This is a genomic window from Variovorax sp. dw_308 (assembly GCF_019207085.1).
GTDB lineage: Bacteria > Pseudomonadota > Gammaproteobacteria > Burkholderiales > Burkholderiaceae_C > Variovorax.
Genome location: NZ_JAATOM010000008.1, coordinates 228,424 through 270,632 on the forward strand (window position 1 = coordinate 228,424; position 42,209 = coordinate 270,632).

General features: G+C 66.0%; 43 protein-coding genes (1 of these 43 running past the window's edge). 21 read left to right on the forward strand and 22 right to left on the reverse strand.

The genetic code is table 11. The annotated features are described in order from the left end of the window. From HCU76_RS18180 to HCU76_RS18205, 6 genes are all read right to left on the reverse strand, one after another. Positions 1–2,452 carry the 5' end (the start) of a polyketide synthase gene (locus HCU76_RS18180; protein WP_218510228.1) on the reverse strand. Its footprint begins 4,805 nt before the window's first position, so only the first 2,452 of its 7,257 coding nucleotides appear in the window; its start codon is at positions 2,450–2,452; its stop codon lies beyond the left edge, outside the window. 368 nt (positions 2,453–2,820) lie between these two features. Further along, positions 2,821–3,459 (reverse strand): histidine phosphatase family protein, encoded by a 639-nt coding sequence (locus tag HCU76_RS18185; protein ID WP_213952996.1) that lies wholly within the window; start codon positions 3,457–3,459, stop codon positions 2,821–2,823. A gap of 25 nt (positions 3,460–3,484) precedes the next feature. Next, positions 3,485–4,117: a DUF4136 domain-containing protein gene (locus HCU76_RS18190; RefSeq protein ID WP_218510229.1), complete on the reverse strand. Its 633-nt coding sequence runs from the start codon at positions 4,115–4,117 to the stop codon at positions 3,485–3,487. Between the two features lie 8 nt (positions 4,118–4,125). Beyond that, positions 4,126–5,031, reverse strand: a complete 906-nt coding sequence (ttcA, locus tag HCU76_RS18195) for a tRNA 2-thiocytidine(32) synthetase TtcA (RefSeq protein ID WP_218510230.1) — start codon at positions 5,029–5,031, stop codon at positions 4,126–4,128. Between the two features lies 1 nt (position 5,032). Next, on the reverse strand, positions 5,033–5,422 hold the full coding sequence (locus HCU76_RS18200; protein WP_218510231.1) for a dihydroneopterin aldolase: 390 nt from the start codon (positions 5,420–5,422) through the stop codon (positions 5,033–5,035). Further along, positions 5,419–6,201, reverse strand: coding sequence for an SDR family oxidoreductase (locus HCU76_RS18205; RefSeq protein WP_218510232.1), 783 nt, complete (start codon positions 6,199–6,201; stop codon positions 5,419–5,421). The genes HCU76_RS18200 and HCU76_RS18205 overlap by 4 nt, the downstream gene beginning before the upstream one ends. 118 nt (positions 6,202–6,319) lie before the next feature. Here HCU76_RS18205 and HCU76_RS18210 point away from each other — a divergent pair, with 118 nt between their 5' ends. The 3 genes from HCU76_RS18210 (at position 6,320) to HCU76_RS18220 (ending at position 10,738) form a co-directional block, all read left to right on the forward strand. Further along, complete coding sequence (locus tag HCU76_RS18210) at positions 6,320–7,327, forward strand: class I SAM-dependent methyltransferase (protein ID WP_371319852.1); 1,008 nt, start codon at positions 6,320–6,322, stop codon at positions 7,325–7,327. Between the two features lie 460 nt (positions 7,328–7,787). Beyond that, entirely contained in the window at positions 7,788–9,731 is a 1,944-nt protein-coding gene (locus tag HCU76_RS18215) for a tetratricopeptide repeat protein (RefSeq protein ID WP_218510234.1), read from the forward strand. Between the two features lie 113 nt (positions 9,732–9,844). Continuing rightward, positions 9,845–10,738, forward strand: coding sequence for a dienelactone hydrolase family protein (locus HCU76_RS18220; RefSeq protein ID WP_218510235.1), 894 nt, complete (start codon positions 9,845–9,847; stop codon positions 10,736–10,738). Between the two features lie 78 nt (positions 10,739–10,816). Here the strand turns inward: HCU76_RS18220 and HCU76_RS18225 are convergent, their stop codons facing one another. Continuing rightward, positions 10,817–12,088: a porin gene (locus HCU76_RS18225; protein WP_218510236.1), complete on the reverse strand. Its 1,272-nt coding sequence runs from the start codon at positions 12,086–12,088 to the stop codon at positions 10,817–10,819. Between the two features lie 616 nt (positions 12,089–12,704). On the opposite strand from HCU76_RS18225, the gene HCU76_RS18230 reads away from it, so the two are divergent. Both HCU76_RS18230 and HCU76_RS18235 read left to right on the forward strand, forming a co-directional pair. Continuing rightward, entirely contained in the window at positions 12,705–13,052 is a 348-nt protein-coding gene (locus HCU76_RS18230) for a hypothetical protein (RefSeq protein WP_218510237.1), read from the forward strand. Next, entirely contained in the window at positions 13,049–13,255 is a 207-nt protein-coding gene (locus tag HCU76_RS18235) for an ABC transporter substrate binding protein (RefSeq protein ID WP_256354274.1), read from the forward strand. The genes HCU76_RS18230 and HCU76_RS18235 overlap by 4 nt, the downstream gene beginning before the upstream one ends. A gap of 38 nt (positions 13,256–13,293) precedes the next feature. Here HCU76_RS18235 and HCU76_RS18240 read toward each other — a convergent pair whose 3' ends face one another. After that, positions 13,294–13,668 carry a DUF5329 family protein gene (locus HCU76_RS18240; RefSeq protein ID WP_256354261.1) on the reverse strand — a complete coding sequence of 125 codons (375 nt, stop codon included), beginning with the start codon at positions 13,666–13,668 and terminating at the stop codon, positions 13,294–13,296. A 284-nt stretch (positions 13,669–13,952) separates the two neighbouring features. On the opposite strand from HCU76_RS18240, the gene HCU76_RS18245 reads away from it, so the two are divergent. From HCU76_RS18245 to HCU76_RS18255, 3 genes are read left to right on the forward strand one after another with little or no spacing between them, the layout of a single operon-like run. After that, entirely contained in the window at positions 13,953–14,732 is a 780-nt protein-coding gene (locus HCU76_RS18245; RefSeq protein WP_218510238.1) for an inositol monophosphatase family protein, read from the forward strand. Positions 14,733–14,754: 22 nt separating this feature from the next. Next, entirely contained in the window at positions 14,755–14,949 is a 195-nt protein-coding gene (locus HCU76_RS18250) for a DUF2905 domain-containing protein (RefSeq protein ID WP_213953008.1), read from the forward strand. A gap of 19 nt (positions 14,950–14,968) precedes the next feature. Then, positions 14,969–15,913: an ROK family protein gene (locus HCU76_RS18255; protein WP_213953009.1), complete on the forward strand. Its 945-nt coding sequence runs from the start codon at positions 14,969–14,971 to the stop codon at positions 15,911–15,913. A 42-nt stretch (positions 15,914–15,955) separates the two neighbouring features. Here the strand turns inward: HCU76_RS18255 and HCU76_RS18260 are convergent, their stop codons facing one another. Further along, positions 15,956–16,714: an SDR family NAD(P)-dependent oxidoreductase gene (locus tag HCU76_RS18260; RefSeq protein WP_218510239.1), complete on the reverse strand. Its 759-nt coding sequence runs from the start codon at positions 16,712–16,714 to the stop codon at positions 15,956–15,958. Between the two features lie 108 nt (positions 16,715–16,822). Between HCU76_RS18260 and HCU76_RS18265 the strand changes: the two genes are divergently transcribed. Next, the gene (locus tag HCU76_RS18265; protein WP_213953011.1) at positions 16,823–17,746 is read left to right on the forward strand and encodes a LysR family transcriptional regulator; all 924 of its coding nucleotides are present in this window, start codon (positions 16,823–16,825) and stop codon (positions 17,744–17,746) included. Here HCU76_RS18265 and otsA read toward each other — a convergent pair. From otsA to HCU76_RS18280, 3 genes are all read right to left on the reverse strand, one after another. Then, on the reverse strand, positions 17,736–19,124 hold the full coding sequence (otsA, locus tag HCU76_RS18270; protein ID WP_213953012.1) for an alpha,alpha-trehalose-phosphate synthase (UDP-forming): 1,389 nt from the start codon (positions 19,122–19,124) through the stop codon (positions 17,736–17,738). The genes HCU76_RS18265 and otsA overlap by 11 nt on opposite strands. Continuing rightward, positions 19,121–19,891, reverse strand: coding sequence for a trehalose-phosphatase (gene otsB / locus HCU76_RS18275; RefSeq protein ID WP_218510240.1), 771 nt, complete (start codon positions 19,889–19,891; stop codon positions 19,121–19,123). Before otsB ends, otsA begins: the two co-directional genes overlap by 4 nt. A gap of 232 nt (positions 19,892–20,123) precedes the next feature. Next, positions 20,124–21,251: a multifunctional CCA tRNA nucleotidyl transferase/2'3'-cyclic phosphodiesterase/2'nucleotidase/phosphatase gene (locus tag HCU76_RS18280; protein ID WP_218510241.1), complete on the reverse strand. Its 1,128-nt coding sequence runs from the start codon at positions 21,249–21,251 to the stop codon at positions 20,124–20,126. 207 nt (positions 21,252–21,458) lie between these two features. On the opposite strand from HCU76_RS18280, the gene HCU76_RS18285 reads away from it, so the two are divergent. Next, positions 21,459–22,187, forward strand: a complete 729-nt coding sequence (locus HCU76_RS18285; RefSeq protein WP_218510242.1) for an OmpW family protein — start codon at positions 21,459–21,461, stop codon at positions 22,185–22,187. Positions 22,188–22,203: 16 nt separating this feature from the next. Here the strand turns inward: HCU76_RS18285 and HCU76_RS18290 are convergent, their stop codons facing one another. From HCU76_RS18290 to HCU76_RS18300, 3 genes are all read right to left on the reverse strand, one after another. Beyond that, a complete protein-coding gene (locus HCU76_RS18290) occupies positions 22,204–22,899 on the reverse strand; it encodes a glutathione S-transferase family protein (protein ID WP_218510243.1) in 696 nt (231 codons plus the stop codon). Between the two features lie 98 nt (positions 22,900–22,997). Then, positions 22,998–23,552, reverse strand: coding sequence for an MgtC/SapB family protein (locus HCU76_RS18295; RefSeq protein WP_213953017.1), 555 nt, complete (start codon positions 23,550–23,552; stop codon positions 22,998–23,000). 272 nt (positions 23,553–23,824) lie between these two features. Beyond that, positions 23,825–25,825, reverse strand: coding sequence for a lytic transglycosylase domain-containing protein (locus tag HCU76_RS18300; protein ID WP_218510244.1), 2,001 nt, complete (start codon positions 25,823–25,825; stop codon positions 23,825–23,827). Positions 25,826–25,834: 9 nt separating this feature from the next. Here HCU76_RS18300 and HCU76_RS18305 point away from each other — a divergent pair, with 9 nt between their 5' ends. Beyond that, on the forward strand, positions 25,835–26,452 hold the full coding sequence (locus HCU76_RS18305; RefSeq protein ID WP_213953019.1) for a 5-formyltetrahydrofolate cyclo-ligase: 618 nt from the start codon (positions 25,835–25,837) through the stop codon (positions 26,450–26,452). Positions 26,453–26,527: 75 nt separating this feature from the next. Here HCU76_RS18305 and HCU76_RS18310 read toward each other — a convergent pair whose 3' ends face one another. Together HCU76_RS18310 and HCU76_RS18315 are read right to left on the reverse strand one after the other, a co-directional pair. Further along, complete coding sequence (locus HCU76_RS18310; protein ID WP_218510245.1) at positions 26,528–27,535, reverse strand: tripartite tricarboxylate transporter substrate binding protein; 1,008 nt, start codon at positions 27,533–27,535, stop codon at positions 26,528–26,530. A 111-nt stretch (positions 27,536–27,646) separates the two neighbouring features. Beyond that, on the reverse strand, positions 27,647–28,630 hold the full coding sequence (locus HCU76_RS18315; protein ID WP_218510246.1) for a LysR substrate-binding domain-containing protein: 984 nt from the start codon (positions 28,628–28,630) through the stop codon (positions 27,647–27,649). 126 nt (positions 28,631–28,756) lie between these two features. On the opposite strand from HCU76_RS18315, the gene HCU76_RS18320 reads away from it, so the two are divergent. Further along, entirely contained in the window at positions 28,757–29,068 is a 312-nt protein-coding gene (locus HCU76_RS18320) for a DUF2917 domain-containing protein (protein ID WP_218510247.1), read from the forward strand. Positions 29,069–29,117: 49 nt separating this feature from the next. On the opposite strand, the gene HCU76_RS18325 is transcribed toward HCU76_RS18320, so the two are convergent. Further along, positions 29,118–29,516, reverse strand: a complete 399-nt coding sequence (locus HCU76_RS18325; RefSeq protein WP_213953023.1) for a BLUF domain-containing protein — start codon at positions 29,514–29,516, stop codon at positions 29,118–29,120. 163 nt (positions 29,517–29,679) lie between these two features. Between HCU76_RS18325 and HCU76_RS18330 the strand changes: the two genes are divergently transcribed. Together HCU76_RS18330 and HCU76_RS18335 are read left to right on the forward strand one after the other, a co-directional pair. Next, complete coding sequence (locus HCU76_RS18330; protein WP_256354276.1) at positions 29,680–30,381, forward strand: Crp/Fnr family transcriptional regulator; 702 nt, start codon at positions 29,680–29,682, stop codon at positions 30,379–30,381. Positions 30,382–30,398: 17 nt separating this feature from the next. Continuing rightward, positions 30,399–31,685 carry a hypothetical protein gene (locus HCU76_RS18335; RefSeq protein WP_213953025.1) on the forward strand — a complete coding sequence of 429 codons (1,287 nt, stop codon included), beginning with the start codon at positions 30,399–30,401 and terminating at the stop codon, positions 31,683–31,685. On the opposite strand, the gene HCU76_RS18340 is transcribed toward HCU76_RS18335, so the two are convergent. Further along, a complete protein-coding gene (locus HCU76_RS18340; RefSeq protein WP_218510249.1) occupies positions 31,667–32,551 on the reverse strand; it encodes a DUF6279 family lipoprotein in 885 nt (294 codons plus the stop codon). The genes HCU76_RS18335 and HCU76_RS18340 overlap by 19 nt on opposite strands. On the opposite strand from HCU76_RS18340, the gene glmU reads away from it, so the two are divergent. After that, complete coding sequence (glmU, locus tag HCU76_RS18345; RefSeq protein WP_218510250.1) at positions 32,550–33,962, forward strand: bifunctional UDP-N-acetylglucosamine diphosphorylase/glucosamine-1-phosphate N-acetyltransferase GlmU; 1,413 nt, start codon at positions 32,550–32,552, stop codon at positions 33,960–33,962. The genes HCU76_RS18340 and glmU overlap by 2 nt on opposite strands. A gap of 13 nt (positions 33,963–33,975) precedes the next feature. Here glmU and HCU76_RS18350 read toward each other — a convergent pair whose 3' ends face one another. Next, positions 33,976–34,467 carry an Lrp/AsnC family transcriptional regulator gene (locus tag HCU76_RS18350; RefSeq protein ID WP_213953028.1) on the reverse strand — a complete coding sequence of 164 codons (492 nt, stop codon included), beginning with the start codon at positions 34,465–34,467 and terminating at the stop codon, positions 33,976–33,978. 368 nt (positions 34,468–34,835) lie between these two features. Between HCU76_RS18350 and HCU76_RS18355 the strand changes: the two genes are divergently transcribed. The 4 genes from HCU76_RS18355 (at position 34,836) to HCU76_RS18365 (ending at position 38,560) form a co-directional block, all read left to right on the forward strand. Beyond that, positions 34,836–35,438: a DUF481 domain-containing protein gene (locus HCU76_RS18355; RefSeq protein ID WP_256354262.1), complete on the forward strand. Its 603-nt coding sequence runs from the start codon at positions 34,836–34,838 to the stop codon at positions 35,436–35,438. Then, on the forward strand, positions 35,408–35,650 hold the full coding sequence (locus HCU76_RS37230) for a DUF481 domain-containing protein (RefSeq protein ID WP_371319853.1): 243 nt from the start codon (positions 35,408–35,410) through the stop codon (positions 35,648–35,650). The genes HCU76_RS18355 and HCU76_RS37230 overlap by 31 nt, the downstream gene beginning before the upstream one ends. A 303-nt stretch (positions 35,651–35,953) precedes the next feature. Then, on the forward strand, positions 35,954–37,834 hold the full coding sequence (gene glmS / locus HCU76_RS18360) for a glutamine--fructose-6-phosphate transaminase (isomerizing) (RefSeq protein WP_218510252.1): 1,881 nt from the start codon (positions 35,954–35,956) through the stop codon (positions 37,832–37,834). Positions 37,835–38,089: 255 nt separating this feature from the next. Continuing rightward, on the forward strand, positions 38,090–38,560 hold the full coding sequence (locus HCU76_RS18365) for an H-NS family nucleoid-associated regulatory protein (protein ID WP_218510253.1): 471 nt from the start codon (positions 38,090–38,092) through the stop codon (positions 38,558–38,560). A 277-nt stretch (positions 38,561–38,837) separates the two neighbouring features. On the opposite strand, the gene HCU76_RS18370 is transcribed toward HCU76_RS18365, so the two are convergent. Continuing rightward, entirely contained in the window at positions 38,838–39,137 is a 300-nt protein-coding gene (locus HCU76_RS18370) for a hypothetical protein (protein ID WP_218510254.1), read from the reverse strand. A 1,273-nt stretch (positions 39,138–40,410) separates the two neighbouring features. Between HCU76_RS18370 and HCU76_RS18375 the strand changes: the two genes are divergently transcribed. Further along, positions 40,411–40,863, forward strand: coding sequence for a hypothetical protein (locus HCU76_RS18375; RefSeq protein WP_218510255.1), 453 nt, complete (start codon positions 40,411–40,413; stop codon positions 40,861–40,863). Next, positions 40,842–41,162, forward strand: a complete 321-nt coding sequence (locus HCU76_RS18380) for a DUF4145 domain-containing protein (protein ID WP_218510256.1) — start codon at positions 40,842–40,844, stop codon at positions 41,160–41,162. Before HCU76_RS18375 ends, HCU76_RS18380 begins: the two co-directional genes overlap by 22 nt. 464 nt (positions 41,163–41,626) lie before the next feature. Here the strand turns inward: HCU76_RS18380 and HCU76_RS18385 are convergent. Continuing rightward, positions 41,627–42,209, reverse strand: a 583-nt coding sequence (locus tag HCU76_RS18385) for a hypothetical protein (RefSeq protein ID WP_218510257.1), incomplete at its 5' end; no start/stop codon positions are given.

Genomic DNA, 42,209 nt, shown 5'->3' on the forward strand with positions numbered 1-42,209 from the left:
AGAACTGCTCGACGTCGGCTGCGCCGGGGACGCGGCAGGCCATGCCGATCACGGCGATGGGTTCCTCGGCATCCTTGCGTGCTGCGGGTGCAGCGGCTTGTGCTGCGGCCACCGGCGTGTCTTCCAGTTCCGCGGCGATCGCCAGCGGCGTCGGGTCGGTGAAGAAGAGGTTGGCGGACAGCGTGCGGCTGCTGTTGCGTTGCAGTTGCGCCAGCACCTTCAGCACCAGCAGCGAGTTGCCGCCCAGGTCGAAGAAGTTGTCGCGGCGGCCGATCCGGTCCAGGCCCAGCGCACTGGCGAAGGCCTCGCAGACTTTGCGTTCGGCCTCGCTGCGCGGCGCTTCGAAGGGCTGGGCAAGTTCGGGGCGTTCGCGGGTCGGCTCCGGCAGGGCGCGGCGGTCGAGCTTGCCGTTGATCGTGACGGGCAGGCGCTCCAGCCAGACCTGTGCGGCCGGCACCATGACTTCGGGCAGGCGGGCCGCGATGTGCGCGCGCAGTTCGTCCCACGGCACCGGCGCGTCGCTGGCCACCAGGTAGGCCACGAGCCGGGTCTCGCCGCTGGCGTCCGGCCGCGGCACCACCGCACTGGCGCGCACGCCGGGATGGGTGTTGAGGGCGGTCTCGATCTCGCCGGTCTCGATGCGATGGCCGCGAATCTTGACCTGGCCGTCGGCGCGGCCGAGGAATTCAATGGTGCCGTCGGCCAGCCAACGGGCTTGGTCGCCGGTCCGGTAGAGCCGGTCGCCAGGTGCGCCGAAGGGGTCGGGCACGAAGCGTTCGGCCGTCAGGTCGGGGCGCTGCAGGTAGCCGCGCGCGAGGCCGCGGCCGCCGATGCAGAGTTCGCCGACGAAGCCGGCTGGCAGCAGGCCGAGCGTGGGCGAGAGGACGTGCAGCGTGGTGTCGGTGATCGGTTTGCCGATCGGCACCGAGCGCGCATCGGCCGGCAGGTCATGCGGGATGCGATGCGTCGCGGCGAAGGTGGTGCACTCGGTGGGACCGTAGCCGTTGATCAGCGTCAGGCCCGGCAGCGCAGCCAGCGCGCGGCGCACATGGGCCACCGACAGCGCCTCGCCGCCGGCCAGAAGCTGGCGCAGGCCGGAAAGATGCGCGGGGTTGTCATCGATCACGGCGTTGAACAGCGCGGCCGTGAGCCACGCGGTCTTGACGCCGTGGCTGCCGATGGTGCGTGCGAGGCCGGTGCCGGTGGGCATGTCCTCGTCGTGCACGACGCAGCAGCCGCCGTTGAGCAAGGGGCCCCAGATCTCGAGGGTGGAGGCGTCGAATCCCAGCGGCGCCGCATGCAGCATCGGCTCGTCGGCACGCAGGTCCACATAGGCGGCGTCGACGACCAGACGCAGGATCGAGCGATGGCAGATCTCGATGCCCTTGGGTACGCCGGTCGAGCCGGAGGTGTACATGACGTAGGCGCGGGCATCGCCATCGACGTCGATGGCCTGTAGCGGCGCGAGGGTTGCCGCGTCGTCGGCTTGTGCATGGTCGAGCCACAGCGTGACCAGCCCGGAAGGAACGGCCGCGGCGTGTGCATGCTCGCTGACCAGCACCTTGACGCCGGCGTCGGCCAGCATGAACCCGAGTCGCTCGTGCGGGAAATCAGGTTGCACCGGCACGTAGGCCGCGCCGGCCTGGAGGATGCCGAGCAAGGCGGCGATGGCGTCGGGCGAGCGTCCCAGCAGCACGCCGACGGCATCGCCCGCGCGCACGCCTTGCGATTGCAACCGGCGGGCGATGCGTTCGGCGCGCTGGCTCAGTTCGACATAACTCATCGACTGGCCGGCGCCGATCAGCGCCGTGCGCCCGGCCGCCGCGGCCACCTGCTTCGCAAACAGGCCGTGCACTGTGAGCGCGGGATCGTAGGCGGAAACCGGGCGGTTCCATTCGCTCAGCATGCGCTGGCTGTCGGCCGGCGTCACGGCGGGCACCTCGGCCAGCGGCGCATCCAGGTCGGCCAGAAGCGCTCGCAGCGTCGTCGCCAGTGTTTCAAGCAGGTGCGAGGCGGTGGCCGGGTCGGCCTGGCCCGCGGCCGCATCCAGGTGCAGCGCCTGGTGATCGCCGGCCAGGCGCAGTTGTCCCTCGGCGGCGGCGCCGGGGAGGGTGGCGCCCATCCAGCCGATCGCGGTGTCAGCCATGCCGCCCTCGCGCCGCGCGGCATCCACGCTGGCGATCCATTCGCGGCAAGTGCCCGCCCGTTCGGTGGGCACGGCGTCAAGCCACAGTTGGCGCAGCAATGACAAGGCCGCGACGTGCGGCGTGTCGGGCAGCCAGCCGGCCTCGGCGGTGGCGCGGCGAAGTCTCTCGCCGAAGGCCTCGTCGAAGCTGTGATGGAGGATGCAAGGGGCCGCTTGGGCGGCGCTGGATCCGGCGACCGGCGGGAACAGGCCGGGCAGCGACCCACCGATCTGCGCGGAGGTCACGGGTTCCTGTTGCGTAGCCATGGAGTCTGGGTCAGTCGGTTAGCAGTTGATTAACATTGGAGCAGTGAACACGCCGCCACTTGCTGCAAGAGAGGAAACATGATGTTTCTGGAGGTAGAAAGTAATGCAAAAGAGTTCATGCCGTGTCCGGTCCCGATATTGCCCTCTTGCAGCCCAAGGCACATTCACCAAATGGGCTGACCGAACGGCCTATTGCGCTGCACAATCTGTGTCAGTCCATATGCAATCGGTTTCGATTGAGTGGTTGACACCGGAAAAACTTCACACTCAAAAGATTCTGCGCCCGGTCACGTAGTTTGAATACGAAAAGCCTCGCACACGGGGCGCTCTCCCACGTAAAAGTTACGGGAAGCTGCCAAATTCCGGATTTAAGGGGCGTTCTCGTCCAGCGCATCACCTGTCAGATGGGTGGTGTCGCTCCAACCCACGAGGGTGAAGCCCTCCGGCGTCCAGAGCAGGCGGTTGACGGCGGCGTTGCCCAGTTGCCAGGTGCGCGGCGCCTGCAGCTCCTGGCGGGTGGCGGCGCGGTAGAGCACGTCCATGACGCCGCCATGAGCCACCAGCACGATCAGCTCGCCCGGATGGCGCGCCGCAATGGCCGTGGCGGTCATGACCACACGGTCGCGGAAGACGACCAGCGACTCGCCGCCCTCGGGCGCGAAGGCAGTGTCCCGGGTGCGCCAGAGGCGAGCCTGCTCCGGCATCTCGGCCTCGATCCAGGCGAAGGTCTTGCCCTCGAAATGACCGAAGCCGCGTTCCCGCAGCCCTGCATCGCTGACGATGTCGATCCCGTGAGGCGCGGCAATCGCCTGCGCCGTCTGCCAGGCGCGGCTCAGGTCGCTGGCATAGACCGCCGCAATCGGCTCGCTGGCCAGGGCCTCGCCAAGGCGCGCAGCCTGCCAGGCGCCGGTGGCGTTCAAGGGGATGTCGAGCTGACCCTGCAGCCGCGCGTCGACATTCCAGGTGGTTTCCCCGTGGCGAACGGCGATCAGTCGGGTCACATCCATCGGGGCGAGCTTAGAACTTTCTGGTTCAGGGCCGGGGCTGGAGGGGAATATTGACCACTCGCTCGCCCGGCGGCGGATTCGGAAAGCCTTGCAGGGCCGCATCGAACATGACTGCGAGCACGACGCCGCTCGATGCGTAGGGGCCGTCGTTCCGGGCCCTCGTTTCGTAGACCACCTGCCCGGACTTCAGGTCGCGCAGCACGAGGCCCACTTCACGCTCGTACCAAGGGTTGGCAGCAGGCGGGATGAACGCAGACCCGTACCACCCGCCGCCGTACCAGCCGCGTCCGTAGCGAGGGCCGTAGCCGTAGCCGTAGCCATATCCGTAGCCTGGCCACCAGCCCGGTGGGTAGAGCCATGGATCGGCCCACGGAGAGAGCGTCGCGGCCACGCGCGCCGTGATCTGCGCGCTGTAGACCGCCCGGACGTCGTCGCGCTGCAACCCGACGCGGGCCAACGCGGCGCCGGCCATGCTCTCCAGTTGCTCTTGCTGCGGCTCGGCAGCCTGCTGCGACGGCAGGCGTTCGAACCGGTAGGCGGTTCCGGCAGGCACTGCGTCCAGCTTGGAAAAGCTCTTGACGTTGCTGTCGACCACCCAGGTGGATGCGCAGCCGCTGAGGCTTGCAATCAGGAAGAGGGCCGCCAGCGCACGTCGCATGAGAACTCCTAGGCCATTCGCAGGACCCCGATGCCGGGGGACGGAAGTTCGGGCGGGTCGAAGGCCCTGTCGCCATCCTCGTCGGCCACGCCGGTCGCTTTCAGACCCTTGAAGTCGTGCAGCGTTCCGTCGAGCAGGTGCGAAGGCACCACGTTCTGCAGCGAGGTGAACATGTTCTCCACGCGGCCGGGGTACTTCCTGTCCCATTCGCGCAGCATCTCGCCCACCTGCTTGCGCTGCAGGTTCTCCTGGCTGCCGCACAGGGTGCACGGGATGATCGGGAACTCGCGATGCTGCGCCCAGCGGACCAGGTCCTTCTCGGCCACGTAGGCCAGCGGCCGGATCACGATGTGCTTGCCGTCATCGCTGACCAGCTTGGGCGGCATGCTCTTGAGCTTGCCGGCGAAGAACATGTTGAGGAAGAAGGTCTGCAGCATGTCGTCGCGGTGATGGCCGAGCGCGACCTTGGTGGCGCCAAGCTCGTCCGCCACGCGGTACAGGATGCCGCGCCGCAGCCGGCTGCACAGGCCGCAGGTGGTCTTTCCCTCGGGAATGACGCGCTTGACGATGCTGTAGGTGTCCTGGTTCTCGATGTGGAAGGCCACGCCGAGCTCGCTGAGGTACTTCGGCAGCACCTCCTCGGGAAAGCCGGGCTGCTTCTGGTCGAGGTTGACCGCGACCAGGTCGAAGTGGATGGGCGCGCGGGCCTTCAGCTTCAGCAGGATGTCGAGCATCGCGTAGCTGTCCTTGCCGCCCGAGACGCACACCATGACCTTGTCGCCTTCCTCGATCATGTTGTAGTCGACGATGGCCTGGCCGACCTGGCGGCACAGGCGCTTCTCCAGCTTGTGGGTTTCTCGTTCGATCCTGAAGGCGGCGGCCGGGGGGGCCTCGTCGATCCAGATGGCGCTCATGTCATTTGCTCCGGAATACTTCGACCCCGACAGCATCGCAGTCGGGGTACACATCGGGTTTGGCGGTGGACACGCGTGCGGCGTGCACCTTGGGATGGACCAGCATGGCGGCGAGCAGGTCGTCGCAAAGCGTCTCCTGCAGCTGCACGTGGCCTTTGCTCACGCGCGTGGCAATGGTGCGGCGGATGAAGTCGTAGTCGACCACTTCGTCCAGTTCGTCCGCCTTGGGGGTTGAAAGTTCCAGCGGTACATACAGGTCGACGTTGATGATCACGCGCTGCTCGGCCTTCTTCTCGAAGTCGTGCACGCCGATGTTGATCCACACCTCGTAGTCGCGCAGGAACACGCGACGGCACGACAGCAGCAGGGGATCGAGGGCGGCAAAGGTCAAGGGGTGGCTTTCAGGAGGTCGTCGACCACGAACATGATGTCGCGCTCGGTCGGCACCAGGTGCTGGCCGTTGTCGACGCAGAGGGTGGTGCCGGTCACGCTGGGCGTGGCGGCGAGGAAGACGCAGGTATTGGCGACGTCGGCGGGGTCGATCGGGCGGCGCAGCAGGTTGGCGCGCGCGGCCTTCTCGAAGTTGGCGGTGTTCTGCGGCCCGCTCGTGAACAGGATACCCGGCGCCACGCCGCACACGCGCACGGCGGGCGCGAGGGCCTGCGCCTGCAGAGCCACGGCGCGTTCGAGCGCGAGTTTGGACACGGTGTACGAGAAGTAGTCGGGGTTCAGGTTGAACACCTTCTGGTCAAGGATGTGGATGGCGCAGCGGTCCGAGCCATCAGCGGGCTGGCGAGCCAGCAGCCGCGCGAAGGAGAGCGGGGCAATCAGGTTCACGCCCAGCTGCTTCATCGCCGCGTCGGGGTCGAAGTCGAGCGCCGTGTCGGGGTCGAAGGCGGATGCGTTGTTGACGATGCAGTGGAGCGGGGCGCGGGCCGTGACGTGCGCGACCAGCGCCTCGCGTGCCGATTCGCTCGTGATGTCGGCCTCGACCGCTTCGGCCGCGTGGCCCTCGTCGCGCAGCCGCGCGCACAGCGCGTCCGCAGCCTCGCGCGAGGCGCGGTACTGGCACCACACGCGCCAGCCGGCATGCGCGAAAGCCGTGCAGACGGCGGCGCCCAGCCGCTGTCCGCCGCCTGTCACGAGCACGCCTGGAGCCGTTTTTGCCATGCTGATAGATTCCCGATCCATGAAATTGGAGCCAGGCGCAGAACGCGCCCATCCGCTGACCCGGATTATCGACGCCACGCTCGCCCGCTCGGGCGGCTGGCTGCCCTTCGACCGGTTCATGGCGCTGGCCCTCTATGCGCCCGGCCTCGGCTACTACGCCAACGACAGCCGCAAGTTCGGCCAGATGCCGGACTCCGGCAGCGACTTTGTGACGGCGCCGGAGATGACCCCGCTGTTCGGCCAGGCGCTGGCCGTGCAGGTGGCGGAGGCGCTGGAGAAGACCGGCACCGACACGCTGTGGGAATTCGGTGCCGGCTCCGGCGCGCTCGCGGCCCAGCTGCTCGACGCCCTCGATGCGATGGGCCGGCGCGTGAAGCGCTACCGCATCGTCGACCTGTCCGGCAGCCTGCGCGCGCGCCAGCGCCTGAGGCTCGACCGCTTCGGCGACCGTGTCGAATGGCTCAGCGCCTTGCCCGATGCGATGCAGGGCGTCGTCGTCGGCAACGAAGTGCTCGATGCGATGCCCGTGCAGTTGCTGGTGCGCGTCAAGGGCCGGTGGTTCGAGCGCGGCGTGGTGGCGCACGGCGACGGCTGGGCCTGGGAAGACCGCCCGACCGAACTGCGTCCGCCAGTCGAGCCCGCAGGCCCGCAGGACTACCTCACAGAGATCCACCCGCAGGCCGAGGCCTTCATCGCCACGCTGGCCGACCGCCTGACGCAAGGCGCGGCCTTCTTCCTCGACTACGGTTTCCCGGAGGCCGAGTACTACCACCCGCAGCGCCACATGGGCACGGTGATGTGCCACAAGTCGCACCAGGCCGACCCTGATCCGCTGGTCGACCTGGGTGCCAAGGACATCACCGCCCACGTCAACTTCACCGGCATCGCGCTGGCGGGGCAGGACGCCGGCTTGCATGTGCTCGGTTACTGCAACCAGGCGCGCTTCCTCATCAACTGCGGCCTGGCATCGAAGATGGAACTGGCCCCGCTGGCGCAACGCACGCTGGCGGCGCGGCTCATCCATGAGCACGAGATGGGCGAGTTGTTCAAGGTGATCGGCTTTTCCGTCGGCGAGCCGTGGGACGCCGTCGGGTTCGCGCAAGGTGATCGCTCGCACACGCTGTGATGCTGGCGGCCTACGTCAGCCCGATGCAGTTCGAGCAGGACTGGCTCGCCAATCAACTAAAGCAAGCCAACTCATGAGCTCCGCTATGGGATACGGAATCAGGGGCAAGGTCGCACAAAGCCTGACCGCCACATGAAAATCGCTATGCGCGCGCATGACACCATCGGTCTCCGTTGGATCGCTTGAGCGATCGCTCGTCGTTCTACCTAAGCTCGATGGCCTCAGTACTGTTAGCGGGCGGCAATCCCCACCTTGCTGAAATCTCGAGCAGTCGGATAGGCCGCCCGAAGGCGGACCCATTCCACCTCAAAATTGAGACGCATGGCGGATTGCTGCAGATAATCTTCGGGCAAGCTCTCGTCTGCCGTCTCCAACGGTGCACCTGAGTGCAACGATCCCGAAGCTTGCGTAGCGAAAGGTCGCGATGTCCCCTGGCGTCAGGCATCGACTTCTGGCCATCTTGGCCGCGGACGCGGCGAGTTACTCGCGCTGGATGTCCGTGGACGACCTCGCGACGCTGAGCGCCTTGGACATCGCGCGGCAGGTTTTCCGCACGGAGGCCGAGGCAAGCGACGGGCGGGTTGTCGACACCGCTGGCGATTCCGTGCTCCTGGTCTTTGAAACGGCCATTGGCGCGGTACGGGCGGCAGCAGCCATCCAACACCATCTCTCGCAGGCACATCACGATTCGACGAGCCTCAGCTTGCGCTTTCGAATCGGTATCCACCTGGGCGATGTCATCGAAAAGGCGGACGGTACCGTCTATGGCGACGGCGTGAACATCGCCGCGCGCCTGCAAGCGATTGCGGAGCCGGGCGGCGTGGTCGTGTCCCAGTCCATCCACGATACGTGCGCGGATCACCTCGGCGCTGCCTTCGAGGACATCGGCCAGCAGCGGGTGAAGAACATCGCCAAGCCCGTCCGTGCGTTCCGCCTGGTCCGTCTGCGGGACGTCCCGGTCAACGCGCACGGCGAAGGACGCGGGACCGCTTCAACGCAGGATGCCCGACGCTGGAGCCTCGCCGGCTGGACAGGCCGACTCGCGTCCTCGAAGCGATGGCGAGTGGGGTTGTCGGGCCTGCTCGGCGCGTGCCTCGTCGGCGCAGCCTTGCTGGTTGCGCAAGGCTTCCGATCCGAAGGCGCCAGGCAGCCGCCCCCGGCCGTCGCATCGCCCGTGAACATCGACCAGGAGATCATGTCCAGGCGCGCGACTGCCGTGCTCGCCTTCGTCGACAAGCAGGGGACGAAGTCGAGTTCCACCCTGGGCGACGACCTGGCCGACGCGGTCGCCGCCCGCCTGCTGCGCGACGGCCAGCGCGTGATCGGGCGTGCGGCGACGATGCACCAGGACCCGTCCGCCCCCGACTTCGTTCGCATCGGCCAAGAGCAAGGCGTGCGATTCGTGCTGGCCGGCCGCATCCGGCGCGAGGCCGACAGCATCCAGGTCGACGCCTATCTGACCGAGATCGCATCCGGCGCCGTCTTCCGGCTGCATGAAGACGAGTTCAAGAGCGAGGAGGAAGCCATGCGCTCCGCCTACGGAAGTGCGGTGGTCCGCGCGCTCAACGCACGCTATCACGAGATCGAGACTGTGCGTGCCAGGCTCCCGGGCCATGAGAAGGATCCTGTCGACGTGCTCGCCCTGGCCTCGCGCGACCTGGATCGGGCGAACACGCCGGAAGAGCTGGAACGCGCGCGCAGTCAATTCGAGTTTGCCGTGAACGCCGACCCTGGTTCGGTGGAGGCATCTTCCGGCCTGGCCCTGGCGCATCTCGCGCAGTTCTATTGCCTGTGCAGCGCATCGCCCCGCGAAAAGCTCGATGTCGCGGAAAAGGCCGTCAGGCGGGCGCTGGACCTGGCACCGGACAGTCCGCAGAGTCTCGTGGCCTGGGGGGACATCCTGTTTCTCCGGCGGCGGCCGGAAGACGCCCTGCGGGTCTGGCGCAAGGCGCTTGAAATCACGCCGGACTACCAGAACGCACACGTTCGCATGGCGAGCGCGCTCATCAACCAGGGCCAACTGGCGGATGCCAGGGTCCATCTCGCCCGGGTAACGGACCTGCGCCCGTTCCAGATGCGTCGGCAGCAATGGCTGCTTCAAAGCCTTGCCGACGCTTCGTTCTCGCAAGGTCATGACGACGAAGCCTACGAGATCCTCAGGAACTGGACCGCCGAGTTCCCCAACAACGGAAAGCCTTACCTGATGATGGCGGCGATCGATGTCCTGCACGGTCGCAACGCCGAGGCCGCGGCCAACATGGCGAGACACCGCCAGATGCTGCCGCTCAGCACCATCTCCTATGTGGTCCTGACCTACCCGTCCACCAATCCTGGCTTTCTGTCCCAGCGCGAAAGACTGGTGGCCGGACTGCGCGAGGCAGGCCTGCCGGAGGGAGACAAATGACAAGTAAAACGACAACGCAAAAAGCGGCCATCGTCGCGCTGCTGGGGGCGATCCTGGCAACCGGCCTGCATGGTCAGCCAAAACTACCGGCAGCCATCGGCGCACGGCCGGGCGTGACGGTGCCCATGAACGAACAGCCACAGGGAGGCAAGCGCGTGACGTTCAATTCACCGCAGGCGGATGCCACCGATCTCTCCATCGATGCGATGCTCTACAAGCCCGACGCCGCGGCGCGGGGCGCCGTGGTCGTCGTAAATGCGGCGCCGGGCTGGAGCGACTTCCGGGAGGGCCAGTACGCCAGGGCACTGAACTCGGCAGGCTACGCCGTGCTCGCGATCGACACCTATGGTGCGCGCCACATCGACGGAACCCAGGCAGACAATGCAAGTCTGAGCACCCTTGTGCAGGCGCGCGACGCCCTTGCGGCGAGACGGTACCTGGTTTCCATTGGTTATCCGGTGGATCGGTTGGCCGTCATGGGCACCGGCCGGGGCGGGACGATCGCCCTCCTGGTCGCTGACCGGACATTCGTCCAGAACGAGCGCGAACGTTTCGTGGCGGCGATGGCGATCAGCGCGAGTTGCATCTTCCATCCGAAGACGCCCAAGCCCGCATCCAAGGTGTTCATCGCCATCGGGGACAAGGACGACGTCGCGGGGGTTCAGCCCTGCAAGGATTTCGCGAGCGAGTTCGCGAACGCCGGTGGACACATTGACGTCAAGGTGTACCCGGGTGCGTCCAGCGGCTTCGACGGCCACCCTGGCGTCCTGGGCGTTATCCGGGATCCTTTCATGGAGACCTTCGTGAATTGCAGCGTCGCGGTGGAACCGGACGGACGATCCTCGTACAACGGCAAGACTTTCGCCGAAAGCGACACGGCCGCGCTCATCGGCGAAATGCGCAAGTCATGCATCAAGCGCGGCGGATCCGGCTGGACCAATCTCACGCAGAAGGCAGCGGTGACTTTCGATCTGATCGAGTTCCTCGATGCCAACTTCCGTCACTAAGCAAGGCTCAGCGACTGATCAACGAGCCGGTCGGCAGGCCGCAGATCAAGCGTCGATTGCGTACGGCCGCCGAGCCCATCAAAAAGCGTGACTGATACCGAAGTCGTAGCCCATCACGTGATCGGCCTTGTAGCCAGAACCCGTGGTGTAGTAGTTGTTGGTGAAGAGGGGAAAGCTGTTGCTGACGGGCATGATGAACGCAGCGCCGTTCTTTTCCTTGACGTAGGCAGCCGTCGCATACAGTGCGGTGCGCTGCGACAGGTTGTACACATAGCCGACGGCGAACTTGCCAGCCGATGGGTCCTGCGCAGTCGCGCTCACGATCGCAGCGACACCGGTCGGCGGCGACGTGTAGTTCAGCTTGACGTGCGAGTAGGCCACGCGGATCAGGCCAACTCCAACCGGCACGGTGGCGCCGAGCAGGTAGCCGTCCCCCTTGAAGTCGCCCGTGCCGATGAGCGGCGGGATCACGTAGTCGTTCTTGTTCTGGGTGCGCGAGATTTCACCGAAGAGCTTGACGACGCTGAAGTCATACGAGGCGCCCATGTTGGCGATCGTGACCTTCGTGGTGATGCCCTGGTAGTAGTTGTCGCCGGTGGTGCTCTCGCCATAGGAGGCAGCAACATCCAGCGGGCCGTAGGCATAGCCGAAGCGGCCACCGACATAGCCGCCAGTGCGTTGGTTGTTCGCCACTGCCGGGGTCGTGGTGCCCGGGTCGTACTTGATGGCCTCGCTGAACGCGTACATCACCTGGCCATAGAAGCCACCGAGGTTCGGCGGCAGGAAGTAGCCGATGCTGTTCGACGCGCGAACGTAGTTGGGGTTGCCGAACAGGCCGCGGTTCACGCCACCGAAGCTGACGGTGCGGGGACCGCTGTTCATCAGGTAGACCTGGCTGGCGCCAACGCCATTGGTGCCGAGCGGATCGAACACGGAGTCGTTCCAGAACGTGGGCGTGTAGTCGCGGCCGAGCCGGACCTCACCGAGGCCACCCAGCAAGCTCACTGTCGAACGACGATCGAAGGCCGCAAGGCCGACAGCGCCATCGTCATTGGAGATAGCGGCTTCCAACCAGAAGGCTACAGCCACGCCACCACCGAGGTCTTCCGTTCCACGGAAACCGAGGCGACTCGCGTAGTGTGCCGAGTTGGTCATGGCCCACTGGCTCTGATGCCTGTCGGGCGCGCCAATGAAGTTGAGACCCGGCGCACCGGGAACGCCAACGAACGAACTCGTCGTCTGGATGTAGGTGAGGGCCGTGTCAACCACACCGAACAGGGTCATGGACGACTGCGCCGAAGCGACTCCGGCAGCAGCCAGCGCGGCCAGGGATACCAAGGACTTCTTCATCGCAAGCATCTCCTCGTTGAGCACAAGGTGCCGGCGCGGCAATCTCAACGCGGCGGGCACTTTTTCCTGCGCTTCATCAACCTCAGGCCACTCTTCTTCGAGAGTTGCAGCTATTGCACCAGACGCTCCGGATCGTGGCAAAAGAATTCGTCCAAATCGCCTGCCGGTCGACGTTTCGCGGACACATTGAGGCCCTTGCGGAGGATCTACTTCCGCGCCGGCGGTCGCAGCCAAGAGGGAGGCGCCCGCACGGTGGCATATTCGCCAGTGTTGTGCCCACGAAATCAGCAACGACCGGCACGCGCGTCGCCATCGAGGGCACGCTCACGATGCTGTGATCTCCCTGGCATCCGGGTGACCGGAATCGGGCCTCGCAGCGTGCGCTCGCCAGGCGGGCCGCGAAGGACAGCAACCGCGCGGCATAGCAGCGGTGCGGTCGTCGGTGGCGACAGACCGGGTTGGGCCCGGTGCCGCCGTCCGTCGGTGCGGAGGGACCGAGAGGTATGCGGCAACTCTATTGAAAGTCGGTCAACTCGAGCGGCGGTCATGAAACCCGGATCCGCACCTACTGAGGGAAGGAGGCAACGTCACTGGCAATGCGAGCAGCGGCACCGAGATGCTTGCAAAACGTGTGCAATACATTGCCGAGGCGGCGGGTAGGCCCGCACGCATCGGCTACCTTACAACCCGTCGGTCAGTTTTCTCCCGGAATTTCAGTGAGTACAAGGCCATGCTTGACGCAGCCATCAGTTCTGTCGGTGCGGAACTGCAAATACTGCGAGTGGAAGACCCTGAGGAAGTCGACCCGGCGTTTGATGAAATGGAACGCTTGAAAATCGGAGCCCTTGTCGTCGACACGCCACCACTTTTTTACTTGAATCGAGACCGCATCGTGGACGTGCGGCCAAGCATCGCCTGCCTGCCATCGCTCAAGGACGGGCCTGGGCGGACTCGGGACTTCTGATGACTTTCTGGCTGGACTATCTCGACGTGGCACGCAGGACAGCCGACTATACGGACCGGATCCTCAAGGGCGCGAAACCGGGAGACTTGCCGGTCCAGCAAGCATCGAAATTTGAGATGGTCATCAACCTGAAAACAGCCGACGCGCCGGGAATCAGGATCCCTCGTTCAATGTTGCTGCTGGCGGATGAAGTGGTTAAATAGTCCGGACGAACCGTGCCCGATGGATAGCGCGGGCCTGCCTAATGCGCCCGCAACGCGCGCAGCTCTTCCCGCAGGAAGTCACCCGCGTCGCGCACCGTGCCATCCGCCGTCCTGACCTTGTAGGCCTTGCGCGTCAGTTCGGAGCGTGAGGCGCAGCGCTCGATGAAGTCTTCCGCATCGATCAGCTCGACCTTGAAGTACTTGTACTTGCTGCGCAGGTGAGTGGCCGCTTCGGCCGCGTTGTGGTCGCTGCCGTTGCGCACGAACACCAGGTCGGTCCGTGCTTCCACGCGCTGGATGAGGGCCAGGATGATCTGGTCTTCCTTCGGTGGCGGCGTAGCGCCTGCGATACCCGCCAGCAGTACCAGCGCGAACAACAGGCGGCGCAGGCCGTTGCGAACCATCAGTCTCATGCCGACTCCGTGCCGCGGGCCTCGTGGCGGGCGCTGGGCGAGTGCGCTGGATGCTAGGCGCGGCTCGCGGGCTCTGTCAAATCAGTTGTCCACCACGCCTTCGCGTGACCCGCGCCGCATGAAACGAGGGTGAGCACCGCCTGTTCGTGGGCACCCGCGGAACCGGCTTTGCCGGGCCGCTGGGTGCGCCCCCTTGAGGGGGAGCGCCGCAGGCGCATTCGGGGGTGGGTTTCATTTCAGGGCGGCTCGGTTCTAATCGACGCCTGTTCTGCATTCGAGAAGTCATGAGTTCCAGATCCCCCGAGGAATCCCTGCGGATCGCGCATGCGCTGGCCGACGCGGCGGCGGCCGAGTCGATGCGCTGGTTTCGCACCCCGCTCGATGTCATCACCAAAGCCGACGAGAGCCCCGTCACGCTGGCCGACCGGGCGGCCGAAACCGCCATGCGCGAAATCCTCGGCACGCTGCGCGCGGCCGATGGCATCTATGGCGAGGAGCACGGGCTGGAGCGGCTCGATGCGGAATGCATCTGGGTGCTCGACCCCATCGACGGCACGCGCAGCTTCATCACCGGCTCGCCCTTGTGGGGCACGCTGATCGGCCTGCTCGAAGGCGGGCGCATCACGCTGGGCATGATCGACATGCCGGTGCTCGGCGAGCGCTGGATCGGCCAGGCCGGCGAGGGGGCGACGCGCAACGGACAGTACGTCGGAGCGAGCACCGTGAGCGAGGTGGGCAAGGCGCGCATCGTCACCACCTCGCCCGACATCTTCGGCGCGGCTGACTGGCAAGCCTTCGACCGGCTCAGCCGCGAGTGTGCGATGCGGCGCTTCGGCGGCGATTGCTACGGCTATGCGCAGCTGGCCGGCGGAACCATCGACCTCGTGGTCGAGGCCGGCCTGCAACCCTACGACTACCTCGGCCCCGCAGGCCTGATCGAGGCCGCGGGCGGCGTCATCACCGATTGGAGCGGCCAGCCCCTCGGCCTGGAGTCCGACGGCCGCGTGATCGCCGCCGCCACGCCCGCATTGCATCGCGCGGCGCTGGCGCTGCTGAACGGATGAGGGGCCCGCCGGGAAGAATCGCATGATCCGCTGGCTCATCGTCGTCGTGCTGGCCTTGCTGCTGATGAGCGGACTGACCGAGTGGCTGCGTCGACACGGGTTCGGCCGCCTCCCCGGCGATTTCGAATTCAGGGCTTTGGGGCGAAACTGGCAGTTGCCCATCGGAAGCACGCTGGTGCTCAGCCTGATCGCCGCGCTGATCGCGCGCTGGATATGACCACAAGGACAAGGATTCCATGAGAGCCTGTGTAGACATCGGCGGCACCAAGATTGCCGTGAGCCTGGCCGCCGACGGCGAATCGCTGGACGGCAGCCCGCGGCCCCTGCTCGGCCGCCGCAGTGAACCCACCGCCAAGACCGGCGACAACCTCGCGGTGTCGCGCCAGATCCTGCGCATGGTGGACGAGGTGTGCGCGGAGCAGGGCATCGGCGCCGAGGCCGTGAGGCGCGCCGGCGTGTCGTCGGCCGGCCCGTTCGTCATTCGAGCTGGCGCCCTCGAACTGGCCACGCCCAACATCTGCGGCGGCATGGCCGGCCCGGCGCGCGGCTTGCCCAACAACTGGATGACGGCACCCATCGAGCAGCCGCTGCGCCAACGCTTCGACGTGGTGCGCGTGGAGAACGACGCGGTCGGCGCGCTCGAGGCGGAACGGCGCTGGGGCGCACTCAAGGGCGTCGACCATTGCGCGTACGTCACATGGAGCACGGGCATCGGCGTCGGCATCTGTGTCGACGGACGCGTGCTGCGCGGCAAGAACGGCAACGCCGGCCATTCAGGCCACAGTTTCGTGGTGGATGACGACACCAACGCCCTGTGCGGCTGTGGCAATGTCGGCGACGTCGAGGGATTGGTCGCCGGCAATGCCATCGCGCGCCGCTTCGGCCTGCCGGCGGAGCAACTGTTTCCCGCCGCGGTCGCGGGCGATCCTGCGGCGCTGGCGCGCGTCGACGAACTGTGCCGTGTGATGGGCCGCATGCTTTACAACCTCGTCGCCACGCTCGACCTGGAGCGCATCAGCCTCGGCGGCAGCGTGTTCTGGAACAACCGCGCCTTCCTGCTGCCGCGATTGCAGGCCGAAATCAAGGGCAAGTTGCCGTCATTGACGGAAGGGGTCACGCTGGAGCCGGCGGGGCTGGGCGACAAGGTCGGCGACTACGCGGCGCTCGCGCTGCTGGATTGAGCGGGCGCCGCGCCGCAGGCGCTTTCGGGGGTGGGCTCGACCTCAGAGGAACATGCCGCCCGACGCCTCGATGCGCTGGCCGGTGATCCAGCGGTTGCCGGGCTGCAGAAGCATCGAGATCGCGCCGCCGATGTCGTCCGGCAGGCCGGCCCGGCCGAGCGCGGTCTGGGCGGCGACCACGGCGTTCACCTGAGCGTTGTCGCGCACCACGCCGCCGCTGAAGTCCGTCTCGATGGCGCCGGGCGCCACCACGTTGACCGCGATGCGTCGCGGGCCGAGTTCCTTCGCCAGGTAGCGCGTCAGCACCTCGATGCCGCCCTTCATCGACGCATACGCGGCTTTGCCCGGAAAGCTGAAGCGCGCAAGCCCGCTCGACACGTTGACGATGCGCCCGCCGTCGGCGATCAGCGGCAGCAGCTTCTGGGTGAGGAAGAACGGCCCCTTGAGGTGGATGTTCATCATCTCGTCGAACTGCGCTTCCGTGGTGTTCGCGAAGCTCGCTTCGAGGCCGGTGCCGGCGTTGTTGACGAGGTGGTCGAAGCGGTCGCGCTGCCAGGTCGTGGCGAGCGCGCCCTTCACCGCGACGACGAAAGCGTCGAAGCCGGCGCTGTCGGCCACGTCGAGTTGCAGGGCCACGGCGCGGCGGCCCAGCGCCTCGACCTGCCGCACGACCTCCTGCGCTTCCGCGGCGCCGCTGCGGTAGGTGAGGATCAGGTCGCTGCCCTGCTGCGCGAGGTTGAGGGCGGTGCTTTTGCCGAGGCCGCGGCTGGCGCCGGTGATGAGTGCGATCGGGGTGGTCATGTCGGAGTCCTTGTGGAAGTTGATGGGATGGGTGAACTTTAGGATGGAACAATCAGGCGATAAACTCGTCTGAACTGACTTCATCGTTCTCTCAAAAAGAACAATCCATTGGACCTCGCCCTGTTGCAGACCTTCGTGCAAGTCGCCGAACTCGGCAGTTTCACGCGCGCCGCCGATCGGCTCGGGCTGCCGAAATCGCGCGTTTCCGCCAGCGTGCAGCAGCTGGAGGCGCAGCTCGGCACCCGCCTGCTGCACCGGACCACGCGCAGTGTTCGCATGACGCCCGACGGCGAGCAGTTCCTCGAGCGCGCCAAGGCGCTGCTGGCCGATGCGGAGGAACTGCGCACGCTGTTCCAGCAAGCGCCGAGCAGCCTGCGCGGCCGCCTACGCGTCGACCTGCCGACCGCCATGGCGCGCACCATCGTCATCCCGCGCCTGCCGGAATTCCTGGCGGCCCACCCGCAGCTCGAAATCGAACTGAGTACCACCGACCGCCGTGTCGACGTCGTGCACGAAGGCTTCGACTGCGTGTTGCGCGTCGGGCACCTGCAGGACTCGGGGCTCGTTGCGCGGCGACTCGGGCAGCTGGTGCAGGTCAACTGCGCGAGCCCGGCCTACATCGCGCAGTTCGGCACGCCGCACACGCTCGAAGACCTCGCGCACCACCGGGTCGTGCGCTGGGCGCCCACGCTCGGCGGCGCCGCGGCCGGCTGGGAGTACCACGATGGCGAACGCTACCGCCTGCTGGAGATGCAGGGCGTGGTCACCGTCAATCACACCGATGCGTACCAGGCCGCATGCCTTGCCGGCCTGGGCCTGATCCAGGCGCCGCGCCTGGGCGCTGCGGCTGCCCTGGCCGCGGGCTTGCTCGTGGAGGTGATGCCGGGGTTCACCGCCGAGCCGATGCCGGTGTCGCTGGTCTATCCGAACCGGCGCAATCTCTCGAAGCGTGTGCAGGCGCTGATGGGATGGCTCGCTGAGGTGCTGACGCCGCACCTCGACCCGGAAGGCCGAAGCCCGCTCAATCCGTGACCTGCGTGGTCCCGGCCAATGCCGTGAGGAACGCCTTGCGCCACCAGTGCACGTCGTATTCGCGGATGCGCTGCAGCAGCTTCTGGTGCCGGTGCCGCCGTTCCTCCAGCGGCATTTGCAGCGCCTGCTGCATGACCTCGGCCGTCCCGTGGATGTCGTAGGGGTTGACCAGCAGGGCTTCCTTCATCTGCTCGGCGGCACCCGCGAAGCGCGACAGCACCAGCACGCCCGGGTCGGCCGGGTCCTGCGCGGCCACGTATTCCTTGGCGACCAGGTTCATGCCGTCGCGCAGCGGCGTCACCAGGCCCACCGCCGCCGCGCGGCACAGCCCCGGCACACGCTTGCGCGCCACCATGCGGTGGATGTAGCGCACCGGCATCCAGTCGAGCTCGCCGTAGTCGCCGTTGATGGCGCCGCACAAGGATTCCAGTTCGCGCCGGATGTCGCCGTAGGCATCGACGTTCTCGCGCGTGGGCGAGGCGATCTGGATCAGTGTGGCGCTGCGCCGGTTCTCGGGGTAGTGCGCCAGCAGTTCGCGAAACGCCCGCACCCGGTGCGGGATGCCCTTGGAATAGTCGAGCCGGTCGATGCCGATCATCAGGCGCCGCTGCGAGTACTCGCGCCGCATCGTCTGGCACATCTCCTGCGCGTCCCTGGCATGCGTGAGCTCCATGAACTCGTCCACGTCGATGCCGATCGGAAAGGCGCTGCACCGCACCGATTGCCCGTAGCCCTGGTACACATCGCCCGGCAGCGCGGCGCCGTGCGCCTCGTTCAGCACATAGCGTTCGAAGTGCTCCTGGTCCTGGTGCGATTGCAGCCCGATCAGGTCGTAGGCGAACAGCGAGCGCATCAGCCACTCGTGCTGCGGGATGGCCGCCATGATGATCTGCGGCGGCAGCGGAATGTGCAGGAAGAAGCCGATGCGCTGGCGACAACCCATCGCGCGCAGTTCGGCCGCCAGCGGAATGAGGTGGTAGTCGTGGATCCAGAGGATGTCGTCGGGCTTGAGCAGCGGCATCAGCTTGCGCGCGAACAACTGGTTCACGCGCCGGTAGCCGCCGATGAAGCCGGCGTCGAAATGCGCCAGGTCGAGCCGGTTGTGGAACACCGGCCACAGCACGTCGTTGCTGTAGCCGAGGTAGTAGCTGTCGTGGTCCTCGCGGCTCAGGTCGATGGTGGCCAACGTGACCTTGCCGGCTTGCTGGCGGTGCAGGTCGCCTTCGCCCGAAGGGCCGCCCTCGACGACCGTGCCGCTCCAGCCGAACCAGAGTCCGCCGCTTTGCTGGAGCGACTCGCCCAACGCCACGGCCAGCCCGCCGGCCGCGGGCTTGCGCGGGTCGGCCACCCGGTTGGAGATGACGACGAGGCGGCTCATGCGTCCGCTTCGGGTGCGGCCCTGGGCGATCCCGGCGCTGCGGCGAGAAGGTCGCGCGCCTGGAGCAACCACTCGAACACCGCGCGCGTCGATTCGAGCCGGTGGGTCGCCAGGCTCGGCCCGCCGCCCACCTTGATCGCAATGCCGCCGCGAGGCTGCACCACGGCGAAGCCGCTCTCGTCGGTGGTGTCGTCGCCGGCGAACACCGGCACGCGGCCGGCGAAGGGCGGCTCCTGCAAGAAGGCATTGATGGCCACGCCCTTGTTGATGCCGGCCAGCTTCACCTCGAAAACGAACTTGCCGTGCAGCATTTCCAGTTGCGGTTGATGGGCAATGATGGCCCACATCGCGTCGCGGCAGACGGCTTCGAGATCGGGCGCCATGCGGTAGTGCAGCGCCACGGCTGCATGCTTGCGCTCGACCAGCAGGCCGGGATGCGCGCCGGCCAGCTTGTTGGCCACGTCGAGCACCGCATCCAGGTCCGGCGGCTTGTGCTCCTGCATGCGGCCGGTCGCGTCGCGGCGCTGCACGCCGTGCTCACCCGCGGCCGGCAGGCGCAGCGGTGCCAGGAAGCGGTCGATCACGTCGATCTGCCGGCCCGACACCACGGCCAGCGCGCCGCCGCAGAGCTTGTGCAGGTCGCCCAGCAGCGCAACCAGTTCGGGCGGCACCTCGATCGCCTCGGGCGTCTCGGCGAGCGCGACCAGCGTGCCGTCGAAGTCGAGGAACAGGGCCGCGTCAGGGGTGAGTTGGGGGGGAGCGGTCATCAACCGGGCACGATAACAGCGCGATGGGATTTCGCGCGTCGGTTAAAGCCGCGATCGGAAAAGGGCCCAGGAGTCGGCCGCGGGATTTGCTGGACTGCGCCGCGGCGGACGGCGGCCCAAGCTTCATGCGCGTCTCCCTTGAATGCCGTGCGCGGTGCGCCACGTCGAGGGCACGGTGCGAACCCGGCGTGGCACGGCCCACCGCCTGCGCCAAGCGGCGCGCGAGTCCGGGTCAGTCGAGCGCCTGCCCCACCGCCGCAATGCGTGCACGCCGGATCGCAGCACCGACCTTCGGGCCCGACTCCCCGGCCATCTGCGCCTCGCGAGCAATGACATCCGTGGCGACGGCCTGCGCCGCTGACAGCGCCACGCGCAGGCGCTGGCCGGCCGCGATCGCATCGCCGACTTCGCAGCATTCGCAGGCCTGCAGGAGTTGCGCAAGACGCGCCGGCTTGCGAATGGCGTCGCAGCGTTCGAGAAGGACGACGATGTCCGTGGCGCCCAATGCCGTGCTTGCCCCTACGGCAGAACCTTCGCGCGCGAACAGCAGCGCCAGGTCGCGTTCATCGGTCGGTGCGCGCAGGCGCTCGCAGACACCGAGCACCGACGGCGTCGGCAGTCCCCATGTGAGGCAGCCAAAGCGAACCGGCAACGGCGCCTGCAGCCGCGCCGCGCTGTCGACATGACGAAGCCGCTCGGCGCGCGTGTCGACTTCGGGCAGCAGCCTCTGCATCGCGCCGCATTCCTGCAACACGCTGAACATCCGCGACGGCACCGCCTCCATCAGCCCGCGTGCCAGTTCCTGCCATACGCGCTCCGGCACCAGCGCGTCGACCTCGCCGGCCTCGACCATGCCGCGCATCAGGTCCATCGTCTCGGGCGCGACGCTGAAATCGTGGAAGCGTGCGGCAAAGCGCGCCACGCGCAGGATGCGTACAGGGTCTTCGCGGAACGCGTCGGTGACATGCCGCAGCACCTTGTCGCGCAGGTCGCGCTGGCCGTGGAAAGGGTCGACCAGTGCGCTTGCGTCTGTGGTGGGCGCATCGGCCAGTTCGGCAGGCAGGGCGATCGCATTGATCGTCAGGTCGCGCCGCGCGAGATCTTCCTCGATGGTGACCTCGGGCGAGGCATGGATGGTGAAGCCGCGGTAGCCCGGCGCGCTCTTGCGTTCGGTGCGGGCCAGCGCGTGCTCTTCGCGCGTCACCGGATGCAGGAAGACGGGGAAGTCGCGGCCCACCGGCAGGTAGCCGCGCGCCGCCATCTGCTCGGGCGTGGCGCCGACCACCAGCCAGTCGCGATCGGAGACCGGCAGGCCGAGCAGCCGGTCGCGCAGCGCACCGCCCACGAGATAGGTCCGCATACCAGATGTCATCCGACCGAGTGTAGGGGTGGGTTGTTTGCAATTTGAGACAATCTGGCTCGTTCTGGCACCAATACGGTGCCAACTTTTTGGGCTCTCCCAGGTCGAATCATTTTGCGATCTCGACTTGATCTCCCTCGGGGAGGAAGCCGGGCAACGCCCGGCCCTGGGGCTCACGACAACATCGAAATCCAAAGGAGGATCCCCATGAACAAACAAGCATTGCGCGCGCTCGCCATCCTGGCCGGGCTCGCATCGGGCAGCGCCATGGCGCAAAAGGCCGGCGACTGGGTCGTCGGCGCCGGCTGGCTGCACCTGTCGCCCCAGGATTCAAGCCAACCCTTGACCCTGACCTCGCCGGTACAAATGGCCGTGCCGGGCTCCGGTGCGCGCGTCAGCGATTCGGACACGCTGGGCCTGAACGCGATGTATTTCCTCGACAGCCACTGGGCCGTCGAAGGCGTGCTCGGCGTGCCGCCCAAGTTCAAGCTCTACGGCACCGGCACCCTGGAATCGGTCGGCCAGATCGGCGAAGCCCGCCAATGGAGCCCGACGATCCTCGGCAAGTACTACTTCAACGATGGCGAGGCGAAGTTCCGACCTTACGTCGGCCTGGGCGCGACCTACGTCTGGTACTCCAACGTGAACCTCACGCCCAGCCTCCAAGGCGCCATGGGCAAGCTGCTGCACGCGCCGGCCGGCGCGACGGTGACCACGGCCAAGCTCGACGGCACTTTCGCACCGGTGGCCAACGCGGGCGTGGCCTGGCAGTTCGACCCGCACTGGGGCCTGTCGGCATCGGTCTCCTACATCCCGATGAAGACCACCGCCAAGCTCACGACCACGACCGTCGCCGGCTTCCCCGTGGCCACGAGCCAGGCCAAGCTGACGCTGAACCCGATCGTGCCGTACGTGGCCGTGACCTACAGGTTCTGACGGTCGGCGCGCGGCCTCAGCGTTTCAGGCGGTAGGGCTCGTCGAACGCGACGAAGTCGTGCTCGGCCAGCGCGGCGTCGATCCAGGCCTTGACGCCCGGCAACGCCTCCACGCGCTCCAGGTAGGCCGCGATGTCCGCCGGCACCGGCAGGGCATAGCGCGTCAGCCGCATCACCACCGGCGCGTAGTACGCGTCGGCGATGCTGAAGCGGCCGAACAGCATGCCGTCGGCATGGCTGGCCGCATGGTCGGCCAGCAGTTCGCTCCACATCGAGACGATGCGCGCCACGTTGTCGCGCACGCCGGCGTTGTCGCGCCAGATCAGGGCGCCTTGCTGCGCCATGTTGGCCTCGATGTTCATGACGCAGGCCGAACGCAGCGCGCCGAAGCCGGCATGCATCTCGGCGCAGATGCTGCGCGCGCGGGCGCGCTGCTTTCGGCCGGCCGGCCAGAGCTGGGCCTCGGGGCAGGTCTCGGCCAGGTACTCGGCGATGGCCAGCGTGTCCCAGATGGCAAGTCCGTCGTCGACCAGCACCGGCACCAGGCCATTCGGGTTGAGCGGGAGCATGGTGCGCTTGAAGGCGGAGTCCTCACCGAAGGAGTCGAACTTCACCGCCACCTCGTCGAACGGGATGCCGGCCTGCTTCATCAGCACCCACGGCCGCATCGACCACGACGAATAGTTCTTGTTGCCCACGTACAGCTGGCGCATGGCTTGGACCTTTGGTGATTTGCAGGAGAGCCCGCGATGCTAGCGTCTCGTCGCGACTGCGTTGATGACGAAATGCGGCTCGATTGATGCGCGTTGCGTCAGGGGCCGCGCATGTCGTGGGGGTGGTCGTGCGGATCGCCATCCTTGTCGCGGGGCACGCCGCGCGCGCGCTCCATGAGGCTCACGACATGCGGCACCAGCGCCAGCACGGCCAGCGCCAGCAACGCACTCGTCACAGCGGTCGTCTCCCGGCCGAGACCGCAGGCCATGCCGATGGCTGCCGTCATCCAGAGCCCGGCGGCAGTGGTCAGGCCCTGCACCTGCTGCTCGTCCTTGCCCGGCTTGAGGATCGTGCCCGCACAGAGGAAGCCCACGCCAGCCACCAGCCCCTGGATCACGCGGCTGATGTCGGAAGGCTCCATGCCCGTCTGGAGCGGAACCAGCACGAACAGCGCCGAGCCGATCGCCACCAGCATGTGCGTGCGCACGCCCGCCGCCTTGCCCTTCTCCTCGCGCTCGAAGCCCAGCACGAAGCCGAGCAGCGCGGCGAGCAGCAGCCGCACGGCGATGCGCGTGAGTTGCGCGAGGTCCGGTACGTCCGAGAACTCGGCCGCGACGGTGTCGGTGATGGTGGTCCAGTGCGATGCGGCCATGGACCCACGACTCTAGCCAGCGCGCAGTCGGTCGGCTGTAGGAACTGGGCGTGTCAGGCGCCCGTCGACACTACCTGTGCAGAGGCTCAGAGGGTGTGAAGATTTCGTAGCGAGGGCGCCGCCGGAGGTCGTCTCGCGCAGCGCAGCCGCACTTTCGTGCGGCGACAACGAAGTTGCTGCAGAGGCTGGCAACTGCGCGAAACGCTTGCTACGCCAGAGCCAACACCGCAGGCCCGAGATCGGCGTCCGCAGTAGAAATATTCACACCTTCGTCAGGGGAGGTCCTTGTTGGGTTCGGCTATCGCCGCATCGCGCGGCCCGATGCTGCCCAGCCGCGCCTTCAGCGACTGTGGCTTGCCCGTGATGATGGCCGCATAGTTGGTGGTGTTGGCCAGCACCTTCTTGACGTAGTCGCGGGTTTCGGCAAAGGGCACGTTCTCGGCCCAGATCGCCGCTTCCATCACCGGCCCGTTGCGCCAACTGCGCGGACGTCCCGGGCCGGCGTTGTAGGCCGCCGCGGCCAGCGGCATCGAGCCGTCGAAGTCGTCGAGCGCAAGCTTCAGGTAGCTGGTGCCGATGACGATGTTGGTCTCGCGGTCGTTGATCTGGTTCGGCGTGAAGCCGGCCAGGCCGATCTTGCTGGCGGTCCACTTTGCCGTGGCCGGCATCACCTGCATCAGGCCCGAGGCGCCGACGCCGGAGCGCGCATCCATGATGAAGCGGCTCTCCTGGCGGATCAGGCCGTAGACGTAGGCCGGATCGAGCCCGATGTCGGCGCTCTTGCGCAGCACGGTGTCGTGGAAGGGCATCGGAAAGCGCTGCTCGGCATCGATCACGCCCTTGGTGCGCTCGCTGGTGTTGATGCAGCGGTCCCAGAGCTCGCGCTGGCAGGCGAGGTCGGCCGCGGCCAGCAGCGCCCGGTCGTCCATGCCGCCCTTGTCGTGCAGGTTGGTGGCGTAGTTCCATTCGCGCGTGCCCTCGGGGCGCAGGCCCATCGAGATGGCGTAGAGCGCGCGATTCAGCGACGGATTGCCAGCGGCAGTGCGCTTTTCGTCGACGGTGAGTGGTGCGGGCCGGGTCGGCATGCTGGTGCGCTGTCCGAGCTCCTCCAGCGCCAGCATTTCGTAGAACCCGCGCGAGCCGGCGATGGTCTCGTACAGGCGGCGGGCCTCGGCGCGGCGATCGTCGCCGCCGATGGCCTGCAGCGAACGGGCGCGCCAGTAGGTCCATGTGGGGTCCTGCTGCGCCTCCGGGCTCATGGCGGCGGTGGCGGCCTGGACTTCCTTCCAGTTGCCCATGCGCAATGCGGCACGGGTCTTCCAGCCGAGCATGTCGTCGTTGAGGTCGCCGTTCTTCGTCACGTTGCCGTAGTAGCCCATCGCCTGCGGCGAGAGCTTGCTCGCGGCCTGCTTGCCGATGATGCCCCAGAGCCAGTTGCGCTCCTCGGGCGAGAGCAGGGTGCTCCACCGGTCGTCCAGCAGCGCGGCGGCCTGGTCGGGATCTGCCACCGCGATGCGGATCAGCGCCAGCACCACGATCTCCCGGCGCGCCTTGCCCGCCACCGGGCCGCTCTTGATGAGGTATTTGGCCGCGCCGGCGTTCATCTCGTCGAACTGCGGCACGGCATCGGGCGAGGCGATGAGCACGGCGCCGCGCGCGGCGCCCGGGCGGTTGGCCTCGATGGCAAGCCGAGCCTTCTTCCAGGCTTCGTTGGGCGACAGCATGCGAGCCGACACCAGGCGGTCCGCGGCGGTCAGGCAGCCGTCGTCGTTCTCTTTTTGCGCGAACCAGGTGCGCCGCACCTCGTCGGCCTGCGCGGCGGTGGGATTGCCGCTGCGCAGCATGTCGACCAGCACGGCATAGCAGCGCACCTGTCCGTCGTCGCGCATACGGTAGGCGTCGTGCATCGTGGCGAAGGCGTCCCAGTCGCGGCGCTGGCCGAGCAGCAGCAGCCAGTCGTTGCGCAGCCGGTCTTCCTGATAAGTACCGGCGTAGCGCGTTAAAAAGTCCTGCACTTCCTGCGGACTGGCTTCCTGCAGGCGGGCCTTCAGTTCCCAGTAGGCAGCCCAGGGCTCGAGGATGTGGCCGCGCGCCTGCGGCAGCAGTGCGGACAGCCGGGCCTTGTCGCCCCGCTGGGACGCCTGCTTCATCTGCAGCAGCACGTCGTCGTTCTGGTTGCTTTGCGCGAGGGCTGGCGGCGACAGGGTCGAAGCAGCCAGAACAAGAATGGAGAGGAAGGTACTCGTGGGTGCCAAAATGCTTCGGAACTGCATCGGGGGATTATGGACAAGTCAAACGGCGCCGACACCTCGGCCACCGCCAGTTTTCTCAAGCGTCAGCTGCGAAATGCACTGATCGAGCAACGTCTTGCGCTGCCCGACCGGCAGGAGCGCGCCGACCTGCTGCAGCGCGTGATGCGCATCTGGCTGGTCGGCCGGCCCGACACGGTGATTGGCGCCTACTGGCCGATCAAGGGCGAGTTCGACCCGCTTCCGGCGCTGCACCGCTGGAAGGAAGACGGCGAATTGCAAGGCGCGCCGCAACCGCGGCAGATCGGCCTGCCGGTGATGAACCGGCAGCACAAGACGCTGACCTTTCATTCCTGGTATCCCGGCTGCCCGATGGAGCACGATGCCTTCGACATCCCCAAGCCCAAGGACACGATGTTGATCGTGCCCACGCTGCTGTTCGTGCCCTGCCTCGGCTACAGCGCGGGCGGTTACCGGCTCGGCTACGGCGGCGGCTTCTACGACCGCACGCTGGCGACGCTGCAGCCGAAGCCCTTCACCGTGGGGCTCGGCTTCACGCAAGGCTTCCTGGACGACTTCGAACCCGAGGAGCACGACGTCCCGCTGGACGCCATCCTCAACGACAACGGCGTGGTCTGGCCGGTGGGCTGACGCGCCGTCGGTGAATGCGGAACCTTCGCGTCCTCTGCGTCCGGAAGTCCGGATCTGGATGTCCGCATTGGAGCGTCAGTCCAGCCTCGCCCCCGAAGCCTTGACCATGCGCCCCCATACCGGCATGTCGCGCTTGTAGGACGCGGCAAAGGCCTCGGGCGTGCCGGCGGAGACGGTAAAGCCCATGCTGGCCACGCGCTGCACGATGTCGGGCGCTTCGAACATGGACTGGACCTCGCTCGACAGGCGCTGCACGATCTCGCGCGGCGTTTTCGCAGGCGCCGCCATGCCGATGAAGCCCACGATCTGGTAGACCTCGTCCTGCAGCCCTTGCTCCAGGATGGTCGGCGTGTCGGGCAGGATCGCCATCCGCCTGGCGCCGGTCACGCCGATCAGCTTGAGCTTGCCCGCGTCGGCATGCGGCTTGGAGTTGAGCGCGCTGGCAAAGGCCATCTGGATCTGCCCGCCGATCAGGTCCTGGATCATGGCGGCCTCGCCCTTGTAGGCGGCATGGGCCATGTCGGCGCCCGTCGCCTGGCTCATGTGCGCGCCCGCCATGTGGGCATAGGAACCATTGCCCCAGGAGCCGTAGGAGAGCTTGCCCTTGTTGGCCGCGATGTACTTCAGCAGTTCCGGCATGGTGCTCGCGGGCACCGAGGGATGCACCGCCAGCGTCACCGGCGCCACCGCGATCTGCGAGATCAGCGCCAGGTCGCGTTGCGGGTTGTAGGGCAGGTTTTCATAGAGGAACTGGTTGGTCAGCATCGACGTGGTGAGCGCCACCAGCAGGGTGTGGCCGTCAGGCGCCGCCTTGGCCACGGCATCGGTGCCGACGATGCCGCCCGCGCCGCCCTTGTTGTCGATGATCGCGGGTTGCCCGAGGCGGGCGCCGAGCTTGTCCCCGACGATGCGGGCGATGTTGTCGGTCGCACCGCCCGGCGGGTAGGGCACCACGATGCGAATGGGCCTGGATGGGTAGGCTTGGGCGTGCGCCGTGGGAAGCACCAGCGTGGCGGCGGCGCCTGCCGCGAGGGCGAGGCAATGGCGGCGCGTGGGTGCCGACGGCGGGTTCGAAATCGTCATGTCTCCTCCTTGATTTGTGGGCTGATTGTCTGGCTGCGGGCGCAGCGATACAACCCGGCCCGAGGAGGGTCACTGGAGGCCTTGAGCAAGTTCTCCGCGCAACGGGCCTCTTCAATCGATGAAGTCGACCGTGTCCGGGTCCGGCACCTCGCCGATGGTCTCGCGCGTGACGGCGGCCTGCGCCTGCAGCCAGTCGCGGAAGGCCTTGATCTCCGGGCGCTGCGCGCTGCGCGGGCCGACCAGCAGCCAGTAGGCCATCGGTGAATCCATGCGGTGTTGCGGCAGCACTTCCACCAGGTCGCCGTTGGCCAGGCTCTCGGCGATGAGGGAACTGCGCGCCAGCACCAGGCCCTGTCCGGTCAAGGCCGCCTGCACCATCTGGTAGGCATAGTTGAAGTAGAGCCAGCGTGGCGGTTGCTCGCGCGTGAGGCCCGCGGTCTCGAACCAGCGGCGCCAGGTCAGCCATTCAAGGTGCGAGCGGTGCGCGTCGCCGGCCTCGATGAGCGTGAAGCTCACGATGTCGGCCGGCTTCCGGATGGGCGGGCTGCTCTTGATGAGCCAGGGGCTGGCCACGGGCGTGAGCGTCTCGCCGAACAGGCGCACTGCGCCCGGCGGCATGTGGCTGGCCGGGCCGTAGCGCAACGCGATGTCGACGTCGGCCATCTCCAGGTCCATGGCCACGTCGCTGGCGTCGATGCGAATGTCGATGTCGGGGTTGTCGCGCTGGAAGGCTTCGAGCCGCGGGATCAGCCACATCGACGCGAACGAGGCAAAGGTGGTGAGCGACACGCTCTTGCGTCCCGCGCTCTGCCGGATCTGCCGCACCGCACCGTCGATGCGCGGCAGCGACTGCTGCACGGCGAGCAACAGTTGCGCGCCGGCACTGGTGAGCTCGACCGCGCGCGTGTGGCGCAGGAACAGCCCGACGCCGACTTCCTCCTCGAGCGACTGGATCTGCCGGCTGACGGCCGATTGGGTGAGCGCCATCTCCTCGGCCGCCGCGCGGAAGTTGAGGTGCCGGGCGACCGCCTCGAAGGCGCGCAAATGACCCGCCGAGATCGGCCGGGAGCGCAGGTGGGTCTGGGAATATTGCACGGTGATTGATGCGAAAACGGAATCAGTAGCCTATCTCGTATTCATTGGACTGCCAACGGGGCAAGACGGATCATTCATTCCGGATTCGCGATTTTGCGAAATCCGGCAACCATCCAGGAGTCCACCATGTCCACCGCAGTCTGCACCTCGTCCCCGTCCGTATCGTTGCCCGCTCGCCCGGCCACCGTGCCGGCCGCGACGCGTCGCGGTGCGTGGCAGATCGACCCCGGCCAGGCGATCAGCCTGAAGGCCTCATCGAACAGCATCATGCGCATTCGCCAGGGCCGCGTCTGGGTCACGCTCGACGCCAACCGCGCACATGCCAGCGAGGACATCGTCCTGGCGCCCGGCGAGTCGCTGCGCGTCGCTGCCGGTGAGCGCCTCGTGATGGAGCCGTGGGACGGCTACGGAGCGACCTACACCTGGGACGTCGCCTAGAAGGTGTGAATCTTTCTACTGCGGCCACCGCGCGGCGCGGCCCCGGGGGTCAGGAAACGTCGTAGCCGGGTCGCAACTGCAGGAAGCGCGCGAGTGCTTCGTTGCCGTCGAGCCCTTCCAGGTCCGGGAAATTCAGATCCGCATCGGCCAGACCCATCTCGAAGCGCGGATAGCGCCGCTGCTCGAGTGGGCCTTCGTAGACCACGCGCACGTCCGTGTGGCGCGGGTCGTCGCTGATGCGGTCCATGAGCCGCACGGTGGTGTCGCGCGGCCCCTCGAAGTGGTGGCAGAAGCGATAACCATCGAACACCAGCAAGCCCGTGACGCCGCGTTGCGCATTGCGCACGCGCGCATGCGCGACGATGGTGCCGACCACTGCGGGCGACAGGCCCGTGGCGAGGTTGCTGCAATAGAGGATTTCGTGAAGGTCCGGATTCGCGTGGGGCATGAGGTCCGGGAGTCTAGGGAGCAATGCACGGTCCGAAAATGTGAAAAGACACAGTGCCGCGCGCGAGCCCGGGTTCGCGGCCTATAGTGCGCCGGTGAAACTCGAGGACTACGCCGCCCCCGTCTACCCACCGCAGTGCGCCCACCCGTGCGAGTCGTGCGGGCTGCGTGCCAGTCCCGCATTCACGCCGGTGTCGGCCGAGGAACTCCTTGCGATTCAGTCGTTCCGCCACGGCGAGCGCATGGTGCAGGCGGGTCGTCCCATCGTCGAGGAGTTCCACGCGAGCCCGCAGCTCTTCACGCTGTACTCGGGCTGGGCATTCCGCTTCAAGACGCTGAGCGACGGCCGGCGGCAGATCCTCAGCTTCCTGTTGCCCGGCGATTTCATCGGCGTGCAGGACGAGTTCGCGGATGGCCAGACGCACGGCGTGGAGGCGGCAACGATGGTCACGCTGTGCGTGTTTCCGCGCGATAAGCTTTGGCCCTTGTTCAACAGCCAGCCACGGCTCGGCTACGACATCACCTGGCTCGCCGCCCGCGAAGAAAAGATGGTCGACGACAATCTCGTGACCGCGGGCCGGCGCAATGCCACGGAGCGCATCGCGATGCTGCTCATGCATCTGTATCGCCGCGCCCAGCGGGCCGGCCTCGAGCGCGACGGCTGGGTCGAGTTTCCCTTCAACCAGCAGCACATTGCCGATGCGATCGGCCTGTCCCTTGTCCACACCAACAAGACCCTGCGGCGACTTCAGCACCTCGGCCTGCACCAGTTCGACAATGGCTGGCTGCGCATCCTCGAGCCGAAGGCGCTCGAAGCGCTCGGCGACTATTTCGAAAGGCCCTTGCGGCCGACCCCACTGATCTGAAAGCGTTCCCGTCGTCCATGAATCTCAAAGCCCGTTTGCGCCAGGTGTTGGCGGTCGGCGGTATCGAAATGCTCGGGGTGGTCTTCGCAGGCATTGCCGGGCTGCTCATCGTCAATGTCCTGCCCAAGGATCAATATGCCCAGTACACCTTCCTCGTCGCTGCCTCGAACCTGATGCTGGGCGTGAGCGATCTCGGCCTTGCGCATTGCGTGTTGCCGGTCATCGGCACGCGTGCCGGCGAGCATTCATGGGTCGTGGGCGTCTGCAAGCAGGTCTTCAGCTGGCGCTGGGTGATGCTGACGGCGGGCCTGCTGGTGGTGGGGCCCTACTGGTACGTCAACTCGAGTGGCCGCGGTTGGCTGGAGCCGGCCTACCTGGTCGGCACGGTGCTGTACTTCGCCATCGTGCTGCTGCAGCTGCGCGAGCACTATGCCAACTCGGTGGCGGTGGTGCTCGGGCATATCTCCGCCACCAACCGCATCGCCGCCGCCGCGCTGACGACCCGCCTCGTGCTGATCGGCGTCGTGCTGCTGCTGCCGGTCACGGATTGGTCGGTCACGGGCATCCTCGGCGCGACGACGGCCTCGGGCATGGTGGCCGTGCAGTTGTACCGAATGGCCTTGCGCAAGCTGGGCGTGCCCGATGTGCGGCTCGATGCGGCCGATCGCAAGAAGGTGGACCGGCAGGCGCTGAAGATCGTGCTGCCCCTGTTGCCGGCCGGGATCTTCCTGCAGGTCCAGGGCGTGGCCACGATTTTCCTCGCCTCGCTGTTCGGCTCGACCGACTTGCTGGCCGACGTGGGTGCGTTCGGCCGGCTCGCGATCGTGCTGACGGTGGTGGATCGCGTGACCGTCGTGTTGCTCTTTCCCGCGCTTGCGCGTGCGCCCGCGGGGCCGCGGCTGGGCAGGATCGTGCTGCGGGTGCACGCCGCCTACTTGGGCGCGATGGCGCTGGTGCTGTTGAGCGCCGTGTATGGCGGGCACCTGTGGGTCATGTTGCTCGGGGCGAAGTACAACAACCTGGAGCCCTACGTGTGGATGGTGATTCTCTCGGCCATCCTCATCAATGCCTCGGGCTTCGCCTTCCGCACGCTGGCCGCGCGTGGGCTCACGGCCAAGCAGCACTACACCGTGCCGGTGATCATTGCTGTGCAGGTGCTGTATTTCTGGCTGTTCGGCATTTCCGACCTGGTGTCGGTGCTGGGCTTCGGCGTGGCGACCAGCCTGGCCAATTTCGTGGCGCAATACGCGCTGCTCGGCGCGCGCCTTTCGCACCTGCACGCCGATCAGGACGCCGCCAGCTGACGCACGTCGTTCTCGTAGTCGCGCAGCCGCCGCGCCGCACGTTCGCGCTGGGACGCGGTGGTGGCGTTGTGCAGGGCGGCGAGGTTGCGGCAACCCTCCACCGACAGGGCTTGCTGGTAATCGCGCCAGGGGCCGGGCGGCGGATAGGCGATCCTTTGCACGTAGGCGTTCAGCGCGGCCTGCGTGTCCGCCGATGACGGCGGGGCGGCCCGGAGTCCGCGCAGCAGGGCCAGCGCTTCCTGTTGCCGCAGGCGCCGCTGGGCGTCCATGCGCTCGGCGCTGAAGGCGGACGCCGCGACGAGCCGCCGCAGCAGCTCGCGCTGCGATGCGTCGAGCGGCCCATAGAAATCTTCATAGCGGTCGAGCATCTGGTCAAAGCGCTTGTCCTGGCGCTGCTCCGGATCGAGCGCGAGCCAGTCCTTGCGCCAGGCCTCGTTGACCTTGGCGTACTTGCGTTGCAGGTGCTGAAGCTGGTCATCGCCCAGGCTCAGCGCCAGCGTCGCGCCCGGCGCCTCGGCACGCACCGCAAAGGCCAGCAGGCGGTCGCGGATCTCGTCGCTGAAGGCGCACACCTGCTCCGGCGTGAGCGTGTCCGGGGCCAGCGCCTGCGCCCTTTGCAGCAGGGCGACGAACTTGGGCAACTCGTTGCGGCGGTGCCAGTCCAGCAATTGCGCCAGCGCCTCGCGCACGCGCGGAGATTGGGTGGCGTCCAGGTCGACATAGCCATCGAGCCACCACCATGTCACGGTCGGCAGGTTGTTGTAGGCCAGCCTGACCGAGCTGCAGGCGCACAACAGCGCGCATGCGAGGGCGGCGACGATAATCCGCGCCAACTTCCAGCATTGATCGAGCGAGTACGCAGGCATGACAGATTTTTCCCACAACAATGAAGGGCCGGTCGACATCGTCGTCATGGCGGCCGGCAAGGGCACGCGCATGAAGAGCAGTTGGCCCAAAGTGTTGCATCGTTTGGCAGGGCGCGCGCTGGCGCTGCACGTCCTGGACACCGCAGCGCGCCTGCACGCGCGCTGCGTGGTGGTGGTGACCGGGCATGGCGCCAACGAAGTCGAGGCCGCGCTGGCGGATGCGCCCTGCGCGCCGGTCTTCGCGCGCCAGATGCCTCAGCTCGGCACCGGCCATGCGGTGCAGCAGGCAGCGCCGCTGCTGCCCGATGACGGCATCGTGGTCGTGCTGTCAGGCGATGTGCCGCTGATCCGAGAGGACACCTTGCGCGCGTTGATCGCGGCCTGTGCTGGCCGCCGGCTTGCGCTGCTGACGATCGACTTCGAGAATCCGACCGGCTACGGTCGCATCCTGCGCGATGGCGATGCGGTGCAGGCCATCGTGGAGCAGAAGGACGCGACCGAGGCGCAGCGCGCCATCAAGGAGGTCTACAGCGGCGTCATGGCGGTGCCCGCGCGGCTGCTCAAGCCGTGGCTGGCGCGGCTGGACAACCGCAATGCGCAGGGCGAGTTCTACCTGACCGATATCGTCCGCATGGCCACGCTCGACGGCGTGCCGGTGGTGGCGCATCGCACCGACGACCACCTGCAGGTCACCGGCGTCAACGACCCGGCCCAGCTTGCGGGCCTGGAGCGCGCATGGCAGCGCCGCCTGGCCGATGCACTGATGGCGCAGGGCGTGCGGCTGGCCGACCCGGCACGCTTCGACGTGCGCGGCTCGCTGGTGTGCGAGGCCGATGTGGAGATCGATGTCAACTGCGTCTTCGAAGGCGCGGTGTCATTGGGCGCCGGTGTGACGATCGGCGCCAACTGTGTGATCGCCAACGCGCGCATCGAGACCGGCGCGGTCATCCACCCGTTCACCCACATCGACGGCGAGAAGGCCGGCGTGACCGTGGGCGAGGGCTCGCGCATCGGTCCGTTCGCGCGGCTGCGTCCGGGCGCGCGCCTGGGCGCCGAGGTGCACATCGGCAATTTCGTGGAGGTCAAGAATTCGACGCTCGACGCGGGCGCCAAGGCCAATCACCTGGCCTACCTGGGCGACGCCACGGTCGGTGCGCGGGTGAACTACGGGGCGGGCAGCATCACCGCCAACTACGACGGCGCCAACAAGCACCGCACCATCATCGGCGACGACGTGCACGTGGGCAGCAACTGCGTGCTGGTGGCGCCGGTGACCATCGGCGCGGGCGGCACGGTGGGCGGCGGCTCGACGGTGACCAAGTCGACCGCGCCGGGCGCCTTGACCATCGGGCGCAGCAGGCAAGTGAGCTTCGAGGACTGGAAACGGCCTGTGAAGCAGCCCAAGGGCTGAAAGCGCCCGCCGCCTATGCGGGCGCGCCCATCGGCACCAGCGGTGCGAACTTCGCCCGCTTCAGGCTGAAGTACGCCTTGACGTTGCGCACGTTCGCATCGGCCGTGAACAGCCGTTGCTGGAGCGCCAGGTAGTCGGGCATGTCGCGCGTCGCGACGATCAACACGAAGTCGGGGCCGGGCGACACCCGGTAGCACTGCTGCACCGCGTCGTCGGGCGCGACGCGCGCCTCGAAGGCGTCCAGCGCCTCGCTGCCCTGGCGGTCCAGCGAAATCTCAACCACCGCCTGCAGGCCATGGCCGAGCAAGGGCGCGAGCTTGTCGGGCGAGAGCAGGGCGATCTCGCGCTCGATGAGGCCGGCGCCGCGCAGGCGTTGCACGCGGCGCAGGCAGGTGGGCGGCGAGAGATGGAGATCGGCGGCCAGTTGCTGGTTGGTTCGCGATGCGTCGCGCTGCAAGGCATCTAGCAGGCGCAGATCGGTGGTGTCCAGTGAGATTGATTCCATGGTTGGCGCGATTCTGGAGGAAAACTCCGTCGATCGGGATCCATGACATCGGATTTCATGAATCGATGTGCAATGAAATGTTCGCTCAAGCGCGGGTTCGGCGCGAGTCGCTTTCGGCCCCAGAGTTGCAATGCAAAGGTCGAACGAGACCAATGCCACGCGCTGGATTTGACTTATTTCACGGTTCGCGCGCCTGTACGCCGAAAGTTCGATTTGCGTGGGTCGCGGCGGCGCAAGCGGGTCAACTCGGTCGTCCAAAGAGGCGTTCCGGGCCAGTGAATACAAGCCCCTCCGTGCCTATGAAACCTTGATTCCTCCCGCACCTCCCCACGCGCTTCAAGAACACATGACTTCGATTTCAGGGACCCATGAACCGTACTTCTTCCAGACTGTCACAAATCACCCGCCTGTCTGCGGCCTTCGTCGCAACGCTGGGCGTCCTCGCCACCGCGCACGCGCAAACCGTGAAGGCGCCGCCTCCAGTGGTGGCCCCGGCACCTGCAGCGGCGCCCGTCACGCCGCTGGACAACCAATGGCATGGCGGCATCTCGATCGGCGGGGCAGCCGCGTCGGGCAATGCATCTTCCTTCGTACTCTCTGGCGCGGCGGACGGCGTCAAGGCGACAGCGCAGGACAAGATCTCGCTGTGGGGCATCGCAAACTACGGCACCAGCAAGAACAACGGCGTGAAGACGGCCAATTCCGACAGCCTGCGCCTGGGTGGCCGCTACGACTACAACCTGACGCAACGCGTGTTCGCATTCGGCACGGCAGAAGGCGAGACCAACAAGGTGGCCGGGCTGCGTTCACGCATCGGCGCGGACGTGGGCGCTGGCTATCACATCGTCCAGACGCCGGACACCAGCTTCGACGTCTACGCCGTGTCGGTGCGGCGAACCTGCGCTACACGGACGGCACCTCGGCCAGCGGCGCTGAACTCCTGTTTGGCGAGCAATCCTCGCATCGGCTGAGTTCGACCACGTCGTTCAGGCAACGGCTGGAGTTCCGCCCGGGCAGCGGCGACCTCGGCACGCTGACCACCTTCGACGCCGGCCTGGCCACCGCCATTTCCGGCGCCTGGACGCTCAATACCGGCGTGACCGTGCGCCATGCCTCCAAGGTGCCGGTGGGCCGCAAGACGACCGATGCCCTGCTCACCGTGGGCTTTGGCTACAAGTACTGAGCGACCCCGTTGACGGGCCGCGCCCGGCCCCCGCTCCGCGGGGGATCGCGTCGGATGGCACGGCCAGTTTGAGAAGAGCCATCGCCACCTGTGACTTCGGCCCCGCTTCGGCGGGCTTTTTCTTGGTCGGCAACGGCAGCGATGTGGATGTTTATTCCGAAATGAAAAGTAAAAGGGAATAAACATTCAAAAATGACTATGGAAGAAATTTATAGTCAATTTATGGTGATTATTGGAAGCTTAGTTTTTGTCCTGACGCCTACCATTCGCACTCTCTGGTCAATCTCAACAAGGCAATTTCCTATGTGCGGCATCGTCGGCGCGGCTTCCCATCGCAACATCGTCCCGGTCCTGGTCCAGGGCCTTCAGCGGCTCGAATACCGCGGCTATGACTCCTGCGGCGTGGCCGTGCACGCGGGCGGGCTGACGCGCGCACGCACCACCTCGCGCGTCGCGGACCTGCTGACCCAGGTCGCAGAAGACAAGATCGAAGGCCTCACCGGCATCGCCCACACGCGCTGGGCCACGCACGGTGCGCCGGCCGTGCACAACGCCCACCCGCATTTCAGCCACGGCACAGGCGAGGGCGCGGAAACCATCCGGCCGGCCCGCATCGCGCTGGTCCACAACGGCATCATCGAGAACCACGAGTCGCTGCGTGCAGCGCTGCAGGCCAGGGGCTACGTCTTCCACAGCCAGACCGACACCGAGGTCATCGCCCACCTGATCGACAGCCTCTACGACGGCGACCTGTTCGAGGCGGTCAAGGCCGCGGTGCTGCAATTGCACGGCGCGTACGCGATCGCGGTGATCTGCCGCGACGAACCGCATCGCGTGATCGGCGCGCGCGCTGGCTCGCCGCTGATCCTCGGCGTGGGCAAGGACGGCACCGAGAACTTCCTGGCCAGCGACGCGATGGCGCTGGCCGGCGTGACCGACCAGATCGTCTACCTCGACGAAGGCGACGTGATCGACCTGCAGCCGGGCAAGTACTGGATCGTCGATCGCGCGCACAAGCCGGTGATGCGCCAGGTTCGCACCGTGCAGGCGCACAGCGGCGCGGCCGAGCTCGGTCCGTATCGCCACTACATGCAGAAGGAAATCTTCGAGCAGCCGCGCGCCATCGCCGACACGCTCGAAGGCGTGGTGGGCATCGCACCCGAACTGTTCGACGGCGTGACGAATGACGGCAGCACCGGCGCCAGTGCGCACCGCGTATTCAAGGAGATCGACAAGGTCCTGATCCTGGCCTGCGGCACCAGCTATTACAGCGGCTGCACGGCCAAGTACTGGCTCGAGAGCATCGCCAGGATACCGACGCAGGTCGAGATCGCCAGCGAATACCGTTATCGCGATTCGGTGCCTGACCCGAAGACGCTGATCGTCACGATCACGCAGTCCGGCGAAACCGCCGACACGCTGGCCGCGCTCAAGCATGCGCGCAGCCTGGGCATGGAACAGACGCTGACCATCTGCAACGTGGCCACCAGCGCGATGGTGCGCGAATGCAAGCTGGCCTACATCACGCGCGCCGGCGTCGAGATCGGCGTGGCATCGACGAAGGCCTTCACGACGCAGCTGGCGGGCCTGTTCCTGCTGACGCTCGCGCTCGCGCAAGCCAAGGGGCGGCTCACGGACGAGGACGAGGCGAAGTACCTGCAGGAGATGCGACACCTGCCGGTGGCGCTGCAATCGGTGCTGGCGCTGGAGCCGCAGATCATCAGCTGGTCGGAGGACTTCGCGCGCAAGGAAAACGCGCTGTTCCTCGGCCGCGGGCTGCACTACCCGATCGCGCTCGAAGGTGCGCTCAAGCTCAAGGAAGTCACGTACATCCACGCCGAGGCGTATGCCGCGGGTGAACTCAAGCACGGACCGCTGGCGCTGGTCACGAGCGAGATGCCGGTCGTGACCGTGGCGCCGAACGATGCACTCCTGGAGAAGCTCAAGAGCAACCTGCAGGAAGTCCGCGCGCGCGGCGGCGTGCTGTACGTGCTGGCCGACGGCGACACCAGGATCGAAAGCAGCGATGGCGTGCACGTCATTCGCATGCCGGAGCACTACGGTGCGCTGTCGCCGCTGCTGCACGTGGTGCCGCTGCAGTTGCTGGCGTATCACACGGCGTGTGCGCGCGGCACGGACGTGGACAAGCCACGCAACCTGGCCAAGAGCGTGACGGTGGAGTGATGCGATTGTGGTGTTCCGGCCGTGACCGATGGGAATAATGTCTGTCGGGAGCGAAATAAAAATTGTCGGAACTTCGCCGCCGGCTGGATCTGTAACATGGTCGATCGGCGGGGGCTGACACGATTCTCCTTCCCCGTAGAAACTTGATGGGGCCTGCTCCGCGGGCCTCACTCCATGCCTTGTGAACGCCTCGCGCGCGACTCGGGCATTCTTTCCCGCTGCTAGAGTCAAGCATCCCGACTCTTGGAGTGACCGATGGCTCAAAGTTACGCGCAGCTGCAATTGAAGATCAAAGCCCTTCAAGAGCAGGCCGACAGAATCCGCGAACAGGAGATTCACGGTGTCGTTGAACGAATCAAGGTTGCGATAGCACACTATGGGCTGACCCCCAATCATCTCTTTGGCGACGGCGAGAAAGCGACTCGGACAGTCGCCCTTGCTTCTTCAGCCAAGTACAGCGATGGACGAGGTAACTCTTGGTCGGGGAAGGGCAAGCGTCCAAATTGGCTTCGTCAAGCTTTGGAAGCAGGTCGTCCTTTAGAAGAGTTCATAGTCGGTTCTGTAGCCGCCTCGAAACCGAGTGGGATCGCGACGCCGAAGCGGCGAGCCGCAAAAGCGTCATACCGAGATGGCGCTGGTAACACGTGGAGCGGCTTTGGGCCGCGTCCAAAATGGCTGAAGGACGCGATCGCCGCTGGCCAGAACGAGGAATCGCTTCGGGCGTAGTTGATCTAGGCTACACATAACTCCGATGCGTTATCTTGACGCCGATCGATGTGAACCGACGGTTGCCGCGTCGCAGTAACCGCGATTGACAAATCTAAGCCTCGGATGTGTCCAGCGTTGCGCATTTTGGGCGCAGCGACAGATCCTACGGCGCCACGACCTTCCCAGCCACTTTCAGGGACTTCGCTGGTTCTACCTTGGTCGTCATGGGAGATCCGTTGCCCAGACCCGTTGGAGCGATTGCAGAATCTGTTTGATTTTTGCGCCCCGAGGTCAACTACGTGGCGACATTTAGCTGGCGGACCTTTTCTAGAACCGCTTCCGTCTTGCTCCAAAATGAGCTGGAAGCACTCATTTCAAACCCGACGCGCCGTCGAGTAGCCTGCGCGAGTTGCGGAATCTCGATGCAGGTCGTGCCGCACCCGACCGTGACGCCGAGTCGCGTGTTGTCCCACCACGCCGCTTGAAATCGAGTCCGCGTTTGGACAATGGTCTCGCGCTGCGCAAAGGTGGGCGGCACGGGCCAGTGCGTCGCAACAAGGTGCGAGTCCGTGAGATCTTCAAGCAACAGTGCCAAGTGCCCGTGTCGGCATCCCATTGGGCGTCGAAGCAGCGCGGCACGATGCCCGTGGGCATCGCAAGCGCAAGCTCCCGATAAAACGCCACCCCGTGCCGACCGCCAAACCATGGGCCGCCGGGGCGGTCCGCCAAGCCGGCTTTCTAGATGAGCCGTCGCAAGCGCACCGGCAGCGGCGTTGGCGCAAACGAGGCGCAAGCCTGAAGATGTGTGAAAGCACGGCCGCGAACGTTGACTCGATCGACACGCCGGCCACGCGGCCCCCGACGAGTGTCCCGGACCTGAGCAGCGCCTCGGTGAGGCATGCAGCTTCAGCGGACGCCGGGGCGTTCCGACTGAGTATCCGGCTATGGCCAATCGTTCCAGAGGCCCAAGCTCGAAAGCGTGCTCAAGACTGGTTGCAGCCAGTCAAACTTCGCCGGCGAACGGCGGAGGCCGCCGAAACCTGACATTCGCGTTTTCCTTCGCGACCGGCTGGAAAGGGATTCCCGCGGTTCCGGGATGGTACGCAATCGAGACCAACGCCCCGATGTCAGTGCTCGCCGGCCTCCCGCTCCCTCAGCAAGAGGGAAAGCACTATCAAATAGCGCGAAGACTCTCGAGCATGGAGTACCTCATCAAAAATGGGGCGGCCATCACCCCGTCCGTTGAGGGAGGAACGTTCATCGTGTACTTTGGTGAGCACGGCGACCTAAAGGCCAGAGCGCGTGAGCACACTCACGGACACAAAGGTACCGGGTGCTTGTGCCTTTCGCAGTATGAGGACGCCTGCCGATACCAATGGAAGTTCTATTTCCGCACCTGCGAAAGGCACGCTCCCGGAAGCGCCGGCAACAAGATGCTGAGGACTTTTCTCGAACAGAAGTGGCGTGGAGAGAACGGTTGGCCGGTTCTTTGTACCGAATGAGGGCGCCCCCCGAAGGTTAGTTTCAACGCTCTGACCATTGAACGCAGGACGAATGAGCGTTCTTGACCTCCTTGGCAAGGGTGCCCAGGGTCTAGCAAGTCGCGGAGCCGGTAGGTCGCCGGGAGCGCAAAGTTCTACGACATGGGGGCGCGATGTTCTCATCGTCTTCGTCCACATCCGAGAATCGACGAAGTACATCCCGGACCTTGCCGGCCACTGGGGCAACCTTGTCGCCCTTCGAAAAGGCGACCGCGACGGCCGTGAGCATGAAAAGCGTTGCGTTCATCTTCTCTCCACGTCCTCGCCGTCGAACCCTTTCCACCGGGATACGGACGGATACACTCTCCGGCAAATGAGGAGAGCGGGATGGACAAGCTTACGGCTGGCGTTGAAGTGCTTAAAGCTGGCGTTGTCCTGCTGAAGGGCCTGGCTTGGCCCTTGGTTTTCGTGTTTATCGCCATTCGATACCACGAGCAGATATTGACGCTCCTCGAGAAGCTTTCAACTGCCTCGAAAGCTAAGGGATTCGGGATGGAGTTCGAGTTCGAGCGCAAAGCTGAAGAGCTTGCGCAGCTAGCCGCAGAGATTCGATTACCAGCGTCATCTCCAACAGCGACGGCCGATATTGTTGAGACGCCACAGGCTATGACCGTTGACGACGAACTCGCACCTGATCATGTTGTTCCGAATACTCCACCCTCACCAGTTGCTCCAAGAACACCAACGGTTCGACTTAGCAAGGTCAGAAGAAGCTCCGAAGCATTGCTACGGAGGCGCGGGCCAGAGCGCCAAAGGACGTGCACGCGGCTCGTGGCCTGATCTTCGGCTGCTGGCTCGTTGTTGAAGAGGTGCTTGCCCAACTTTCAGATGTAGTGGACATGCCACCAATTTCAGGGGTAAACAACGCCATTAAGGTGATCAAGAGTCTTAAGCAGCAAGAAGTGATTCTTCCCGAAGAGGCCGAACTACTGGATATGCTTCGACGGCTTCGCAATCAAGCTGCCCACAAGGAAGAGTTTCTGATTTCCAGGCAAGCGGTCGAGTACTACATCGAATCGGCGAGCACCGTCGTCGATTCGTTCACGACGCGCTACCCTCAACTCGTGGATAGGCTGTAAACAGAAAAGGCTGGCGCCGTGGGGACCAAGCCTTCATCACCGCTCGCCTGATGTCTATGATTGACACGATTCGCAACGCCAATCTGAGCAAGACTTCATAGCCTGACCTTTTTCACGCTGACGTTTGAGAGGTAGGCTCGGATGGCCGCTTTGGGCCCTGACCTCCAGTTGCGTGGCGAAGAAAGCAGTCGTTCGACTCTGCGATAGCACGGTGGCCGCAGGGATGCAGCCGAGCTACGACTGCAATACCTTCTGACCGGGCGTTGATGTCGAGGTCTTCTTCGCGCTGGGACGACTGGAGTCGGGCTCACAGCGTGAATTGGTCAAGCAACCCTCAAAGGCAGCATACGCTGCACATCTGCCGGACCGCCGTTCAAACGACAGACGTACGTCGAATGTTGTCCCGCAACCTGTCGAAGCGGCCGGCCATCGAAGCGACGAGAGGCGATGACAATCGGTAGAGATCAACTTTTGACCAAGCCAAGATCCCGCGCTAGGTCCTCAATAATTCGGTTGGCCTCGCCCAGCATTCGAATGTTCTCCTCATGCTGCTTTTGCCAGTTGCAATCACGATCACAGGTCCAGAGCTTGTTGGTAGGTGTGTCCTGTTTGAAAAACACACGCTCAAGGAGCTTGTCCAATTTCGCGGCCGTTGATTTAGATGCTAGGGTCTGCGCGCGGCTCGCCTGCGCGCGCCACTTTGCAACGAGTTCAACCACTTTCTCGCTGTATCGCTCGAACGCCTTCCTCTGCATTTCGGCGTTCTTTGCTTCCTTTGTGCCGAACCAAGAGACATCTAGGACCAGCGTCTCATAGGTAAGGATGGTTTCAGAAATATCATCGAAGAGCTTTGCCTGTGCTCGAGACACTGCGGCACGGCTTTCGCGAGCTTCATCGATTGACTTGACCACCCACGGCACACATACGCCTGAAAGAACCGCTGTCAGGAGGAGGAGTAGAGCCTTCTCCTTGAAGGTGTCGGACCGGACGACGGCGAAAGGGGACGGGCGGCTGTCCGGTTTAGAAATCCCCTCCTTCTGTTCAGGG

What these genes read in the sequence shown, in the direction of transcription:
- HCU76_RS18240 (WP_256354261.1), bottom strand. Translation starts at nt 13,668, where the DNA reads ATGAGACTGATGGTTCGCAACGGCCTGCGCCGCCTGTTGTTCGCGCTG.
- otsB (WP_218510240.1), bottom strand. Translation starts at nt 19,891, where the DNA reads ATGACCGCTCCCCCCCAACTCACCCCTGACGCGGCCCTGTTCCTCGAC.
- HCU76_RS18340 (WP_218510249.1), bottom strand. Translation starts at nt 32,551, where the DNA reads ATGCCTGCGTACTCGCTCGATCAATGCTGGAAGTTGGCGCGGATTATC.
- HCU76_RS18225 (WP_218510236.1), bottom strand. Translation starts at nt 12,088, where the DNA reads ATGAAGAAGTCCTTGGTATCCCTGGCCGCGCTGGCTGCTGCCGGAGTC.
- HCU76_RS18290 (WP_218510243.1), bottom strand. Translation starts at nt 22,899, where the DNA reads ATGCGCCAGCTGTACGTGGGCAACAAGAACTATTCGTCGTGGTCGATG.
- HCU76_RS18280 (WP_218510241.1), bottom strand. Translation starts at nt 21,251, where the DNA reads ATGCGGACCTATCTCGTGGGCGGTGCGCTGCGCGACCGGCTGCTCGGC.
- HCU76_RS18300 (WP_218510244.1), bottom strand. Translation starts at nt 25,825, where the DNA reads ATGCAGTTCCGAAGCATTTTGGCACCCACGAGTACCTTCCTCTCCATT.
- HCU76_RS18335 (WP_213953025.1), top strand. Translation starts at nt 30,399, where the DNA reads ATGAATCTCAAAGCCCGTTTGCGCCAGGTGTTGGCGGTCGGCGGTATC.
- HCU76_RS18320 (WP_218510247.1), top strand. Translation starts at nt 28,757, where the DNA reads ATGTCCACCGCAGTCTGCACCTCGTCCCCGTCCGTATCGTTGCCCGCT.
- HCU76_RS18230 (WP_218510237.1), top strand. Translation starts at nt 12,705, where the DNA reads ATGCTTGCAAAACGTGTGCAATACATTGCCGAGGCGGCGGGTAGGCCC.
- otsA (WP_213953012.1), bottom strand. Translation starts at nt 19,124, where the DNA reads ATGAGCCGCCTCGTCGTCATCTCCAACCGGGTGGCCGACCCGCGCAAG.
- HCU76_RS18295 (WP_213953017.1), bottom strand. Translation starts at nt 23,552, where the DNA reads ATGGCCGCATCGCACTGGACCACCATCACCGACACCGTCGCGGCCGAG.
- HCU76_RS18190 (WP_218510229.1), bottom strand. Translation starts at nt 4,117, where the DNA reads ATGCGACGTGCGCTGGCGGCCCTCTTCCTGATTGCAAGCCTCAGCGGC.
- HCU76_RS18185 (WP_213952996.1), bottom strand. Translation starts at nt 3,459, where the DNA reads ATGGATGTGACCCGACTGATCGCCGTTCGCCACGGGGAAACCACCTGG.
- HCU76_RS18210 (WP_371319852.1), top strand. Translation starts at nt 6,320, where the DNA reads ATGGCGCTGGCCCTCTATGCGCCCGGCCTCGGCTACTACGCCAACGAC.
- ttcA (WP_218510230.1), bottom strand. Translation starts at nt 5,031, where the DNA reads ATGAGCGCCATCTGGATCGACGAGGCCCCCCCGGCCGCCGCCTTCAGG.
- HCU76_RS18305 (WP_213953019.1), top strand. Translation starts at nt 25,835, where the DNA reads ATGGACAAGTCAAACGGCGCCGACACCTCGGCCACCGCCAGTTTTCTC.
- HCU76_RS18205 (WP_218510232.1), bottom strand. Translation starts at nt 6,201, where the DNA reads ATGGCAAAAACGGCTCCAGGCGTGCTCGTGACAGGCGGCGGACAGCGG.
- HCU76_RS18365 (WP_218510253.1), top strand. Translation starts at nt 38,090, where the DNA reads ATGGCTCAAAGTTACGCGCAGCTGCAATTGAAGATCAAAGCCCTTCAA.
- HCU76_RS18285 (WP_218510242.1), top strand. Translation starts at nt 21,459, where the DNA reads ATGAACAAACAAGCATTGCGCGCGCTCGCCATCCTGGCCGGGCTCGCA.
- HCU76_RS18250 (WP_213953008.1), top strand. Translation starts at nt 14,755, where the DNA reads ATGATCCGCTGGCTCATCGTCGTCGTGCTGGCCTTGCTGCTGATGAGC.
- glmU (WP_218510250.1), top strand. Translation starts at nt 32,550, where the DNA reads ATGACAGATTTTTCCCACAACAATGAAGGGCCGGTCGACATCGTCGTC.
- HCU76_RS18245 (WP_218510238.1), top strand. Translation starts at nt 13,953, where the DNA reads ATGAGTTCCAGATCCCCCGAGGAATCCCTGCGGATCGCGCATGCGCTG.
- HCU76_RS18355 (WP_256354262.1), top strand. Translation starts at nt 34,836, where the DNA reads ATGAACCGTACTTCTTCCAGACTGTCACAAATCACCCGCCTGTCTGCG.
- HCU76_RS18310 (WP_218510245.1), bottom strand. Translation starts at nt 27,535, where the DNA reads ATGACGATTTCGAACCCGCCGTCGGCACCCACGCGCCGCCATTGCCTC.
- HCU76_RS18350 (WP_213953028.1), bottom strand. Translation starts at nt 34,467, where the DNA reads ATGGAATCAATCTCACTGGACACCACCGATCTGCGCCTGCTAGATGCC.
- HCU76_RS18325 (WP_213953023.1), bottom strand. Translation starts at nt 29,516, where the DNA reads ATGCCCCACGCGAATCCGGACCTTCACGAAATCCTCTATTGCAGCAAC.
- HCU76_RS18375 (WP_218510255.1), top strand. Translation starts at nt 40,411, where the DNA reads ATGGACAAGCTTACGGCTGGCGTTGAAGTGCTTAAAGCTGGCGTTGTC.
- HCU76_RS18255 (WP_213953009.1), top strand. Translation starts at nt 14,969, where the DNA reads ATGAGAGCCTGTGTAGACATCGGCGGCACCAAGATTGCCGTGAGCCTG.
- HCU76_RS18260 (WP_218510239.1), bottom strand. Translation starts at nt 16,714, where the DNA reads ATGACCACCCCGATCGCACTCATCACCGGCGCCAGCCGCGGCCTCGGC.
- glmS (WP_218510252.1), top strand. Translation starts at nt 35,954, where the DNA reads ATGTGCGGCATCGTCGGCGCGGCTTCCCATCGCAACATCGTCCCGGTC.